We start from the raw sequence: 57,671 nt of genomic DNA, 5'->3' as shown, positions 1-57,671 counted from the left end.
ACGCCCTGGCGTGCAAGGCTGCACAGCGATCTTGTGCGACAACCAGGGTTGTCGTTGCAGTGGCGACAACTATGGTTGTCGCATGGCGGACGATGCGCTCATGGCCACGCTCGGCGAGTTGGCGGACGCGAGCGAACGCGCACGGTCGATCGAAGCGGAGATTCGGACACTCGCGGCGCGGGCGGCGGCCGAGGGCGCGAGCTACGGGGACATCGGCCGCGCTCTGGGGATCACGCGGCAAGGAGCGCGCAAGCGGTTCCCGCGCCTGGTCGCCACCCCACCTGTAGCGACAACCTCCGTTGTCGCTACAGCGGCGCCGGCTGGAAGCCGACCCCCGGAGGATCTCATCGGCGGACCGCCAGCCTCGACGCCAGAGGCGACAACCGTCGTTGTCGCGCCCGGGGCGGCGGCAGACTCCGTGGCTCCGGCGAAACGACCGACCGGCAAGCCAGAACGGACACCGGCCCCGTCCGCGCCTCGCACAGGTTCGACAACCACAGTTGTCGAGCGTGCGGGCGCATCCACGGCGGACCGAACCGGCGGCCCGGAGGATGCCGCCGGGCGGCCCGCCACCTCCCGGCGGCAGAAGGCGGCGGACCAGCCGCGTGCGCGGGCAGGCTCGCTGCCGTCCGCGATGGATGCTGCGGTGGCCGCTGTCGCGGCCATGACCGAGGACACCGGATACACCCTGGTACGGATCGAGACCGGCTACCGCGTCCTCGTCGATGGCGTGGAGTCCGGCACCCTGCGCCCCGACTACACGGGCACCACGAGGAACCGGCCGCGCGGATGGCTCCCGAAGGCTCCCGGTCTCGTCTCCGTCTTCCCGCCAGGACGCAGCTACCGGACTCGCGACGAAGCCGTCACGCACCTCCTTGCCGACCTGCGCCACCAGGGGGRGCAGCGGCGAGGCAGGCAGAGGAAGCCGCGGCTATGACCGAAGGTGGGAGTGGTCGGGCAGATGCCGACCGCTCCCACCTCGGGAAGGCGGACGACGGACCGCCTTTGCGGCGCTGAGGTCCGGTCTCGGTCCGCGTGGGAAGTCGGTAGTCGGACTTCGGCTCACCGCGCGGCCAAGGTCCGACTACAGCCCGAGTCCTTGCCGGAGCGCGTCCACGGCGAGGCGTCGGTGGGAGATGGCGTTCTTCTGGTCGCTGGTCATCTCGGCGAAGGTCAGGTTGCCACCGTCCGGCGCGAAAATCGAGTCGTAGCCAAAGCCTCCCTGCCCCCGCCGTTCGGTGGTCAGCACGCCTTGTAGCGTGCCGGTGAAGACGCGGACGCCGTCAGCGTCGGCGTAGCCGAGCGCCGTGGTCACCGTGGCCGTGCGGTCAGTGACCGACGCGGCCATATCGAGCAGACCTTGAGCGCCCACCGAGTCGAGGAACCAGGCGACCAGTGCGCCCGGCARCCCGTTCCAGGCGCTCAGGGTTAGGCCGGTGTCATCGACTAGCACCGGGCTGTGCAGCTTTGAATAGGCGTCCTCGGCCTTTCGTCGCACCACTTTTTCGACGTCGAGGGACTGAATCTCGATCAGGTCTTCCTTGACGGCCTTGACCTCGATTCCGAGAAGCGCGGCGTACTCCCGGGCCTTCCCTTCGTTGCCGGTGATCAGAGAGACATGGTCGATCATCTTTTCTACCTTCCGCGGGGTCCTGGTTAGTCGTCGATCCGGAGCCAGTGCCGGGAGTAGTCGGTGAGCCGGATGGCGTGTGCGTGATTTGCCGGTAGAAGGCTACCACGTACCGTTACAGCGTCTCCGTCCTGCACCGGCGTGCTGAACTTCCACCACAGCACGTATATTTCGACGATTCCACTGCCGGTTACAAGGTCGAATCGGCGGGGGAAGAGGTTGCTTCTGCTCGCGTTCGTGACGCGGCCAGAGACGGTCACGTGGTCGGCCCGTGGCGTGGGGGCTATCAGCGCGGCGGGCGTCGTTTGTGACCGGTCTCGCACGCGGATTGTGGTGACGACGTCGTTGGAGAGTTGCAGTCCGGTCCACCGTCGCGCGATGATCGACCGGATGGAGTTGTTGTCGTTGCGAAATACCCGTCGGTAGCGCTCGTACTGCTGGATTTGGCGTTCGGCTGTGACGGTGGTGAAACCCAGCCGATCTCGAATACCGGGCAGCTCCTTTCGGAGGACTTCGACGTTGRCCAAGTCTTGGATCACGAAGTCGACGTCTTTACGCACTGTTCCTCTGGGGGTGAGGTGAAGACCGAACATCGATGACCCGAAGATGCCCACCGATTCGGGTCCGACGAGCTTGACCAGTTCCGTGTAGAGGTCGAACCAGACGGTTGAACGGAACGTCTCGACCATTGCGATYGCGGACCGAATCGGGTCGTGATGTTCGGCTACTTCTTGCACCGGGACGAGCGTGTAGGTATCGAGTACGTCCGCTGGCAGTCGTTCGTCTTCGATGAAGTTCTTCCGGTACCGGGCGTTGCGGTAGAATCTGTCGCCTTCTGGATGCGGCGAGTAGACGTTGTATCCGAGAAAATGAGTCCGGCTGTCGAGGTTGCCGAGGACTCGGTAGATCTTGCCGTCCTCGGTTACGACGTGGTCTAGGTCGAGGAGGGCACGTCGGTCGGATTCCACGACCGCCTCCATTCGTCGGCTGTGCTGACTTCGATGTCCTTCCCGCGGGCGTCGGCGATGAGGTAGTCCTGGATCGTGAGCATGAAGGGGATGTTGTCCTGCCATTCTTTGAGCGGGTTGYCGTCCGCTCGGTCTCGGCCCTTCTRGGCTACGCGCTTCCTGAGTTCTTCGGCGGTCCGGACGATCAGTAGCGTTGCGCGTATGTGCGCGGTTCGGTTCTCGTCTCGCAGCGCGGCAATGATCGGGCTGTGAAAGTGYGCTCCCTCGACTACTGCGTCGAATCCGTCGAGGACCAGCTTTCTGACCACTTGCCCGATGGCCGGTGCGATGGCTGCGGCATGATCGGCGAATCCGGTCACGATGTTGTGTTGGGTCGGCGATCCATAGAGTTCCCAGGCGGTGTGCGTCACCTTGGCGAGCACCGGAACGCGTTCGAGGTCCACGTAGGCTCTCTGGACCTCTCTGAGGTAGTCAGTCTGAACGACGGTTCTGATAGCCCGGTGATGCGCGAATGCTACCGCTCCGGTCGACTTCCCAACGCACGGAATACCGTAGACGATGTGGATGGTAGTCTCAGGCGTCGCCATAGCGGTACTTCCTTCCGCAGGCGATGACCTGATCGTATTCATCGCCGGTCAGCCCAKCGAGGCTGAACTCGCTTTCGAGACTCGTGCGGAACAGAACGGGGTCGTCGGTGTTGATGGACACTGGTATGCCGAGTTGGAGTGCAACCCTCGCCGGGCTCGTTCGGTTCCAATCGGCGACTCCCAGCAATGTGTTGCTGGTTGGGCACATGTCGAGACAGATGCCGTTGGCTCGCACGAAGTCCACAAGCGCCTCGTCGTCGAGAAGCAGAACGCCGTGGCCGATCCGGTCGGGTGTGATGCGGGCTAGGACGTAGTGGGAGATCGCGTTGTTGAACAACTCTCCCAGGTGGATGTTTACCTTCATTCCGCCGGTTTGCAGATTCCRCRGAGTCCGAAGATAGCGGTTGAACTTCGGGAGATCGTAGGGCAGAAAATTGAGGTCTACGCCGGCGATGCGGGTCGTCAGGTCATCCTGCTCGGATAGGACGTCAAACAGCGCATCTAGCTGGTCCTGGGTTTTGGTCATGTTCACGCCAGCGAGGAACGTTATGGAAAGAGCGGTACGGTAGGAAAGCTCCTCGCGGAAGATGTCGATGCCGTCACCGGCGCTGTGCATCCATCGCCAGCGGCCTGTGGACGGACCGATGCGGAGGTCAATGTGTTCGATCCGCGACGCCTGCATCTCGTCCAGAAGGCGGCGGACGACTCGGCGGAACGTTGCCTCGGTGAAGATGTCCGCGTCGTCGGTCAGGCTCATGACCGTCTGCCAGAGCAGGGTTAGCCGTTCCGCAGGCGTTGACTGTAGGTAGGCGTCTGTCTCGTATACGCCTCGTAGGTAACCTACCCTCTCGGGTTTCGCGATTTCGAGCGCCCGTAAGGCTGATTCGAAGTGGCAGTGTAGAAGGCTGTGCATGGCTGGTCCCCGTGACCTGATCGAAGTGTCTGCTGTGCGGCCGGCGTCGTGGCGTCAGCGCGGCTGCGGTCTGCTCGGCAGCGTGATCCGTCGAACTTCCTGCGGATGGGTCTGGATCAGGYGCTCGGCTTCCGCCTGGTCGTCGGCCATGACGCAGGTCGCTACGGCATGGATGACGGGCGCGAATGCCTCGATCCCGGAGCGGGCCGCGGACTCTGTAGGGTTAGGTATCAGATGGCTGTTATCGAGGACGGCGTCATAGCGGTGCCTGTCGGTGAACAGGTCGAAACCGTGTCGTCGCTGAAATAGCTGACGGTTGAAACTGTCCTTCTCGTCGAGGAGGGATCTGCACCGATCGGGGCTYGTTCTTCGATCACCCTGAGAGACAAGACATTTTCTGACTCGCGATTCGAGGTCGGATTCGATCCAGATACGCAGGAGCGGGCTGTCACCGATCCACGCGAGTGCCCACGTGTCGAAGACGGTTCTCTGTYGGGTCCGGTTCAGCGAGACGAGCCGTTCCTCCAACTCGGCGTCTACTGATCCGTTGCTGCGGGCCGCGTTGGTCTCACCGAGTCGAGTGAGCCAGACGGACTCGCCGGTCTGCTCTATTCCGAGAATCTCCAACAGGATCTCGGTCGCGGAGACGTACTGGTAGCCAAGTTCGTCCGCCAGCCGCTTTGCGTGGGTCGTCTTTCCGGCCGCCGTGAGCCCGGCGAACGCAATGTTGGAGGTGTGAGATGTGGTCACAGCTGTTGCCCGGTGTCCCGTTCGGCCCGCCATGCGGCGACGCCGGGCGGTTCGTGAGCTGTGTTGCTGGCGACGACCAGCTTCGCGCCGAGAAGCTGGATTTCCATTGCTATCGCTTTTCTAATCAGCGGCCAGGGCGAGATGTGGTCGGCGCTAGGCACGATGACGCTACAGCGGTCATCGTGGCGGAGGCAGTCGAGCAGCGTGGTCAGCGCAGGTCGAATGAGTCGGCCCGGTGGCATGTTGCGGTCAACGTAGATCTCGGCGAGGACATAGCTCTCGGCGTCGGCGTAGTCCTTGACCTGCCTGTTGAGGCGGGAGACTTCGTCGTCATCCTCTGCGGTGAGACTGAAGTATCCATAGGCCAACGGTCGTTCCATCTGGACTCCCGGCTTTCTGTAATGAGTTCCTGAGTTTGGGGCAGTTACTCGCCAGTCGTCCAGTCGTCGAGCGCGCGGAGGCGGTCCACGACGCGCCGGAGTGTCGCCATGTCGGTCACGAAGTCGGCTGAGAAGTCCGATAGGCGCGTGCGTAGCCCCGTAAGCAGCTCGCGTCTTGGCAAGTCTGTCTGTTTTGGGCCTGAGAGGTTATCCACGGCGACGGGCTCGGGGAGGGGGATCTCCGCCCAAACGACCTTCCCTAATTTTGTGAGGTAGTACGACCAGCGTTGCGCGAGTTCGTCGACGAGCAATAGTCCCAAGCCGCCTTCCGAGTCGAGATCGGTGGGTCTTGCCTCCGGTAGCGCAGGGCTTCCGTCCCAGACTTCGACGGTGAGTAGGCGGCCGATGAAGGACGTCCGGACGGCGATCATCGGTTGTCTCGCAGTTTCAGACGCTTTCACGGCGTTGGTGGCGAGTTCGCTCACGATCAGCTCGGCCGTATAGGCGCAGTCTTCGGCTCCTCGTTGCTGGACCAGTTCGACGACATGCCGCCGTATGTCGCCCACCGATGCGGCGGTCGCGGGAGCCCGGTACACCTCGACGTAGACCGCTGGCCGGAGACGCTGGGTGCCTGTCATCGGATACCGCCTATAGGTCGGCGCAATGGCCTGAGTCGTGATCCGGGACGCCGGGGCGAGCACGGCAGCACCCVCCGCCTTCCTGCGGGTTGTGATGGTCGGGGGCGGTACTGATCCGTCCGGCGATTCTGGTMACGTGACTGGTGAGCCAGCGCAACTCGTGGGCGATGGCGTCTGCCCGCTCGGTGAGAGCTGCCCACGCGATGTGATCGGGCTCAGGGCCACCTGCGCCCGCGACGGGGCTTGTCCTGAGCCGCTGGAGATAGAGCAGCACGTTCGTCGTGGTGAGGTCTTCTGGTTGTGGCGGGAGGGTGGAGAGCCCGAAATAGGGAGAGCGCGGCGGCCGTGCGGGCGGGAACGGCCGCTCGGGGATACCCGGCGTATCGGCGTCCGACGTCGGGTCTTGTGGCCTATGACCGGCCGCCTTCATCGTGTCGAGGAGAAGCCTGTCCTCCGGTCGGAGGTGTTCGCGGTCGGCGATGTCCAAGAGGCTGTGTACGTCGGTCCCGTATACGGAGGCGAGAAGCGCGAGCATCTGCGGGGTCGGCCTGCGGCRAGTGGAATTTGGCCAGTTCTCCAATTCGCTCAGGCGAGGCACGGTCATGGTCGCCTTGCCCTGTGKGTCGATGTCCAGATCCGCGGCACGGGCGTTGATACGGTCAGCGGCCAGTTGCAGCGTCCAGCCGTGAGCGTGGCGAAAAGCGGGCCGGGGGCGCAGCCGATAGCGACGCGAGAACTCGGCGGCGATCTCTTCATGCGTCATCCCAACGGCGCGCATACGATCACGTAGACGTTCCAACTCGACTCGTAGGCTAATTCCGGCCATGATGATGCCGACGCCCTTTCCCGCTCGTTCCGCCGCGTGTTCTTCGGCCACCGTGTGGCCTTCTTTCAGTTCAGCGCGTCCACGGCTCATGCCGGCAGGTCAGGGAGCAGGGATGTCAAGGGGATGATAGGGGGGATTGATCGTCTACGGCCCGTGACGGACCACTTACGGCCGCATGGCGGGCGTGCCATGATGGGCCGTTAGCGCCCCGGAAGGAACGAGACGATGGCGGAACCGAACCACCTGTTCCGGGCGGCCCGCGTCCGTGTGGAGTCGCCCGAGGCACCAGGCGAGCCCCTGGCCCGACGCGAGCTAGCCGAGATGGTCAACGCCTGGATCTACGAGCAGACCGGGCGTGAGACGGCGATCGACGGGAACTACATCGGCAAGCTGGAACGCGGCTTGATCCGCTGGCCTGACGCGCTGTACCGGCAGGCGTTTCACGCCGTCCTGGCCACCAAGCAAGATCGGGAGCTGGGCTTCCGTCGACCACGTCGCACAGAGCGGAACACTGAGGACGTGAACCGAAGCGAGTTCTTGCGCGCCATGGCAGGCGTAGGCGCCGCCGTCGTGACCGGCTCCTTCACCGAGCTGGCCACGAGTCCCCCTCCCGACGTGCCCGCCGTCGTGGGGCGCGAAGAGATTGATCAACTGCGAATGGCGGCGCGTCTGTTCGGAACGGTTGACCACACGTACGGCGGCGGGCTCGTACGCGAGGCGGTCGCCGGCCAGCTCCGCTACGCCGTGAATCTCCTGAACGCACGCTGCCCGGAACGTCTGCGCGACGAACTGTTTACCTCGGTCGGCTTCCTCGCGCATACCGCAGCGTTCATGGCGTTCGACGCCTACGTCCACGAGGATGCTCGAAGAATGTTCTCTCTCGCGCTCGCGTGTGCCGAGGAGGMGGGTGACTGGCACCTGAGAGCAAAAGCGCTTTCGTCGATGGCCAGGCAGGCTATCTGGCGAGGCGACCCTGATATGGGCCTCACGCTGGTAGACGTCGCTTTCATTCGTGCCGAACGCCTTACGCCCACCGAACGCGCCATGCTCCTTGCCGCCAAGGCACGTGCGCTCGCAAAGCTGGGTCGGGAGCAGGAGACGCTACGGATCATCGGCCAGGCCGACGACGAGTTTAGCCAGTCCGAGCCGGAAAACGATCCGGTCTGGATGGCCTACTACGACCTCGCTCAACACGTCGGAGACACCGGTCACGCCGTTTTCGATCTGGCGGTCAGAAACGCCAGGCACGCGCCGGAGGCTGCGCGGCGTCTGGACGGTGCGGTCACTGGACACAGCGCCACGTTCGCCCGGTCCATAGCCATCAGCCAGACAAAACTCGCGTCGCTCATGATGAAGACCGGCGACCCGCAAGAAGCGGCCATCGTCGGCTCCGCGGCACTCCGCGCCGCAGGACAAGTACATTCTCGACGGGCGGCAGATGACATACGCGAGCTAGGAACATTCGCGAAACGACACGAACGGATCGATGAAGTCGCGGAACTCAGGCATAACATTCAGACGGTCACCAGCTCCGCATGAGCGGCCAGCATCGCGACAAGCCGAGCGGGGACAGTACAGAACTACTGCGGACAGCCTGCGTCCACGCGGGTGTTCCGTACGGCTCGGYCGAACTCCTCCGGGAGGGCGAGAACACCATCTTCCGTCTCCCGGGCGGCATTATCGCCCGCATAAGCCGCGCAGGCCAGGAGAAAGTCGMAGCCAAAGAGGTGACGGTCTCCCGCTGGCTTGAAGAGAACGGTTTCCCTGCCGTTCGCGCGCTGGCGCTGCCAGGCGCCGCCCATCAGCCAGTTGTCATCAGCKGGCACGCCGTGACGTTCTGGCAGGAACTACCCCCGCACCGACACGGGACACCACGGGAGGTGGCAGCAGCATTGCGGGCACTTCACGCCATTCCACCACCGACTGGATTTACGCTCGATCCCCTGTCACCCATGACACGGCTACGCGAGCGCATCGAGGGGGCACGCACGCTAACCGCCGCTGACCGTCACTGGCTGCGAAACCGAGTCGAGACTCTAACAAGTCGGTACAACAGCCTGCCGCCAGGGCTGCCGCTCAGCGCYGTTCACGGCGACGCGTGGGGAGGGAACCTCGTGGTCACCCCTGACGGCCAAACCGTACTCCTCGACCTCGAACGCTTCTCTATCGGCCCACCTGAATGGGACCTCGTATCGACCGCCATCAAACACAGCTCCTTCGCCTGGATCACAGCCGGAGAGTACGCTGAGTTCGTCGAGGTTTAYGGCCACGACGTCACGAACTGGAGCGGCTTCGAAACCCTCCGGGACATTCGCGAGCTACGCATGGCCTGTTACGTAGCTCAGCAGGCTTCAAAAGACGATGGATGGCAATCCGAGGCACGGAAACGCGTGGATTCCATACGGGGACTCCTCGGTCCGCGACCGTGGCCATGGCAACCTGCGCTCTGAACATCATCGCGGCACGCCCCCCGCCCGTCGTGTAGCCGTACCGGTCGCCGTTCCGATCTCCCGTTTGAGCCGCTATCCCGCTGGGGCGTGCTKGCGCAGGTCGCGCTGCCGCTGGGGTCACCCGAGGACATCCCGACTCGTACCCCCACGGTCTACGTGTTCAGTCGAGGCGCCTCGGTGGGTGTCCGGTGGGTCCGGGCGTCGGTTCTGGACGGCCGTGGCCCCGGCCGCTGGGCATCAGCGCGTCCGCAGGCGGCCGCAGGTCCGCTACATCCTGCTTGGCCAGAATTGTCCGGCTTCCCGTTGGTCCGCCCACCGGACCCCCCATCGKCCCGCCCGCCGGACCCCCCGTAAAGACGGGTGGGTCTGCGATGCCGCACTGGCGCAGGTCATAGCACCTTTCACACCCACCCAAGTACTCCGCGACTTAAATACCCAACGGGTACTGTTGAAAGTATAGGAGCGGCCTGCGGAGCCGTGATGTGGCCCCTTTCCGTGCCGTTCTCCGGCAGCGGTATAGCTCGCGCGCATGGCAGCCGAGCGACAACCACAGTTGTCGGCTTTCCCTGACAGCGGCATCTGGCACGGACGCCAGCAGGCCCACAGGGAACCCCCTTYCGCTGTGATCTCGCCCACACCGCCGTGCCGCTTTTGCGATAAAATGCCCCGTTTGCCGGATGTCCCAACCGGTGCCCCGTCCGCGTACCCAACGGAGACCCCAACCGTGTACCTGCTTAGTGGGTACACCCGGCGTGGCGCATCTGCGCAGCTCGGAGGGTATCTGGGGTGTACCCAAGTGGGCCAAGACTTAGTTGCCTACTGGCATCCTATCTAATCATGGTCGCGGGCAGGGGGGTGGCCTGCGGAACGTGCCGCTCTTGGCGAAAGCGGATCGCACGGTTAGCGTTTATTCGCCGAATTCCCCCTCTGCCTGTTCTGTGAGGTGCCGTGGTCGATCCGTCCCGCCTGCCCCGTCCCGCTCACACCGACCCGCGCGACGATCCACCRCACAGCGCGGACGGGCCGCCGCGGACCGGAGCGGCGGGCACGGGCGCGGATGGCGCCGAACCGGCGCCAGAGGCGGGCGGGCCGACCGACCGGGCGTTTCACCTCGCGCGGGTCTGCGCCGGATTCACCACCACGATCAGCCGCCGCTCGGCGGAACGCCTCGCCCGACTGCTGTCCCCGCCCGACGACGACGGGCAGCAGGACTCTCACGCGGCCTGAGAACCCGCCACCGGGCCGCCCACGGACACCGGTGGCGGCCCGTCGACGTGTAACCGCCGGGCAGGACCGTAACCGCAGAGTTACACCCTCGGTTACTCGTGAGACCTGCGCTGACCTGCGCACGAGCATCGGTGTAACGGGTAACCCGCGGCGCGGCCCGACCCGTCAACCCGGCCTAATACGGCTCTCGGGTCGCCCAGGCGGGCCTTACCGGTTACCCCCGCCCGCACGTTCCGGGCGGGCAGCTTGACGGCGATGCTGTCCCGATCCGGCCGGGCTCGTCGCGGCGCGGTCCGGCGGGGGTAGCGGCGTGGGGCGGGGGTAGCGGCTGCGCTACCTACGCCGCTACACGCCGTGGCCGCGCTGACCTGCGCGGACGTAGAGGTGTAGCGGGTAGCGGCCCGACGCGGCCAAGCCGTCCACGCGGCTCTGGCGGCCGGTGGACGGCGGGTACCACCGCTACGCGCTACACCGCTGATCGCTGTTTGCCTGTGTTTGCCTGCGTTTGGAATAGATAGCCGCCGGTCGGCGTTGTGATTGATGTCAGGGCCTGTTTCGCCGTGTCCCCGCACCGCGCGCCCGGTCGACCCGACCAGGCGCATCGCCGTGTGAGGTGCCGTTGGTCGGTCCGTCCGTTACCCGTCGTCCCCCCTCCACGCCGACCCCCACCGACGACGACGGACCACCGGACCAGCCATCGACCACCGACCCGCCGGGCGGTGATCCGACCGACCGGGCGTTTCACCTCGCGCGGGTCTRCGCCGGATTCACCACCACGATCAGCCGCCGCTCGGCCGACCGCCTCGCCCGACTGCTGTCCCCACCCGACACCGCCACCGACGACGGGCGAGACGGCCCCCACGCGGCCTGAGAACGCCACAGCGGCACGAACAGACCGACAACGGCACGGGGCCCGCCCACGTTCACCGTGGGCGGCCCCGCGGCCGTTGCGCGTCTGCTACCCGCCAGGGTCACAGCGGGTTCTGATCGATGTGGATACGGCTGTAGTCGAACTGGCCACGCGGCACCCGCGACTCGTCGATCACCACAGCGGCGAACAGGAACCGCAGCACCGCGTTCATCCGCTCGTACTCCTCGGCCTCCACCAGCGCATCCCACGCCGCGCGGGCATGCGGCCCGGTCAGCCCCGCCAGCACCTCCACCGCCGGGCGCACCACCGTCTTGCGCTGCACCTTCTTGATCCGCTCCTCCACGGTGCGGCGCATCTCCCGGTACTCCCGCGACTTGATCTCCCGGGCGTTCCACATCGCCTTCAACTCCGCCAGCTCCGCGTTGTCCTCCTCGATCGCGGCCTGGTCGGCATCCGTCAACGTCGCGGCGGCTTCCTGCCCCGACGGGTCCAACCGCGTCAGCAGATCCACCGCCGCATCCGTGACGAACGCCTCCAACGCCGGAGCGTTGATCCGCCGGGAGCACTTCTGCTCATCCGTGCGGTACTTGCGCGAGCACAGGTAACCCGGCGAGACATGCCCACCGGTACCGGCCATCCGCGTGCCGCACCGCTTGCACGTCACGATCCCGCGCAGCAGGAAGAACCGGGCGGGGGTCCTGGTCGCCGCGTGCGCGGCGGCCCGGTAGGAACGYCGGTCGCGGATCTCGGCCCACGTCCCCGGATCGAAGATCGCAGGCCAGATCCCCTGACCGATCTCCTCACCTCGAAACACCCGGATACCCGCCGCGTGGTGCGAGTCCAACACCGCCAGCACGGAGAACTCGTCCCACGGCCGCCCGCTGGCGGTCACCTTGCCCTGCTCGTTGAGCACAGCGGCGATCTGGATCGACGTGGCGCCGTCCAGGTAACGCGCGGCGATGTCCCGCGCCACCTCCGCCTCCGCCTCGACGATGCTCATGCCGTCCGGTGTGTAGCCGAACCGGCGCTTGCCCGGATGCGGCTTCCCGTCGTTGRCCCGGTCCACCATCGCGTCCTTCATCCGCCGCGACGTGTCATCCGACGACCGGCACGCATGCGCCACCTCGATCCGCAGGAAGAACCGGTCATCCGGATCGGACAGGTCCCGCTGGTTGGCCTGCCCATGAAGAGTGATGTCCCGATCATCCGAGATCGCCAACAACTCCTCAAGATCCTTCGGCTGTCGCATCAGCCGGTCCGGATGGTAGGCCACCACATGCTGAACCTCACCAGCACGCGCCACCTCCAACAGCCGWTCCCACCCCTTGCGCTTACGATCACGCTTCCACGCCGACCGGTTGTTGTCGACGAACACATGCGCCACCCGCAACCCCAACCGGCGCACCACCTCCCGGCAGATCCGCTCCTGCCGGTCCACCCCCGTCTGGTCCTCGTCCGCCACGTGCGAAATCCGGCAGTAGATCGCCGCGGACTGCCCCGCCCAGTCCTCCCGCGACGCCCGCTTACGCCCGTACCGCGCCTGACGCCGAATCCGCGCCTGCCYTGRCCCTGTGCCCGTTTCGCCCATACCCATATGCTACGAACAGCCAATGACTGAGTCCGGCGTCATGAACATCGCGAAAATCATCAGCGTGACCGCGAACAGCGCGAAACCCGCCGAGGGGAWCACCCGCGGATGGATCAGGTCCCCGAAGATCCCAATGATCGGCACGCACACCATCGCGAGGATCGCCATCGGCGCGACCACGAGCCCGGCGTCCGCGCCGGACATCGCGCGCACCGATTCCAGATAGAAGTACAGCGGCACCAGCACCGCCGGGACGGCCGCGCCAGCCGCGGCGACGGCGACGTTCGAGAGCGCGAAGTTGCGGTCCCGGAAGATGCCCAGCGGCAGCAGCGGCTCACCGCCGGCGCCGCRGGTCTGCGGATGCGGACCCGGGAAGGCATGAAGATCGCCAAGGCCAAGGGCCGGCTCCGCGGCAAGAAACCGAAGCTCAACGCCCGGGCTGACGCTGTTGGCCGCGTCGGCGGCGGCGTGTTGCTCCTGCCGGTGTTTACCGCACTGTTCGGGCTGCGCTTCGCGGTGCCCGTGCTGACGCTGACCCAGTTGTCCAGCAACGGCAGCCGGGCCTGGTTCAATCACCGGGAGCTGCGCTGGCCGCTGATCGGCTGGTTCGCACTCGGCGCGGTCCCCCTAGCTAGGCAATCCCGTCCCTACCGGGCCCCGTTGCCCCACCCCCCGGGAACACGCCCACAGGCGCCGCCCTGGACAATCACCTTCGGCGGGAACCGGAACCCGGCGAATTCTGACGTCGGAACCGGTGGACGGACACGACGTCGACGCATCACTCGAGCATGACTGATCGGTCGCCGAGATGGCGAGCTTCGCCGACGCAACAGTGCCAACCAGCTGGGTCCTTGAGGCCGACAGGACCCGCCTACGCCGCGCACTCGCCGAGGCGGCTGCCGTGCCTCTCCCACAGAGGCGCGGCAGCCGGCTTGATGACCATCCACCGTCCGGTGACTCGTCAGCCGCCCAAAGACGTGGACAGCGCGGTCAACGCCTGCTTCTCGCTGGCGGGGTCAGGGTGGGATGCCCGCACTGCGCTGAGGGCGTCGTCGATCCGACCGTCGAGGAACGTCCAGGCGTTGCTGTCCATGGGCTTGAGCGTGGACTCATCATCGTCCCAGGTCGTCTCGAGACCCTTGATCCGGGCCTTGGCACCGCTCTGGTCGCCCGTGTTCACCTTGGTGAGCGTGTCGTCGACGATCGCCTTGAGRCTGGCGATATCGGCCGCTGGGAAGTGAGCGACTGCCTGGGCGGGGGTGAGCTGGATGGTGTTGGAGGCCGATCCGCCCTCCTCCGCYGCGATCGGAGAGGTGTGCGGGGTCTGCGCGGTGTGGTGGAGCAGAAGCCCGGCCGCGAGTGCGGCCACGGCGTAGAGGCTGAGGGCGAGTCGCTCTCGGCCGGGGCCCGCGCCGTGGACGCCGGTGTCCGGCGCCTCCGACTCGGGGATGACGTCCGCCTTCGACCAGGTGAGGTAGAGGACGGTGGCCCCGATGGCGACGAGGAAGATCACACTGGTGAGAGCGGTGCCCAGGCCCAGTCCCTGCTCGGATTTCGGGGTTGYGAACCAGTCGCCGATGTTGGCGCCCAGCGGCCGGGTGAGGATATAGGCCAACCAGAAGGCGAGCACCGGCTGCCCGCCGAACCGCCAGGCGACGACGACGATCGCGATGAGGGCGGCCGGGAGCAGGACCGCCTTGCCCGGGCCCCAGCCGCTGAGTTCGAGGGTCCAGTCGCCGGCGGCGGTACCGAGCGCGAAGGTCACCAGGACCGCGAGCCAGTAGAACGCCTCGCGGGGCGTCGAGGTGATGCTGTGGATCGACAGGGTGCGCTCACGCGCGTACCAGACGCCGAAGACGACCGCCAGGAGGAGAGCGAAGRTCGTGGTGCTCACCTTCAGCGGAACGCCCTGGCTGTCCGTGAGGATGTCGGTGTAGAGCGTGCCGGTGATACTCACGACCACGACGGTGAGCCAGTAGGCCAACGGCACGTATCGGCGCAGCCGCATCTGCGCATAGAGCACCGCGGCCAGGACAGCGGTGAACAGGAGCGCCGTCCTGGTGAGGYCGACGCCGAGCGTCATGTTGATMCAGTCGGCGAAGCTCTCGCCGACGGTGGTACAGAGGATCTTGATTACCCAGAACCAGATCGYGATCTCGGGGACCTTGTTCAGCATCTCGCCCTCCCGGGAGGAGGGTCGGCTGACGGTCAGTTCGGTGGTCATGTGTGGCAGCATCGCGAAGAGATCCTGCAATCAACCTGTACGAGTGTCGGCCCGAGCGTCTGGGTCACGAGCAGGCGTCGCCGCGACGCGGAGAACACCTCGGCTCGGCGCCCGCCGCCGAGTCTGCGCCGCGAAGCGCCGACTGGCCGTCAAGGTTGCGTGCAGGTTCTGCTCGTCATCATGCGGACCGGACATGAAGGGTCGCAGTACTGACGGAGGAAGCGATGATCACGATCGGGGTCTGCGAGGACCAGGAGTCCATCCGGACCATCCTTGTCCGAGGGCTGCGTCAGGCTGGCTACGAGGTGGTCGTCGCCCACGATGGCCGCGAGGCGCTCCGCCAGTTCAGCCCGGACAACAACGTCGGCGTGATCATCATGGACATCGGCCTGCCGGACGCTGACGGCCGCGATGTCGTCCAGGCGCTCAAGTCAGTCGGGCAGCGCGCTCCCGTCCTCTWCCTGACCGCGCTCGGTGCGACGCACGACCATCTTGCCGGTTTCGCCGCCGGCGCGGACGACTATGTCACCAAGCCGTTCGACCTGCGGGTGCTTCTGGCACGCCTCGAGGTTCTGGCGCGCCGTGGACCTGCCAGCGCCATCAGCGCGGGCGGGCTTGTCCTCGACCCGGTCACGCACTCGGCCCGCACCGCGGCGGGACAGGTACGCCTCACCCCCACCGAGTTCCGGATGCTGGCGGCGATCACCGCTCGGCCGCACGAGGTGGTGCGCAGAAGAAGTGTCATCGCCGCTGCCTGGCCCGACGGAGCGATCGTCAGCGACAACACCGTCGACTCCTTCATCCGCCGTCTGCRGAGCAAACTCGAGTCGATCGACTCGCCGACGGGAATCGAGACGATTCGAGCCGTCGGATTCACGATGACGCGGAAGGATGGCTAGGCGAACGGTGGCGAACTGGGCTTCCCGGGTCGTGACCTGGCRCCTGCGGTGGCGGGACCGACTGAGTCTGCGGGCACAGCTCGTCACGATCACGGCCCTCCTCGCCAGCGCCGTCGCCGCCGGTCTGGTGATCGTTGTCCAGATCTCCCTCGCCGGCGCCGCGCGCAGCACCACGGACAGGGTGCTGAACGATCACGTCAAGGCCCTGGTGGCCAGCATCAGTGCGGCGTCACCCGACGGGGCCCTCCACGTGCCCCGATCCCAGCTCAACCCGGGCGTCGCGGTCTACGACACCTCGGGGTCACGGGTCGCCGGAACCATTCCGCCCTCCATGCAGGAGGAGTACAAGGAACTTTCCACAACGGACAGGCAGCGCATCGTCGAAGGCGGCGAACCCTTCGCCATCATGGCCCTGCCCTTCACGACCTCATCGAAGCTGCAGGGGGTGGTGATCCTCGCCGAGCCCCTGGCTCCCTACGAGCGGAACGAGCAGGCAGCGATGGTGGTCTCCATCATCGCCGGGGCGCTGCTCGTCCTCATGGCCGCCGGCTCGGCGGCGTGGATCAGCAGGCGGGTGCTGAGCCCGGTGGAGCAGATGGCACGCACGGCCGCCGAGTGGAGCGAGYACGACCTCGAGCGCCGGTTCGCACTCGGAGCCCCGACCAACGAGATCCGGGCTCTCGGCAGCACCCTGGACGGGCTGCTGGACAAGGTCGCCTCCGTCATCAGGGCCGAGCAGCGTCTCACCTCGGAGCTCGCCCACGAGCTTCGGACGCCGTTGACCACCATCCACGGAGCCGCCGACCTGCTCGCGCTGCGCACCGATCTGGACGACCAGGCGCGCGAGGACGTCGCACTCATCAAGAACTCCAGCGCGTCGATGTCCAACACGATCAGTGCGCTGCTGGACCTTGCCCGCCGCCACCGCCAGGYGCTTCACAGCGACCGCACGCAGCTGGACGACCTGGCGGTCAAGCTCAAAGGCCTGCCTTTGCCCCGCGGCCACGTGAACGTCGACCTGTCCCCGGCGCTTTCGATCAACGTTCCCGAGGTACTCGCCATCCGCGCGCTCGCCCCGATCCTGAACAACGCACTCCAGGTCTCGGACCGCGCCTGGGTCAGTGCGCGGGCCGACGGCCGAAACGTGACCCTACTCGTGGCCGACAGCGGCCCCGGGGTGCCCGACCAGTGGGTGGAGACGTTGTTCGAACCCGGCTGGAGCGGGAACGGGGGCTCCGGCCTCGGACTCTCGCTCGCGAAACGGGTGGCGCGCAGCGGCGGAGGCGACGTCTCGCTCGTCGAACAGTACAACCAGTACGGCGGCGCCACCTTCGCCGTCATGTTCCCCGGCGGCCGCGCCGCCCGCACCCAGCACTAGCTCGTCGCGGCCGGCGGTTCGGGCAAACTGCTTCAGCTCGCAAGCCCCGGCCGCTCGAGCCCGCGCGGCCAGCCGTGGCGGGCGCCGGTCGGGTCGCCCGCGAAGATCCGACCTCGAACACGCCTCAGCTCTCAGCCCGCCCTGGATCAGGCCCCTACGGCTGGAAGACGRCTCGGATGCTTGGTCTTGAACAGCTCATAGCCGTGGAGGGTGTACGGCCGGGCCGGTCTCGGCCCACTTCGCCCATGAACTCGTGCCAGATGACGTCGCCGGCCTCGCCGGATCGGCGTGCGCCGGGGCACGTCCGGGTGCTGCTTCCCGCGRCAAGCGCGGCTTGCGATCGCATGCTTGTGTCGTAGCTGAGGTTAACCTAAGCTTCGGCTCCATCGGTGGGGGACACGACGACGGGGCTGATGTGAGCGAGACACGGACACTGATTCTCGGGTTAGTCGCGGGCGTGACGATCCTGCTCGGTCTTCCGCTGGGCCAGCTGCGCCGGCCGATGCCGGCCGTGAGCCAGTTTCTCAACGCGACAGCGGTCGGTATCCTGATCTTCCTGGTGTGGGACGTGCTCGCGCACGCCTGGGAGCCTCTCGACGCCGCGCTGGGCAAGGTGCATGACCACACGGGCGGCCTCGCGCCAGTCTTCGGGTACGGAGCGTTGTTTCTGGGCGGCCTTTCCATCGGGCTCCTKGGCCTGCTCGGCTACGAACGTGCGCTCGCGCGCCGTTCTCACCGGCCACAGCCCGTCGATGCGGCCGGGCGGCCGCGTCGCGTCGGGCCGGGTGCCATGGCGGCCGACGAGCTCACCGCACGCACACCGCCGGTCGAGTCAGGCCATTCCCCGGCCCGCCGGCTCGCGATGACCATCGCCGTGGGCATCGGCCTGCACAACTTCGGTGAGGGGTTGGCCATCGGCGGCAGCGCCGGCCGGGGTGAGATCGCCCTGGCCACCCTCCTCGTGATCGGCTTCGCGCTACACAACGCAACCGAAGGTTTCGGGATCGTCGCGCCGCTCGCCGCCGAGACCGACCGGCCCGGCTGGGGCTTCCTGCTGCTGTGTGGGCTCATCGGAGGCGGTCCCACCGTGGCGGGCACTGCCATCGGCCGGCAGTTCACCAGCGACCCGCTGAGCGTGATCTTCCTGTCGCTGGCGGCGGGTTCGATCCTCTACGTCGTCGTGCAGCTCATCGGGGTGGCGTCGCGCCTCGGCCGCAAGGACCTGCTCTACGTCGGGATCCTGGCTGGGCTTACCGCCGGGTTCCTCACCGACGCCGTCGTCACCGCAGGCGGTGCCTGACCCGTCGGCCCGTTGACGGGGTAGCCCTCGGCGCACAGCTTGTCCAACGCCGCGTCCAGGTAGACCGTGTTCCATAACGTGATGCAGTTGATGACCAGGCCGAGCGCGCCGAGCTGGTCTTCCATGCCGGCGTGGTACGGCTCGCGTAGTTCCCCRCGCCGGCCGTGGAAGACGTGCTTAGCCAGGCCGTGGCGGCCTTCCTGCAGGTTGCGCATCCGTTTGATAGCTCGCCGGTAGGACTCGGCGTCGACGTAGGCCAGCACGTGCAGGGTCTTGAAGATCCTGCGGTACATCAGGTCGATGGCATGCAGCGAGTCCCGCGGCGTGCCCGACAGCACCATTCCGGCCACCTCCACGCCCTGGTCGTTGACCATGGTGAGGTAGGTGGCGCCCTTACGCCGRCCGAAGTACTTCGGGTTCGGCCGGGCGTGGATCRAGCGGACCGGCACGACGAACCGGGTGCCGTCGACCGCGGCGACCAGGCCCCRCCCCACGCCTGCGCGGTGGCGATGTCGGCCTGCCCGGCGATCAGCGGGGCGTTCGCGGCGGCGTGCGTCTCGGCCCGTACGTAGTTCTGGTAGATGTGGCTGATCCGCGCCCTGGTCGCGGTCGATGTCCCGGACGACGACACCGGTCAGGATTCGGCACTGGCATTGATCAAGTCGGTGCCGGGCAACGTCAGCCTGGACTCGATGCTGACCGAGATCCGTAAGCTGCGTGCGGTCCGCGCGGTCGACCTRCCCGACGGTCTGTTCGCCGATGTCGCCCCGCGGGTGGTCGCGGCGTGGYGGACCCGGGCCGCGGTGGAGTCCCCGTCGCACCTGCGTGACCATCCCGACCCGCTGATGCTGACATTGCTCGCGGCGCTGCTGCACCACCGGCACGGGGAGATCACTGACACGCTGGTGGAGTTGCTGATCTCGACGGTGCACCGGATCGGCGCGCGGGCGGACCGGAAGGTCACCGAGGAGCTGATCAACGCGTTCAAGCGGGTGACCGGCAAGGAGAACATCCTGTTCGCGATCGCTGAGGCCTCGCTCAGCAGTCCGGACGAGCCGGTCCGTGAGGTGGTGTTCCCGGCGGTCGCGGGTGGGGAGCAGACGCTGCGGGAGCTGGTGGCCGAGTTCAAGACGAAGGGGCCGGTGTACCGGCGCACCGTGCGGACCACGCTGAAGGCGTCGTACTCGAACCACTACCGGCGCGGGCTGATCGCGCTGCTCGACGTGTTGGAGTTCCGGTCGAACAACGACACCCACCGGCCGGTCCTCGACGCCCTCGACCTGATCCGCCGATACGCCGACACCCGGCTGACGTACCTCCCCGCCGGCGAGACGGTCCCGACGCACAAGGGGCTGCTGGGCGACTGGAACGAGCTGGTGTTCACCGACCGGGCCAAAGGCCCGAAGCGGGTCGTCCGCGGCGTCTACGAGATCTGCACCTTCCAGGCCCTGCGCGACAGCCTGCGCTGCAAGGAGATCTGGGTCGTCGGCGCGGAGAAGTGGCGCAACCCCGATGAAGACCTGCCAGCCGACTTCGAGGCCCAGCGCGCCACGCACTACGCCGCCCTGCGTAAGCCGCTGGACCCGACCGCCTTCATCGACCAGCTACGTGAGGAGATGCGGACCGAACTCGCGGCGCTCGACACCGCGCTGCCGAAGCTGCCCTGGCTGGAGATCGCCGAGCGGGGCAGGAACGGCCCGATCCGGCTGACCRACCTCGACGCCGCACCCGAACCGCGCAACCTGCGCCGCCTCAAGGCCGAGGTGCGGACCCGGTGGGGCACCGTCCCCCTGATCGACATGCTCAAGGAGGCGGTCCTGCGCACCGGCTGCCTCGCGACCGCGACCACCATGGCCGGCCGTGRCGACCTGGCCCCCGAGGTGCTCGCCGAACGGCTGATGCTCGCGATCTACGCCTACGGCACCAACACCGGCATCCGCGCGGTCGCCGGCAACGCGCAGAACGGCCACAGCGAGGACGACCTGCGCTACGTGCGCCGCCGGTATCTGACCGCCGAGCTCGCCCGCACGGTCGCCGTCGAGATCGCCAACGCCACCTTCGCCGCCCGGGCGCAGCAGGTCTGGGGCGCCGGCTCCACCGCGGTGGCCAGCGACTCGACGCACTTCGGCGCGTTCGACCAGAACATCTTCACCGAGTGGCACTCCCGCTACGGCGGCCGCGGCGTGCTGATCTACTGGCACGTCGAACGTAAAAGCATGGCGATCCACTCTCAGCTGATCAGCTGCACCGCGTCCGAGGTCGCCGCGATGGTCGAAGGCGCGATCCGGCACGGTACGGCGATGGAGGTCGAGGGCRCCTACGTCGACTCCCACGGCCAGTCCGAGATCGGCTTCGGGATCACCCGTCTGCTCGGCTTCGACCTGCTCCCACGTATCAAACGGATCAACAAGGTTCGGCTCTACCGGCCGGCTGCTGGCGAACCGGACGCCTACCCGCGGCTCGGTCCGGCGCTGACCCGGCCGATCCGCTGGGATGTCGTCGCCGAACAGTACGACCAGATGATCAAATATGCCACCGCGATCCGGACCGGCACCGCCTCCGCCGAGGCGATCCTGCGCCGCTTCACCCGGACCAACGCGATCCACCCCACCTACCAGGCCATGATCGAGGTCGGGCGGGCGCAGCGGACCCTGTTCGTCGCCCGCTACCTGCGCGACCGGGACCTGCAACGCGAGATCAACGAAGGCCTCAACGTCGTCGAGTCCTGGAACCGCGCCAACAGCGTCATCTTCTTCGGCAAGGGCGGCGACATCGCCACCAACCGCCGCGACGAACAGGAACTCTCCGTCCTCTGCCTACGGGTCCTGCAGGCCGCCCTGGTCTACGTCAACACGCTCATGGTCCAGGACGTCCTCGCCGACGACGACTGGGCCGAGYAGCTCACCGACGCCGACCTGCGCGGCCTGACCCCGTTATTCTGGACGCACGTCGCCCCGTACGGCGAGGTGAAACTCGACATGACCAGCCGCCTGACACTCAGCGTGTCCGCCGCGGCGCCGCTGGTGTAGACCCGAACAGCCTGGCATGCCTCGGGTCGGGGGGAAGAGACTGAGACATGCCGGGTMCGGCTGGTAACCGCATCCCTCGCCAGGAGAGTTCAACGACGCTCGTCACGTGCCATACGCGTCGCGTGTGAGGGTGGATAGTGCCGCTCGTAGATCGGCGTGAAGCTGGTTGTGTGCCGCGCTAATCGCGTGTTCCTTCTTCGTCCGCTCCGCGCCATATAGGTAAACGGGGYCGACCCGGAGACTCTCCTCCTCCCACCTGTAACGTGCGTGTACATGGCCGTGGAGATGCGGCCAGAGGTTCCCCAGCACTTCGTAGTTGATCCRCAGAAAGTCTTCGTCCCGAGCCGCGCATACCTGCGAGACGGYCTCGCCGAGAAGGGACAGGTCAAAAAGGAAGTCCATTCGTTCTGGGCGGGGAAGGTCAGTCAGATGGTTTGCCGATCCGGCGTAGACGAGCAGGCAGTAGCCGGGGAGATGCTGCGTGCTGCCTAGCACTGCCCATCCAGTGCGCATTCGATGGAGAACGTGGGGTTCCTCACCGCTTTCCAACGTGGTAAGCCATTCGCTGCTCATGTCCACGCCCTCCGTGCCCTGCGCTGTGTCTGCGCGGTCTACACCAACGGGCGCCATACGTTAGCATAAGCACATGATCGATCGGGTCGCTACGCTATGTGATTTGGCTGAAGGTCAGTGGGGGTGTGTCACGGAGCGGCAAGCGGAGAGAGCCGGTGTCTCCGTCGTCGAGCTTGGGCGTTTCAAAGAAGCAGGGGTCGTTGAGCCTGTCATCGAGGGGGTGATGCGTATTCGCGCTGGTGGGAGGCATCTTTTTCCGCGGCTGTACAGCCAGTGGCTGATGCTGGATCCGGAGCGGCCGGGGTGGCTGCGGGATGCCCCGGGGTGCGGCGTTGTCTCCCATGCCACGGCGCTGCGGGTCTACGGGATTGGTGACCGGCCGGGACTCGGCGTGGAGTTCACGCTTCCCGCTGGCCCAGCCCGGCCAAGGAGCTCTCATCCTGGCATCGTCCTGCACTCTGGCGAGGTAGCTGCCGATGAGTGGACGACCCGGTCCGATCTTTTTGTGACCACTCCCGCACGCACATTGCGCGATCTAACCTACAGCGGGCGGTTCGACCTCGCCGAACTCGGCCGCGTCGCCCACGCCTTTCTGCGCACCCACCTAGCGAACGAGACCGAGTTGGCTCGAGGTCTGGAAGTAACCGCCAGGACATCGCCCTACAGCGGTGAAACCGCGGGTTCGTTGGAGTCGATTCTGCGTGCGGCGGACGAGGACAGCGTAGACTTCCCCGTCCACCCGCAGCGCTAGTCAAGCCCATGGCCGACACAGACAGCCATAATCCCGACTCCCACATCGGGCCGGAGTTCCGTGAGGCGTTCCCCTCATGGTCGGAGTTCCGTTCCTACGTCACCGATCGGGCTCGCGCAGCGGAGTTCAATGCCGACCGCGCACTTCACCAGATCTTGACCGGGGACTTCGCAGCGCGCCTCATGAACCGAACCCCGCACGACTGGATCATCTTCGGTTCGCTGGCGCTTCCTTCCCGGCCCGCCACAGACTTCTCGTGGCCTGCCGACTTTCTTCCCGCTCAGCCGAACGAAATCCATCCCGCGTATGTGATGKCCCGATCCGCGTTCGATCTGGACCTGTGCGCTCTCGACATCACGGAATCCTACGGCGTTCATGTCAAGCAGGCTGTGGATGCGGTCACGGTGAACGCGGGCGACACCGCCCGAGCTGAGCGTGGGCTGGGCCTTGGAGGACTGGTCCGCTACAGCGCCGATGTCAGGGTCTACGACAGCGGGAAAATCATGGGAGTGATMGTCGCCCAGCCGATCGACCCGAGATACGGGCCCGGCCAGGCACGTCCCGTCGACGACCCAATCGGACTTGAGATCGACATCAAGCCGCCCGACCGGGTTCCTCTGTTCGGCCCGGCCCACCACGCCGAACGGTCCATCGTTGGCATCGCCGTGCCCGGCCTKGCGCCCGTTACCCCCATGATGTACCCCACGGCCAGCCAGCTCGCAGACAAGATCTCCATGCTGAGCGGGCCAGCCCCCGGTTCGTCCCGCCAGGTCGCACCTGGCCCTCGCCACCGCTACAAGGACCTCTTCGACATCCACTACATGATCCGTACCTGTTCCGTGGAGGCCCGTCACATGCGGGAGGCGCTTGAGGTCAACAACCAGGTCCGCTTCGGCCGCGATGGCCTGCCCCATCCCTACCACGTCTACGGAGCCGGCCGCAGACCCGGTGAACTCGACGTTCCCTGGCGGTCGGCGGTGAACACGTTCAAGGCCGACCAGCCACAGCTCGCGCGCTACCCCGACTTCGACGCGATGGAACGCGCCGCGGCAGGCTTCGTGGCAGAGCTGACCACAGCGTCTCCGACCAGCACCTGGGCACCAGGACGCGGCTGGTCCCCTCCCCGCTCGGATCTCCACGCGCTGGCATTCCCCCGGCCACCATCTCTCAGACCCGGTCCACGGACCCCGCCCGCGCAGCCTCRCACGCTCCCGCCTCACCCGGGCCAGGCGCCCCGGCCACCAACGCGATAGAGGACTTGCTTCGCAGCGTTTCTGCGCCACCCTGGAAGTAGCCGAGCTTCAAGAAACCTACGTTTCCTGAAGCTCGGCCCGAGATGATCCACAACAGTCCTGGAGTCGTCAAAAACTCCTTCAAAAACCGGCACCGTCAACAACCCCGGCGGGACCGTTTGCTGAGATGATCGCGGTCGTGACCGCAGCTTTCGAGCCCGCGAAGTTCCTCGCCGCCGAGCCGGCGGTGCTCACCCACATCCGGATCGGCTACGCCCGGGTGTCGACCGGCGGGCAGAAGCTCGAGCGCCAGATCGACGCGCTCACCGCCGCCGGCTGCCGGCGGATCTTCGCCGAGAAGCAGTCCGGCCGCGACACCGACCGCCCCCAGCTCACCGCCTGCYTGGCCTTCGCCCAGCCCGGGGACACGCTCGTCGTGCCCGCCCTCGACCGGCTCTCCCGCTCCCTGCAAGACCTGATCACCACCGTGGGCGACCTACGCCGCCGCGGCGTCGGGTTCACCTCCCTGCACGATAACCTCGACACCACCACCCCCGGCGGCCGGCTCGTGTTCCACGTGTTCGCGGCGCTGGCCGAGTTCATCCGCGAGCTCATCGTTACTGGAACCCGCGAGGGCCTGGCCGCCGCCCGTGAACGCGGCCGCGTCGGCGGCCGGCCCACCGTCGCCACCCCAGAGATCATCCGCGCCGCCCGCGACATGCTCCCCAACCCGGACGCCAGCGTCACCTCGATCGCGAAGCTCCTCGGTGTCAGCCCCGGCACCCTCTACAACCACATCCCCGACCTCCGCGAACTCCGCGCCGCCGGCCGGACCCGCCACCAGCTCGACGCCGCCCCGCCGCAGGCCAGCTAGATCATCGCCGTTTGCGGCTGGTGACACGTTTCTTACCGGCACCCCATCTTGCGGTCATGGACGAGCTGTGGCGGGCGCTGCGCGGCGCCCCCGGCCTCGTCGAGCACGCCGACGCGCTCACCCGGCTCAACCGGGCCCGCGGCATGGCCAGCCTCATGGTCACCCATTCGCTGGCCGACCTCGACGCGCTACCCACCGAGGAGGACCGGGCCAAGGCCGCCGGCTTCATCGACCGGGCCGCGATCACCGTGCTCGCCGGCCTGCCGCCCCGCGAACTCGCCCGCGTCCAGCAGATCACCCCGCTGACCGACGCCGAGGAACAGCTCGTCACCTCCTGGAGCGCGCCGGACTCCTGGCGGGCCGGCGCCCGCCACCCCGGCCGCGGCAAATACCTGATCAAAACCGGGGGGAGGCTCGGGATACCCGTGCAGATGACCCTGCTGCCCGCCGAGGCGGAGCTGTACGACTCCGACGCCGCGATCCGCGACGCGGCAATGTGGGACGTGCGGTGAACGGCCGCGGGCCGGTCCTGCCCTGGGTGATCCTCGGCGGCCTGTGGGGCAGCATCGGCGTCGGCTGGCTGGCATGGATGACCGTCCGCCTGGCGGCCGTCGTCGGGGGCGGCCATCCACCGGCGTTCGGCGCGTTCGTCACCGCCGTGCTCGCCGGCGACGCCACCCGGGCCACCGGCGCAACCCCGGCCGGGTGGGTTGTGGTGTTCGCCGTGCTGGCCCTCGCCGCCGCCACCGCCCTGGCCGTCGTCGCCGTGCGCGCCGTGCGCCGGGCACGGCGGCGTCGGCGCCGCTCGGCACCCTGGCGGCTTGCCCTGCCCTCCCTCGCCGACCCGGCCGACCTGGCCACGCTCACCCCTGCCGGCGCCGCCGACCGTGCCCGCGCGCTGCGCCCCTCCCTGTCGGATGCCGATGCCCGCCGGCTCGGTGACGACGCCGGCCTGCTCCTCGGTGACCTGCTGCCCCGCGGGCTGCCGCTACGCGCATCCTGGGAGGACGTGCTCCTGGCGGTCATGGCTCCCCGGGCCGGGAAAACCACGGCGCTGGCGATCCCGATGACCCTCGCCGCGCCGGGCCCGGTGCTGGCCACCGGGAACAAGGCCGACCTGTGGGCCGCCACCGCCGGACCGCGGGCCGGCGACGGCCGCCGGGTGTGGACGTTCGACCCGCAGGCCATCGCCCACGCCCCCCAGACCTGGTGGTGGGACCCGCTGGCCGCCGTGCGCGCCGTGGAGGACGCCGACCGGCTCGCCGGGCATTTCCTCCAGGAGATCCGCGGCGAGCGCACCGGCGGGGACTTCTGGCAGGCCGCCGCCGGGGATCTGCTCGCCGCCCTGTTCCTCGCCGCCGCCAGCAGCGGCGGCACCCTGCTCGACGTCTACGAGTGGCTCAACGACTCCGCCAGCCCCGTGCCCGGCGAGCTGCTCGCCGCCGGCGGCTACCCGGCGGTGGCCGCCGGGCTGCGCGGACGGCAGGCCGGGGCACCGGAAACCCGTGAAGGTGTCTACGAAACCGCCCGCGCCGCCGCCCGCTGCCTGCGTAACGACCGCATCCTCGCCTGGGTCACCCCCGGCCACACCGACCGCCGCCTCGACGTGGCCGCGATCCCGGCCGGCCGCGACGTGCTGCACCTGCTGTCCAAGACCGACGAAGGTGCCGCCTCCCCGCTGGTCGCTGCGCTGACCGACCAGATCGTCCGCGCGGCCGTCGTCGCCGCCGAACGTTCCGGTGGACGGCTCGACCCGCCACTGAGTCTCGTCCTCGACGAAGCCGCGAACATCTGCAAGATCGCCGATCTGCCCGACCTGTACTCCCACCTCGGCAGCCGCGGCATCGTCCCCCTGACCATCCTGCAGTCCTACCGCCAGGGCGTGCGCGTGTGGGGCGAGGCCGGCATGGACGCCCTGTGGTCGGCGGCCACCATCAAAATCATCGGCGCGGGCATCGACGACCCGCGCCTCGCCGAGGACCTCTCCCGCCTCGTCGGCGACCACGACGTCGACACCACCTCGATCAGCTACTCCGCGCAKGGTGCCTCCAGCACGGTCAGCAGCCGCCGCCAGCGCATCCTGGAGGCCGCCGACATCCGCGCCATCCCCAAAGGCCGCGCGCTGCTGCTCGCCACCGGCTCCCGCATCGCCGCGATCGCCCTGCGCCCCTGGTACACCGGCCCCCGCGCCACCGAGATCACCGCCGCCATCCGTACCGCCGAAGCCACCCTGACCGCCCGCGCCACCGGCGCCCACCCCGCCGGCGAGGAGGAGACCGATGACAGCCCCCTCACCCACCTCTGACCTGCAGGTGACACTCGACGCGCTCACCGCCCGCCTGGCCCGCCTGGAAACCGCCATCGACGACCACGACGCCGCTTTCAGCGACCTCACCAGCACCCCGACCGCCCCGGCGGGCAGCGCCGACAGCCGCGGACAGGAACAGCAGGAACAGGCCGACCCGCTCTACCCGGACGTGGTCGCGTTCGTCGAACAGTTCTTCGCCCCCGCCTTCGCCCGGCCACTCGGCGGGGAGTTCCGCTGGTGCCCCCACTGGTGGGACCACACCGAAGCCGGCCTCATCCTCGAGGCCTGCTGGCGCACCTTCGAACACTTCCGACTCAACCCGCAGACCGGCATCTCCGAGCTGGCGGTGGCCGGCGTACCGGCCGCAGCAGCAGGGCTCGACGTCGAAGACCTGCCCTACCTGCCCGACGATCCCGAGCATGCCGCTACCGGTACGCAGGGGGCCGCGCCGGCGCTGGCCGGGCCGGCGGAACCCGTGCGCTACGCCCTGAGCCGCAGCGCGACGACCGCTCCCCTGGTCCTGACCGAGAACGACGTGGAGATAGCCCGGGTGCGCATCGACCCCGGCAGGGCGTCGACGGAGAACCGGCAGATGCTGCGCGACTGGGTCAGTCTGCACACCGGGCAACCGGCGCCGCCGGTCGACTGGCTGCAGTTGCGGCGCGGACGGTGGGAGTTCGACGCCCCAGCGCCGGCGGCAGGTCCGACCGCCGGGCCACGTGGGCAGCTGCTCGTCTCCGCCGACGGTGGACAGAGCTGGGTGCTGTACGGCGTCGGAACGCCCCGGGCTGACGCCGACCCGCACCGTGTGGCCGAAAGCGTCGTGGCACACGAGATCGCCCGCCTGCGCGGGCAGGTCGGGGACGATGCGGCACTTCTGGTCCGCTGCGAGATGTACAGCCCGGACCGCCAGATCGTCGCCGTCGACAGCCGGGATCTGCGCGGCGACGTYAACGCGACCGCGGCGGGGACAGTGCCGGCCGAGGGACAGGATCCACCACGCTACCGCGGCGAGCTGTACGGGCCGGACCGCGCCCTACGGCGTACCTACGAGCATCCCGCAGAGCCCCGCCCGGCCCCCGCCCGTCCGCCCGCCGTGGCCGGCCTGCTCGGCGCTGCTTTCCCTCCCACCCGGGCGGGCGTCACGCCGGCGTCGCCCCCGTCACCGTCCGACTCGGCTGCATCGACGATCCCGGCGTCGCCGACGATCCCGGGCAGGCCGCCCCATACCGGCAGGTGACAGCGCCGTCGGCGCGGTCACGTGAGTCAGATGGTGGAGATCCGCTGCCACATCCGGCCGGGCGTGCGGCCCGCAGGTAGGTGTACACGGTCTCGCGGCTGATGCCGAACGCCTTGGCCAGGTCGGACTTCCGCGCGCCGCCGGCGGCGCGCTCGCGCAGATCACGCGCCTGGTCGGGGGTGAGGGCGGGTTTGCGGCCGGTGTAGACGCCGCGCTGTTTGGCGGCGGCGATGCCCTCGCGCTGGCGTTCGAGGATGAGGGCGCGTTCGAACTCGGCGAACGCGCCCATGACCGACAGCAGCAGGGTCGCCATCGGCGAGTCCTCACCGGTGAAGGTCAGGCCCTCCTTGACGAACTCGACCCGCACGCCCTTGCCCGTCAGCATCCGCACGGTGCTGCGCAGATCGTCGAGGTTGCGCGCGAGGCGGTCCATCGAGTGCACGAGCACGGTGTCGCCGTCGCGGACGAACGCGATCATCTCGCCGAGCTTCGGCCGGTCGCTGTCCTTCCCGGACGCCTTGTCGACGAACACCCGCTCGACGTCCACCCCGTCAAGTTGCCTCACCGTGTTCTGGTCGGCACTGCTGACTCTGACGTAGCCGACCCGCATCCGCCCTGACCCCTTCCGCACCCTGAAATGTCAGGATGGACTCTAAGAACCAAGTAGACATACGTCAAGAAACGCTGCGACGGACTCTAACCTGACACTTCTCGCGCTAGTTGATCGTGTGGTGTTGGGGTGTACCCCAACCGGACGCGAAACCGCCGACGCCAATCCGCCCTCTGTCCGGGGGCTGGCTGCGGCGTGGCGAGCCTCGACGAACGCGATGACATCACGGTGGTGGTAGCGCACAGTGCGCCGTCCATCGGGTTGTCTCGCCAGCGGTCGGTCTGTGGGATGGGTGATGGTCTCGCGGCCGCGCKGGCCTCCGAACCCCTGACTCGCATTCACCGGCCCGTTCAGTCAGCAGGTGCRCACAGGCCGTAATAGGGTTGTGTGCTGGAAACGCGGATTGTGCCGGTTTGATCATGTATGGCAGTGGAACGGGGGTGYGGGTGGACACGGATGTTGTGCTGGTTCGGCACGGAGAGGCGCACTGCAATCTCGCGGGCATCGCTGGCGGCGACCGGGGCTGCACCGGGTTGACGCTGCGGGGGCGTGGCCAAGTAGACCAGGCGGGCCGGCGGCTGGAATGGATGCACCACGACCGCCAGTTCGATGTGGTGTATGCCGGGCCGCGGCGACGGGTCCGTGAGACCGCCGCCGTGATCTCCCTACGCCTTGGYTTGACGCCGCACATTGAGCCACGTCTGTCCGGCCCGGCGCATGGTGACGCCGACGGCAAGCCGTGGACGGATATCTGGGAGGCGTTCGGCTCGAGTCCTGCTGACCAGCCGGACCGCCCGTTCGCTGCCGGTGCCGAGAGCTGGAACGCGTTTCTCGCCCGGGCGACCGATTGTTTGCAGAACATCGTCACGCGTCACGCTGGCGAGCGGATTCTCATCCTCGCGCATGCGGAAACCGTCGAGGCGATGCATACCCTGCTGCTGGGTCTACCCGCCGGGTCCTCGGCGCGGGTGGCCTTCACTGTGGCGCATGCTTCTTTGACCCGCTGGGTGCACCGTACTCCCGAGATCGGCTCGGCTCGGTGGACGTTGGTTTCCCACAACGACACCGCCCATCTCATCGCCTTACCGACGACGGGTTTCGACGACGTTCAGGACGGCGACTCGTGACTCCTTCTGCTTCATCGTCATCGGCTGAGCGCGTTCGTCATGCCTGGCAGGAACGGACGGCAAGCCAGGCACGACTGCGTATCGCCGACCGTTCGCTTGGCCGTGTAGCACTGGCCGCGGCTCGCGAGGATGCCGCGATGGGCCTGCCCCTGGTCATCCTGAGCGATCCGACAGTGCGTGGTGCACTGGACGCGGCGCGGCTGCATGCCCCCGGCCCGTATCTTCACGAGGGACGGTGGGAACTCGCCKATGTCATCGATCTGTATGTGTGCGGCGACCTTCCCAGTGAACGGCTGGTAGAGATCCTCGCTATCTGGCCATACCAAGCCCATGACCCTCACCGGGATGAGGCTCAGCCATGGTCGGACAGCTTCGCTGTCGTGGAGGCGGCTGGTGATGCCGGCCTGCTGCCGCGGCCGCTCGTCGCCCAAGTACGCCGCCACCGTAGCGACCTGACCTGATAGACAGATGGCCTCCTCGGACGAGTACCGGAGCTACGCCCACACGCTGGAAACTCTGCTTGCGCCCGGCGGGATCCTGTCGACCAGATCTCCCTACGCCACCGCAGACCAGGCCCTGCCCGGTGGTGTTCCCAGCGAGCAACGTGCCGCGATCTATGACCGGGTCGTCGACCGCTACCTGACAGCTCACGTCGCCCAGCACGGCCAACTGCCCCATCCTGGCCGACAGCTTAGCCTGATCGTCGGGCCGCCTGGTGCCGGCAAATCCTCAGCCCTGACCGCTGCCGGGGCCCAGGGGATGGAGCTGTCCGGGACACTGATGCTYGAACGCGACGAGCTGATGCGCATACTTCTACACGAGCTGGCTACGCAGGGGACTCTGCCTGTCCCTCACGAGCTACGTGACGGCCTCGACGGARTACCTGTCGTACCCGCCGAACTCCATGATCTGATCAACGCCGAAGGAACCTATCTCGCGCACAGAGTCGCCGCCGTCGCACGGATGCAGGACTGGAATGCTGGAATGTCGGATGGCAGAACACCCTCGGAGATCTAAGCGGAATGCAGGCCGGTATCGCGGAGTTCCGTCGGGCCGGATACGGACCACCACAGGCCATCTGCCTGGAGGCATCCGAGCAAGTTCTCCTCGACCGTACCTACCAGCGGTGGGAAAGCGGACGCCGTGACGTAGAGGCCGGCCGCGACACTCTTGGYCGCCATTGGGTCACCCGCGCCGGGCTGTCGAGTGCCTTCCGCGACCAGAATGGATCGACAACGACAACGCCGGCGAGCAGCCACCGGCTCGCCGTTCTTGAGCAAAGCGGCCAGACCGGACGCATCATCGTCATCAACACGACCGAGTTTCCCGGCCGCGTCGTGCACGACACCGCTACACACGGAGCTCTTCGAGAGYGTATTGYCCGGCCGGACGCGGCGAAGATCATACGGCGGGBTTTCCCTCCCCCGGAGAGGACACCCCCTGGACAGGATGGCAGGCGTCGGCCGCAGCCTCCCCCGGAGACGGGGAACTCACCGCGGCCCCACCGATGAAGATGATCTAGATAGATCACCATGTAACCCGGTGAAGCCGGCGGGTCTACCGGCCAGACCGCCGCGGCCCGGCCGTCTCTGGCCCGGGTGAGACGCCCGTACGGGGTACGGGCGCCGACGTCGGGGGCCGGACACTCGGCTGAGAGGAGGCGGGGTAGGCCGCGCCGAGCAGACCACGCACGCCCGTCAGGCGGGGTTCGGCGGGAAGGTCGTAGGTCCGGTACAGAGTGCGATCAATTCCGTACAGCTCGCAGAGGTACCGGGGGGATCCTGCCCGGCGAACACGCCGGCGGCGCGGTCCCGGTCGGCCAGGTTGCGGGTGACGCGCTCCAGGAACGAGGCGGGGATCGGGCCAGGCGCGGGGGTGACGATGTGGCGCACTGTCCAGTTCGGAGAGCGAGACAAACCGTGGGAGGTCAAGCAGCGCTCGTGATCGGCTGTCATGTCCCCCGCGTCCGAGCTGACCAGCTGCTGGCGCGGTCGCCCTACTTGGGGTGCCGGTAAGGGGTCCGAGGAAGAACCGCGCAGGATTGAACGGTTAGGGCGGTTCGGTCGCTGGCGGTCGCCGGGTCGATGATCTGTGTGTGCCGGTGGAGTTCCTGACGGATGAGCAGGTTGCGGCGTACGGGCGGTTCGATGGTGAACCTGTGCGGGCTGAGTTGGAGCGGTTCTTCTTTCTGGATGACGCCGACCGGGAGCTCGTCGTCCGGCGCCGGGGCGAGCACTCGCGTCTGGGGTTCGCCGTTCAGCTGGGCACGGTGCGGTTCCTTGGGACGTTCCTGAGCGATCCGCTGGAGGTGCCGTGGGTGGTGGTGGACTATCTCGCGGGCCAGCTGGACGTTGCGGACTCGTCGGTGGTGAAGCGGTACACCGAGCGGCTGCCGACGCAGCATGAGCATGCTCGGGAGATCCGGTCGGTCTACGGCTACCGGGACTTCGCCGACCCGCAGGCAGYCACGGAGCTGCGGGCGTTCCTGGCGAGCCGGGCGTGGACGCAGGCAGAGGGTCCGGTGGCGCTGTTCGGTCAGGCCACGGCGTGGCTGCGCCGTAGCCGGGTGCTGTTGCCAGGGGTGAGTGTTCTGGCCCGTCTGGTGGTCTCCGTGCGCAGCGAGGCCACCGACCGGGTGCACCAGGAGCTCGCCGTCGCGGCTGAGCAGGCCGATCCGCAGTTGGCCGGACGGCTGCGCAGTCTCCTCGAGGTGGCGCCGGGTGCCCGGGTAAGCGAGCTGGAGCGGCTGCGGCGGGGGCCGACGCGGACGTCGGGGCCGGGCTTGGAGCGGGCGCTGTCACGGGCCGGCGAGGTCATCGTGGTGGGCGCCGGCGCGGCGGATGTGTCGGGGGTGCCAGCGAACCGGCTGGCGACGCTGGCCCGCTACGGCCTGGCGGCCAAGGCGCCGCTGCTACGCGAGCTCGCCGAGCCGCGGCGTACCGCGACCCTGCTGGCGACGGTGCGCGGTCTGGAAGCGGCGGCGGTCGACGACGCCCTGGACCTGTTCGACGTGCTGATGGCCACCCGGCTGCTCAACCCGGCGCGTCGCGCCGCGCAGCAGGAACGCCTCGCCGTCCTGCCGAAGCTGGAGAAGGCGTCGGTCACCCTCGCCGGCGCGGCGTCCGCGCTGCTGGGCCTGCTGGCCGGCACGGCCGGCGAGGCGCTCGACGTCGCCGCAGCCTGGGCGGTCGTGGAGCAGGTCGCGCCGCGGGAACGGGTGCTGGAGGCCGCCGCTCTGGTCGAGGAGCTGGTGCCCGGCGACGCCGGCCTGGAGACGGTGATGCGCGCCGAGCTGGCCCGCCGTTACGGCACGGTCCGCCCTTTTCTCCTCCTGCTCGCCGAGGCGCTGCCGCTGGCAGCGACCGGCGACGGCCAGCCGGTCCTCGACGCGGTCCGGCTACTGCCGAACCTGGTCGGCCGTCGCCGGATCCGCCCGGACGAGGTCGACATCGATCTGGTGCCGCCGGTGTGGCGGCGCGCGGTGCTGGCCAACCCGACGTTGCCGGCTGGCACGGTCGACCGCGACGGCTACGTGCTGTGCGTGCTGGAGCAGCTGCATCGGGCGCTGCGCCGGCGCGACGTGTTCGCCGTGCGTTCGCAGCGATGGTCTGACCCGCGGGCCCGGCTGCTCGCCGGCGAGGGATGGGATCGGGTCCGCGGCGAGGTGCTCGCCGGTCTCGGCCTGGCCGCCCCGGTCGAGACCCACCTGCGTGAGCTCGCCGGCTCGTTGGACGCCGCGTGGCGCCAGACCGTCGACCGGCTCGCCGAGGCCGGACCGGACAGCCCGGTGCGGGTCGAGCCGGCGGCCGACGGGCGGATGCGCCTGGCCGTGAGCCGGCTGGAGGCGCTCGGGGAACCGGACAGCCTRGTCGCGCTGCGGGCGACAACCGCGGCGATGCTGCCCCGTGTCGACCTGCCCGATCTGCTGCTGGAGGTGCACGCCTGGACCGGGTTCCTCGGCGCCTACACCCATCTGGGCGGGTCGGGCAGCCGGATGGAGAACCTGCACATCTCCCTCGCAGCGCTGCTGGTCGCCGAGGCATGCAACGTCGGGCTGACCCCGGTGACCAAGCCGAGCGAGCCGGCGCTGAGCCGCGACCGGCTCTCCCACGTCGACCAGAACTACCTGCGCGCCGACACCCACGCCGCGGCGAACGCGGCTCTGATCACCGCCCAGGCACAGATCGGGCTCGCCCAGGCATGGGGCGGGGGGCTGGTCGMCTCCGTCGACAGACTGCGGTTCGTCGTCCCGGTCCGCACGATCAACGCAGGACCCAGCCCCCGCTACTTCGGGCTCAAACGCGGCGTGACCTGGCTGAACGCGGTCAACGACCAGGTCGCAGGGATCGGCGCGGTCGTCGTGCCCGGCACTGTCCGTGACTCGCTCTACATCCTGGACACGCTGCTCACCCTCGACGCCGGGCCGAAGCCGGAGATGGTCGCGACCGACACCGCCAGCTACTCCGACATCGTCTTCGGCCTGTTCCGCCTGCTCGGCTACCGGTTCTCCCCGCGGATCGCGGACCTGTCCGACCAGCGACTGTGGCGTGCCACCCTGCCCGGCGACGCCGAGGGCGACTACGGGYCGCTGAACGCCATTGCCCGGCACCGGGTCAACCTCGCCCGCGTCGGTGTCGTGCTGTGGAACACCCGCTACCTCGACGCCGCCCTCACCRCACTGCGCACCGCAGGCCACGACGTGCACGACCTCGACGTCGCCCGGCTGTCCCCGCTGGCCGACCGGCACATCAACATGCTCGGCCGCTACGCCTTCGCCGCCCCGCCCACCGGCACGGGTCTGCGCCCTCTGCGTGACCCGGGCGAGAACGATCAGGAGGAGTCATGACCGAGGATGGCGACCGGCCAGCGGGGCAGGACACGGCGGTGCCTCGGATTGGCCGCCCGACCGGGCGCACACGAACCTTCCACGGCCCGGTGCGGGTCGAGATCGCCCACGAAGGCTCCGCCACCCAGGTCGTCAGCTTCTACGGCAGCGAGGAGTCCGACCTGCTGCACGCCGCCGGCGACTGGATGAACGACCATCTCTACGCGGTGATCCTCGGCTTCGGCTTCGCGGACCTGCGCTATGACGACGACGGCGACAAGCTACCGCCGCAGCTGCGGCTGACGATGACGGTCGACATGTCCTACTACCGCTGATCAACGGCGCCGATCGAGCCGCGTGGGCCTGGTCAGGAGGCCGGCTGGTCGATACCGGGCAGCGGCCGCTCCAGCAGCCGGGTACGGAGCGCGAGGCGGTGATAGTCGGGGTTGAGATCGATCCCGACGTAGCGGCGGCCGAGCTGCAGCGCGACCATGCCGGTGGTCGCCGACCCGGAGAACGGGTCGAGCACGACCCCGCCGGGCGGGCAGCCGGTCAGGATCGCCCGCCGCGGGATCTCGGGCGGGAACACGGCGAAGTGCGCGCCGGGGAAGTTGGCGACCGGGATCTGCCAGACGTCGCCCGGATTACGGCCGGCTTGGTGGGCGGCGAAGTCGCGGTCGGCGGCCGTCACCGACGACTCGGGGTTGCGGCCCCGCCGGYCGGGCACACCCTGCTTCCTGCGCTGGGCCCACTCAGCACCGCCGGTCGGGTCGACCGGTGTCTCCCGGACGGGGTCGAGGTCGAAGTGGTAGCGCGCCGAGCGGGTCAGCAGGAACAGCGTCTCGGTACGCGAGGCGAACCGGTCGGTCACCGACTCCGGCATCGCGTTCGTCTTGGCCCACACGATCGCGTTGCGGACCGTCCAGCCGGCGTCCTGCAACGCGAACGCGACCCTCCAGGGGATACCGAGCAGGCTCTTGTAGGGCGCGGCCGCGGTGGTGTTCCGCCGCGGCGGAATCAGCTCGGCCCGGTCGGCGCGGCGTGTCAGGCCCACCGACGGGCCGCCGTTGGCCTTGCCCGCGTAGCTGTCGCCCAGGTTCAGCCAGCACGTCCCGTCCGGGTGCAGCACCCGGCGAACCTCCGTGAACACCTCGGCGAGCCGGGCGACGTAGGCCGCGGGCGTGGGCTCCAGGCCGATCTGGCCGGGCTCGCCGTAGTCACGCAACCCGAAGTACGGCGGCGAGGTCACCACACAGTGCACCGAGGCGTCCGGCAGACCCCGCAGGACCTGCGCCGCCTGGCCGACCGGAGAACCCATGACCACCGACGTCGCTCCGCCCGCGACCACCGAGGAGCTCATCGCCTGGCTCCGCGCCGAGGCCACCCGCCAGCCCRAGGCTGCCGGCCGGTTCCTGGACCGGGCCGCCGAACTCGAGACCGCCGAGCGCTGCGTCGATCCCTGGTGCGACCACCCCGTGGACGACCACGGCCGGTACGGCTGCGTCATCGCACGCTGCCGGTGCCACGTCGCCGGCCCGGCCACCACCGAGGACGACATCGTGGTGGGACCGCGAACCGACTACGACCCGGACCATCAGCCGCACGCCTGAACCGCCGCTACCCCGAGAGGACGTGGTCGGTGACGACCAGCGCCACCGCACCACCCACCGGCCGCGGCCGGCGCGGCGGCGAACGCCCGCCCGACCGGTACGCCGAGCTGTTCGCCGCCTACCGCGCCGAGCTCGACCACGTCCGGCTCGCCGAGCACTCCCGGCGCGCCTACGCCTCCCGGGTCGCCGGGTTCCTGCGCTGGCTCGACACCGACGGCGCCGCCGCGGACCCCACCGGCGCCGACCCGCTGTCCGACGCGCACGCCCGCGACTTCGCCGTCCGCGACTACCGGGCCCACCTGCTCACGGTCGCGAAGAAGCGGCCCGCGACCATCAACGCGCACCTGACCGCGCTCGACCACTTCTTCACCTGGCGCCACCTCGGCCGCGCCGTCGTCGACCGCGCCGACCTTCCCGAGCAGGCCCCTCGCGCCCTGACCGACGACGAGGCCCGCCGCGTGCTGCGCGCCGCCGAACGGCTGCCCTCGCTACGCGACCGCACGATCATCGAGCTGCTCTACAACACCGGCGTGCGCTGCGCCGAGCTCGTCGCCCTCGACCTCGACGACGTGCCCGTCACCGCCCGCACCGGAGCCGTCCACGTCCGGGCCGGCAAGGGCCGCGACGGCGGCAAGCCGCGCACCATCCCGGCCAACCCCCGGGCCCGCCGGGCGCTGACCGACTGGAAACCCGCCCGGGCCGCCTGGCCGAACGCCGAGGCCGACCCGGCGCTGTTCCTCAACCGCTACGGCCGCCGCCTGTCGACCCGCACCGTCGACCAGGTCGTCGCCGACCTCGGCCGCTCCGTCGGGATCGACGACCTGACCCCGCACGTCCTGCGGCACACCTTCGCGACCGCCATGCTCCGCCGCGGCGCCGACCTCGTCCTGGTCGCCGAGCTCCTCGGCCACGCGCGCACTGACACCACGCGCGTTTACACCAAGCCCACCGAGGCCGACCGCCTGCGCGCCGTCGAACTCCTGCCCGGCGACTCGTGAGCCCCGGACGGCGCTAAGCGTTCAATCCTGCGCGGTTCTTCCTCGACCCCCGGATCCCGTTACACGCGGCGAGCGTGCTGACCCCGACGGGCGCGGTGTGCCTGCTCGGCGGGCGAGGCAGCGGCAAGACAACCGCCCTGCTCCACCTGCTGACCGGCGTCGCCGGGCCGGTGGCACTGGTCGCGAACTCGCTGGCGTTCCTCAACCCCGCCGGCCCGGTCCAGGTCCACGCCCTACCGACCACGATCGGGCTGCGCGCGCCCACGATCGCCCTGTTCCCCGCCCTCCGCGACCTCACCCGTGCCACCGGCACCCTCGCCGACGAGGAGAACCGTACCTACCTGCCCGCCGCCACGGTCGCAGCGGCGTTCACGGTGGCACGCGCCGCCGGCGGGCCGGTCACAGCGTTCATCGACATGGCGTTCCGCGAGGCGAGACCAGCGGTCTGGCGGAGGCTRGACACCCGGCAGGGCACCACGGCTCTGACCGCCGCGCGTCTCCCCGACGGTCTCCTCGACGATCCCCACGAACACGCACGCCTCACCGCGGACCACGCGCGGGGGCATCGTCGACGACTACGTGAGTGCGCGAAGTCGGTCGCAGCCGCCCGCTGCGAGTCGGGAACGGACACCCCGACAGTGCTCGGCCGCGGGGTCACGGACCTGGTCGCTCAGGCGGCGCGGTGACCGATGCCGTGGCGTAGCCGATGGTCCAGCTCCCACAGAGCGGTGCGGTTGGAATCCCACTGCACGACCTTCACCGCGTCGTCGAGGCCGAACCAGCCGAACTCGGTGTGCTCGTCCGACAACGTCACCTCGGCGTCCTCCGCACGGACACCGAACGCGTACTCCGGGATCACCAGCACGTCCGGCCCCCAGGTGAACTCCCCGGTGACGTAGACGACGGGGATCGTGGCCCGCGCGTCCAACACGATGAACTCACGTTCGCCGACCAGACCGGCCTCCTCGGCGGTTTCCCGCCGGGCTGCCTGCGCCGGGGACTCACCCGCCTCACCACCACCGGCGACACCCTGCCAATAGGCGGCATCAGCACGCCGGAACAAGGCGTACTCCGTGCCCTGYCCGGTCTGCCGGTAGGGCAGGACCAGAACCTGAAACGCCGCACGGCCACCCACAGTGTCGGTCACCACACCATCGTAGGACGGCGCCCTCGGCCGACCACCGAAGCCACGGCTGACCAGGAACCGCGCCCGCAACGCGACACGTGACCAGCCAACACAAGATCATCCGCGTTTGCACCTGGTGACAGGTTTCTTACCGGCACCCGGTCTACGTCTCCGTCGGCCGCCGCTGCGCCGGCCTCGTCAACCTCTACCGCGTCGCCCACCTTCGCCGCTACTTCCCGCGGGCGAGGCTGTCGAACCCGGTCCAGCTGGAGTACTGGGAGAAGGCCTGGCTCGACCGGTTCCGCGCGCTCTACACAGCCCACCGGGAACTGGCCACGGCGTGGGCGCGAGCGCGCGACACCCCCGGCCCCGACGCCGACACCCGGCTGGCCGAGGCCTACACCGCCTGGGACGGCGCGATCGAGGCGATCGACACCGCCCGCCGCGAGCAGCAGGCCTCCCCAGGGCTACAGCCCGCAGCGAAGGACGCCCTCGCCACCCTCGAACGCGAGTGGGACGGGGTCGTCGCGCACCGCGACTACCCCATGGTAGATCTTGACAACAACGCCGCGGAGCGCGCCCCGCGCCACCCGGTCGTGACCCGCAAGAACGCCTACGGCTCCCGCACCGACGACGCCGCGGCCCTCGCCGCCGCCGTCTGGACCGTCCTGGGCACCGCCGAGAAGCACGGACTGAACACGCTGACCTACCTGACCGCCTACCTCGACGCCTGCGGCCGAGCCGGCGGCAAACCCCCACAGGGAACCGACCTCGACCGGTTCCTGCCCTGGCTGGCCAGCCCCGACGACCTCGCCACGTGGAAACAGCCACCCGGCTGACCACCACCCGGCGCGGCGTGACCCACAGTCACGCCGCCCACAACCATGCCCTCACACGACTTCCGAATACTTACTCACAGGCCGTGGCGCCAGCAGGCCCACCACCGTCGACACCCCCACCCCGCCCGCAGCCCCCACCACCGCCGCCAGATCACCGTTGCTCCAGCGCTGGAACCCCGTGCCGGTGTCGCGCTGCCCCGCGTCCAGAACCTTCACGCCCGCCTTCTCTCCCCCCGGCCCCCGGGGCCCGGTTTCACAGCGGCCGATGCCGTTACGGCCGATGCCGTTACAGCCGGCGTGCGGTCAGCCCGCGAAGTGGTCACGGAAGACGGACCAGCCCGCCGGCCAGTCCGCCAGCCCGGAGTCCGCGTTGAGGTGGCCCCGCGAGCCGACGTTGACCAGTCGGGCGCCGAGCCTCCCGGCGGCCGCCACGGAATGCGCCAGCGAGCCGTACGGGTCGTTCTCGCTGGCGACAATGACGGTCGGGAAGGGCAACGGGTCGTGTCGCGGCGGGCCGAACCCGACCGCGCCGGTCGGGAACCGCGGCCCGCCCACGTCCGGCACCGCCACCAGGAAGGCCCCGGTGATGGCGTCGTCGGCATGCTCGCACGCCCATTCGGTGACCAGCGTGCAGCCGAGGCTGTGCGCGATCAGGATCTTCGGCCCGTCGATCGCCGTGAGCACGTCGTCGAGGTCCTTCACCCAGGCGTCGCGCACCGGGTTGTCCCAGGACTCGTGGTCCACCCAGACCCCGTTGCCGGCCCGCTTGTACCACATGTACTGCCAGTGCTCCGGCCCCGAGTTCCCGATGCCGGCGATGAAGACATACGTCACCGCCGGCTCGCCGCCGCCCGCTGGCTCCATGCCGTCCGCTGGCTCCATGCTCACACCTCGTAGTCGGTGCCCACGCCGTCGAAGCGCAGGCGGTCCTGGATGTGGACCCGGTTGTCGTTCTTGTCGAAACCGGTCAGCAGACCCGTCTCCATCAGTCGGATGACGATCTGGCTGCTCACATCCTGCCTTCCGGCGTCACCAAGCTGCCGGATCAGGGCCCGGTAACCGACCCGGTCCTTGAGGAGTTCCTCGAAGACGAGCCAGTGTTCTTCCTCCAACGGATATTTGATCATGTCCTGGCCCAGCTCGTTCCCGATCACCAGCTTGCGTTCCAGCCGGAAACTCAGCGGCTCGACCTTGTAGTAYGGCCGCAGCAGGACCTCGTCGCCGTTCCAGCGCAGCCAGGTGATGCGGTTCAGCTGCTTGGTCAGGTGGGTGATCCAGCGGACCCGCGCGCCGTTGAGTTCGTCGTCGCTGAACTCGTCGCTGAGATCCATGCGCTTGTGCCGACCGATGGAGATCATCGTGGCGGCACGGTCCCGGAAGCCCGCGACCGACCGGGCTGTGTCGGTGTCGTCGTCGCCCGCGGCCAGCCGTTCGAACCATCGTTTGCGGTTCAGCCGGTCGTCGTCCGACTCGCTGATCCGGCGGCGCAGCCAGAACTCCGACTCCGGCTCGGTGAACGAGGCGAACGTGTAGAACGACGCCAGGAACTCGTGGTACTGCTCGTAGGTTTCCCGGTAGCTGCGCCCGTACCACTGGTGGACGGCGTCCAGTTCGTCCTCGTGCGCGATGATCCGATCGATCGCGGCGGCCGCCGAGACGGCGGACTGGGTGGCCAGGTGGACGCCCTGGGAGAACAACGGGTCGGTGAAGCAGGCGGCGTCCCCGCAGAGGAAGAACCGGTCCCCGGAGAACACCTCGGAGTCGTAGGACCAGCCGATCCCGATCTACACCACGCAGGGGGACTCACCCTAGCCGCCGATGAGGATCAGGTTCAGGAAGGTCGGGCTGGTGGGCAGCAACCGGATCCGGTATCGCTCGATCAGCGCGCAGATCTCCTCCGGCGTCCGCTGCCGCGGCACGATCGCGGTGTTGCCCGCGCGCAGCGCGCCGAGTAGCGAGTTGATGCCGCCGATGTGGTCGAACAGCAGGAACATGAGGATGTTGGCGGGCCGACCGCCGGTGCGCGCCCGTTTCCCGAGCTTGTCTTCCATGATCGCGTCTAGGTTGTGCAAGATCGCCTTCGGGGTGCCGGTGCTGCCGCTGCTGAGCAGCACCAGCCCGGCGGCACCAGCCGCGGCGAGTCGCTCGTGGGCACCGCCGGCCGGTGCCGCCGCCTGGACCGCCGGCACCGGATCGATCACGACCGTGGATCCTTCGGCCGCTGCGTCGACCCGGACGATCTGCTACTTAGAAGATCCATCTGTGGGGTAGGGCGTTGCGTCGGCCTTTGCGGGGGGTCAACGGCTCCGCGGGACGAACAGGTGCGCCGCACCCGCGTCCGTCGAACGTCTTGGCGACGGCGGTTGCCAGGATTTCAGCGCAAGGGCGGGTGCTTCGATGRCATACCAGCTTGCGAGGGCGGCGAGGGAGGTGACRGCGAGGGAGGCCGCGATGTGCACGACGACGGCACCCGTACCGATACCCGCATCGACCCCGGCTTCGAGCAGGAGCAGTTGCAGCGGCCAGGCGTAGACGTAGATGCCGTAGGACAGATCGCGGCGCGCCCCCACCCGCGACAGCCCCCGTCCGGTTCCGGCGTACAGCAGCAGGTAGGCCAGCGGGGCCAGGGCGAGGGGCCGGTAGGCGTGGGGGATGAGCAGGCCCGCGGCGAGCAGGGCGGCGGCGGCGATGAGTAGGGCCCGGCTGCGCGGGATGCGGTCGGCGTAGAGGAACATCGCCGCCCCGATGAGGAAGACGGCCGTGTACTTCAGGATGTGGGAGTCGGTGAGCCGGTTGGCGCCGAGGAGCGCCCCGCCGACGGCGAGCAGCCACCCGCCGACGGCGAGGGTGAGGACGAGCCCGYGGCGGCGGCGCAGGATCCCCACCGTGCCGAAAACGCCGACCATCAGGTAGCACAGCGCTTCGAAGAACAGGGTGTGCAGGGGGCCGTCCACGGCCTGCCCGGCGCGTAGGTCGCCGATGTTGAACTGGTTCATCTTCAGCGCCGCGTTGACGAGCAGGTAGCGGACCGCCGAGTCATGGCCGGTCCAGGGGTAGCCGGCGGTGGTGCCCCGGTTCAGGCGCCACAGCAGTGGACCGATCGCGACGGCGGTCAGCGCGAGGCAGACCCAGAAGGCGGGCACGACCCGCAGGAACCGGTGCCAGAGGAAACGGGCGGTGGATGGTGCCCGCAGGTGGCTACGGATGATCAGGAAGCCGCTGAGGAGGAAGAAGCCGTCCACGGCGAACGTGCCGAGGTCGGGGGCACCGGGCAGACGTGTCAACGGGTCCGGTTCTCCCCGGACGAACAGCCATGAGTGGGACACGAGCACCGCGCCGGCCAGGATGAGACGCAGCGCGTTGAGGTTGTTGCGGTGAGGATCGAAGGCCGCGGCCAGCGTGCCGGCCCTGGGTGTGGGTACGGGTATCGGCTCCGCTGTGGGGCTTCGCTGGTGGGGGACCCGGCGGGGAGACCTGGCGAACGGTGGGTGCTGATCGGTCATGCGGTGTGGTCCCTTTCCTCCGGACGTTCCTTTCCCACCGAACATCCGTTTTCCGTGGACATCCGGCGCCGGTGACGCTGCTCGATCGCCGGCCTCGTGGGCGATCACGCACCGACACCATTCAACCCTAACGTAAGGGTAGTGTTTACTGTGTGTGTCATGAGGTATACGAAAGCAACATCCGGTGACGTGTTCCGATCGGACCACYGTTTCCCTGTGCCGCGTGGTCCTGCCGGCGGCCCCGTCCCTCCCCGGGTCAGGAGCTCGATACGTCGTTCTGTCCGAAGCCGGTCCGATAGTCAGGGCACGTGAGTGGTCAGGGCACGTGGCTGGTCACAGCAGGTGCACGTCACCCGGAATGCCGGCCGGGTGCGCATCGGCCGGTCGGGCGCGGGCGACGCTTGACGACGTCAACGTTCGTCCGAGCGTATGTCTGGCGCGGGGAACGGCGATCCGAACCGTGCCCGATCAGGCTGGTGCGGCCGGGGACCTGCGGCCGGGCATCGAGCCCCGTAGGCACCATCGCGCCGAGCACGGGCGACATGGGCGACCCACAGCACGAAGCGGCCAGCGTCCTTGACCACGACCGAGTCGGTCTACGGCCGCAGCTCGACCCATGGCCATAGCTTGGTCCATAGCACGTGCCACACTGGAGTGTATGGCTACGACATCTATGCAGCTGGACAGCGGGCTACGCGACGAACTGGCGGAGATCGCCGAGCGGGACTTCCATGGCGTGCCGCTGGGCGAGGCGGTCCGGCGCCTGGTCAAGGAACACAAGATCAGCCGCATCATGCGGCGGTACGAGGAGCTGCGCGCCGACCCCGAGGAGTGGGCCAGCTACCGGGCCGAGGCGCGGCTGACCGACGACGCGGCCGGCGACGGCCTGCCGGATGCACGTGAGGAGTATCCGGAGTACCACCGGTGAGCCGGGCGCTGAGACTCGCGTCCTGGCAGGTGTGGCTGGTGGACTTCGGTCAGCCGATCGGGCACGAGCAGGGCGGCCCGCGCCCGGCCGTGGTGGTCGGCTCGGCGACGCACTGCCGGTTCCCGATCGACATGGCCCTCGTGGTGCCCCTGACCGCGCGGGACCGGGGCCTGGACCATCACGTGCGCATCGACTCGCCCGAGTCCGGCCTGGACCGGCCGAGCTGGGCGCGCACCGAGGAGATCACGGCGGTATCCACCCAACGGTTCACCCGGTCCACACCGCTGGGCACCGCGTCGGCCACCGAAATCGCCAAGCTGGGCGAGTGGCTACGCGAGATGGTCGCCTTCTGCTGACCCGCCGCCGCGGGCACGGCTGGCGAGCCGCGCAGGTTCGCCACGTCAACCCCCGTCCCATTCAGCCCGACATCAGCGTTGCCGCCGCAGCGTCCAGAACAGCCAGTTCCCGGTGGCCGCGCACGTGGCCACGTCCCAGCCCTGGCCGCCGAGGTCGGACAGTACCGTGACCAGCTCGTCGTAGCTGCCGGGGAACATCCGCTCCTTACCCCGGGGCATGTTGACCCGGATGGACCCCTGGTCCCACAACCATTCCACCGTGGCGAACTCGTAGGTGAAGATCGTTTCCCCCGCTCCGGTCGGTTGCAGCAGAGGATAACGGCCTTGAGGGTAGCGGCTTTCCGGGCCCGAGCAGCAGACCGACCAGGCCCGCTGCCTCACTGTCGTCACCAACGCGATCATCACAGCGAAAATGCTGGCCGGGCTGGCAGTTCTGCGCCCCTGATCTGGCTGGCCGCCGCTACCAGGTAGCCGGGGTTCGATACGGGTACGCGAACGTACCCGTATCCTGTGGGGTGGGTGAAAGGAGGCTGTCCATGGCGGATGCGAATGTGCGGATTCCGGCGGAGGCGCGGGATCGGCTGGCTGAGGTGGCGGCGGCGGAGGGGCTGTCGTTGCGGGCGTATCTGGCCCGGTTGGCGAGCACGCTGCTGACGCCAGCGGAGCGGGCTGAGCGCGCCGAGCGGGCGCGGGCGGTGCTGCGGGAGTGGAGTGGTTACGACCCGACGGAGGAGGAGGCCGCGCAGGCCGACGCCGAGCTGGACCGGCGGCTGGCACGGGCGTTGGGACGGTGAGCGACGCGCTGCATGTGGTGCTGGACGAGACCGCGATGGTCTCGGCCGGCTACGGCAACGTGCTGGCCTCCCGGCTGATCCAACGCGCTCACACCGGGCCGAGGCACTTTCTGTACGCGCCGGCGTGTGCGCTGGTGGAGGCGGACCGGGCCCGGCCGGGGACCGCCGAGCACATCGCCGCGCTGCCCGCGGTGACGATCGTGGAGCTGGACCTGGCGGCCGCGCTCGCGGTGGCCCGTGATACCGGGTGGGCGCCGGCGCACGTGCGGTACGCGGCCGAGCCCGCCCCGGAGCGTCCCGAGGGCGCGGTGATCGCGACGGCGGCGCCGGACCGGTGGGCGGGTCAGCCGGTGCGCCTGTTGGATCTCCGCCCGTGAGCTGGTCCGGCCCGGATGGGGCGAGCACGACGGATGTCGCCTCGGCCGGGTCCGTGAGGGCCGCGGGAGTGGCAGTCGGTCACGATCTAGCGCCGATCGTCACGGCGCCAGGCCAGGGTGAGCTGGTGAGGAACCACGATGTGTCAGTCCCCGGTCGCACCCGACGGCATGCCGTGCGACGGTAACGAGGGGACGGGGCAGCCACCGGCCCGGCGGCTCCACCGCGGCCAACACCCGTCTTGGCGCCCGYGGGCGGGTCGTGGCCGCCGCCGTCACGGCGAGAAGACGAAAAGGGGAGCCGGGAGGGTTCGGCAGACGCTCGCTCACCTACCTCGGGTACGGGCTGCGCGACATTTCCGGCGGTAAAGCTCGCTGACGCCACCCGGCCGGGTGAGGGCGAGTTCCTGGAACGAGGCCTATATGCATGCTCATGCTGGCAGGTGGGCGCAAGCGCCACGCACTCGACCGAACCGGAGAGCGGAGGCCAGATGCGCCCGTCCCGATCAGCCCGTATACCACGCCCATTCCTTGCTGCCGTGCTTGCGGTAAGCCTGCCGCTGCTGACCGGTATATCAGGGTCGGGCTTGTCTGGGTCCGCCGCCGCGGCCACCCGGACAAAGCTAACCTGGAAACCGTGTGAGAACGGGTTGGAGTGCGCGACTCTGCCCGTTCCGTTGGACCACGCCAGGCCTGCCGCAGGCACGATCAACCTGGCGTTGATCCGTGCTCCGGCTCGCCAGCCACACCGGCGGATCGGCTCGCTGGTGATRCTGGCCGGTGGGCCGGGCCAGTCGGGAGTCGGGTTCATCCGCGACTGGCTGGGCTTCTTCGGCGCGTCGTTGCGCGACCGTTTCGACATCRTCGGGTTCGACCAGCGGGGTGTCGGTGGGAGCGCGCCGGTCCGTTGCAGCAGCGGGCAGGATAATGATCCGCCGGCCGCCACCTCCCCGTTCGCGATCGACTCCCGCGCTTCCCGCGCTGGGAGTGAGGATGACGACGTGTACCAGGAGCTGGTTGACGACAGGCGTCAGTGGGCGCAGGGCTGTGTACGGTTCAGCGGCGCTGAACTGCCGTATCTGTCGACCGAGGCCGCGGCCCGGGATCTTGATCTGCTGCGAGCCGCGCTCGGCGAKGACAAGATCACCTCTTACGGGGGATCCYACGGCACCGTGCTGGGCGCCACCTACGCCAGCATGTTCCCGACCCGGATCCGGGCGCTGGTGCTGGACGGCGTAGAAGATCCGAACGTGTGGATGAACCAACCGCAGGAGGACCTACGCCGAATGGCGCAGGGCTTCGAGACCGCGCTGGGCGCATTCCTCGCCGACTGCAAGGCCCGGCCCAACTGTGGCTTCGGCCACGGCGACCCGGCCGGCGCCTTCGACCGCCTGGTCGAACGGCTCATCGAGAAGCCGATCCCGGCCGGCGGTAAGGACACCGGCGCCGCCCRCACGCTCAACTGGGTGACCGCCATGATCGGGGTCCGGTCCGCGCTGTACTCCCATGCCATGTGGCCGCGGCTCGCGGAAGCATTGGCACTGGCCGACGACAACAACGACGGTTCCAAGCTGCTCTCCTTCGCAGCGCAGGACCCGATCGGGGCCATCCTCCCCTTGCCGTACAGCACCTCCACCAGCGCCGATGTCGCGCATACGGCCATCGCCGCGCATACGGCCATCACCTGCGCCGACAAGGTCTTCCCGACCGTGGGCGCCTACCAGCGACTTGCTGACGAACTCAACCGCGAGAGTCCCCATTTCGGCTTGCTTTCTGGTCTCGGTGCCCTTGCCTGTGTGGTCTGGCCGGTTAAGGCTGCCTCCCGCTACACCGGACCGTTCCACGCCACCGGCGCTGCGCCGATTCTCCTCGTCGGCAGCACCGGCGACCCGGCAACGCCCTACTCCGGGGCTGTGTCCCTCGCCCGTCAACTCGCCAACAGCGTGCTGTTGACATGGCGCTCCTACACGCACACCGCCTACTTCCAGGACAGTGGCTGCGTCCGCCAGGCTGTCGAGCGTTACCTGGTCGACCTGATACTCCCGAAGCGCGGTACGATCTKCCCTGACGTCCCGACAGCGGCGGGCTCTTGAGTCTCGGTCTTCTCTCGGTCTGCGCGATTCAGCGTCTTCGCGATTCAGCGTCTTCGTGATTCAGGGCCTTTGCGATTCATGGCCTTTGCGATTCAGGCTCACCGTGAGGATTATCCGGAAAGGCGACGACTTCGCCGGTGCGCGGGCCGGCGTAACGGTCGCCGGCCCCGGTCGGCGCACAGCGGGGCGCGGGCGAGTGGAGCGCGGCACGCGAAGATCGTCCCGGCGAGACCGGGCGGGCCGGCCGCCGCGGGGGTGATGACCGGGTCGACGACCGGGAGGCCCGCCGGTGGGGAGGCGGTCGCCGTGCCGCCGACATGCCCCAGCCATTGACAGACGTCTATGTTTGCGGTCATCCTCGGCCCGCAAGAACATAGATGGGTGTCGATGTAAGGGGTGGGCTGGATGGCCAGGGTGCAGTTGGCGTTGAACGTCTCGGACGTGGACGCGGCGGTGGAGTTCTACACGACGCTGTTCGGGGTCGGGCCGGCGAAGCGGCGGGCGGGATATGCGAACTTCGCCGTCGACGTGCCGCCGTTGAAGCTGGTGCTGATCGAGAACCCGGACGCCCGCGGCGCGGGGGTGGCGGGGGCGTTGAACCATCTCGGGGTGGAGATCGAGACCTCGCAGGAGGTCTCGGCCGCCGCCAGCCGGCTGCGGGAGGCGGGGCTGGTGACGGCGGTGGAGGAGAACACCGCCTGCTGCTACGCGCTGCAGGACAAGGTGTGGGTGGATGATCCGGACGGTGCGCCRTGGGAGATCTACACGGTGCTCGCCGATATCGCCGAGGGCGCGGGCCCGCAGCTGCGCACCGTGGAACCGGGGGCCGGGGGTGCTCCCGGGTCGGCGTGTGACTGTGGGCCGGTGTGCGCTCCCACGGTGCCGGCGGTGACGATCGAGCCGGCCACCGCCGGCACCGGTCACTGAGAGCGAACGGTGACAGACAACGGGGAGGGCCGGCCGCCGCTGGTGCGGCGGTTGGCCGCCGAAGCGCTGGGCGCCATGCTGCTCGCCGCGTTGGTTGTCGGGTCGGGGATCGCCGCGGCGCAGCTCAGCCCGGACCAGACAGGCCTGCAGCTGGTCGAGAACGCCGCGGCGACCGCCGCCGGCCTCTACGCGATCATTCTGATGGTTGGGCCGGTGTCCGGGGCGCATGTCAACCCGGTGGTCACGGTGGTTGACGCCGCGTTTGGGGGGCTGTCGTGGCGGGACGCCGTCGCCTACCTGCCCGCCCAGATCCTCGGCTGCGTCGCCGGGGCGGTGCTGGCGAACCTGATATTCGACCGGTCGGCGGTGTCGATCTCCACGCATCACCGGGCGTCCGGGGCGCATCTGCTCGCCGAGGTCGTCGCGACCGCCGGCCTCATCCTGCTGATCTTCGCGCTGGTGCGGTCCGGGCGGGGTGAGCGGGCACCGGCCGCGGTCGGCGCCTACATCGGCGCGGCCTACTGGTTCACCAGTTCCACCAGCTTCGCGAATCCGGCGATCAGCATCGGGCGGATGTTCTCCGACACCTTCGCCGGGATCGCCCCCGCCTCGGTGCCCGCGTTCATCGCCGCCCAGGCGGTGGGCGGCGCGGTCGGCTACGGGCTGGTGCGGCTGCTCTACCCGCCGACTCCCGCCGGCCCGGCGCAGGCCGCCGGGGTGCTGCTCACCCACCCGGACAGCGCCGTGGCACCCAACGGCGCCGCCCCTTCACGTCTTCCTGGAGGTGTCTCGTGATCGACCTGGGCAACCCGACCGGAAAGGACACCGTCGTGTCTGCGAAGCCCTCGGTGCTGTTCGTCTGCGTCCACAACGCCGGCCGTTCCCAGATGGCCGCCGGCTGGCTGACCCGTCTCGCCGCCGGGAAGATCGAGGTCCGCTCTGCCGGCTCCATACCCGCCGACCGGATCAACCCCGTCGCCGCCGCCGCGATGGCCGAGGTCGGCATCGACATCACCGCCGAAACCCCGAAAATCCTCACCGTTGACGCCGTCGAGGCCTCTGACGTCGTCATCACCATGGGCTGCGGCGACACCTGCCCCGTCTTCCCCGGCATCCGCTACGAGGACTGGGCACTCGACGACCCCGCCGGCCAGGATCTCGACGCCGTCCGACCCATCCGCGACGACATCCGCGCCCGCGTCGAAAAACTCATCGGGGAACTCCTGTCTGCCGCCTGAGCACGCCAGGCCGGGCAGGCCGGCACCCGCCCGGCCTGGCGGCTGCCGGCATCCTGGTGGGGGCTGACGACGTCCGGCGGTAGCGGTGAACCGGTGGCGGTGAACCGGTGGCGGTGAACCGGTGGCAGTGAAGCCGGTATGGTGTGACGGCGGCGGCTTTCGGTCACCGCGCGGCGGTGGGGCCCGCCGGACCCGAACCGCGGCAGCGCGCCGCCAACGGTCCCTACCTGTGACAAGTCATGCCTGGCTGGCCCGGGTGTCGCGCAGGTAGGGGGCGGGCGTGGACGACACCGAGCAGACGGTCGGTGCACCGACCGACCCTGATGGCACCGACCCTGATGGTGATGGGCCTGTCCCGGTGCGGCGCCGGCAGCTTCGTCACGCGCCGGTCGCGGTCCTGCTGCTGGCGGTGATATCGGCCGGTGGGGCGGTGGGGGCATGTGCCCGGTACGGGGCGTCGCTGGTGTGGCCGACGATGCCGGRCACGTTCCCGTGGACCACCTGGGCGGTGAACACGGCCGGTTGCGCGGCGATCGGTGTGCTGATGGTGCTGATCACCGACGTGCGGACGGTGCATCCGCTGGTCCGCCCGTTCCTGGGCACCGGGGTGCTGGGSGGGTTCACCACCTTCTCCACGTATGCGCTCGAYGCGCAGCGGCTGGTGGACGGCGGGCGGACCGGGCTGGCACTGGCGTACCTGGTGCTGAGCGTCCTCGCCGCGCTGGGCGCGGTGTGGGCGGCGGCGGCTGCGATGCGATGGTTCGTGGCGAGGACGCGACGGGTCGCGGGAAGGCGGGCGTGATGAGGTTGAGCGGCCGGGCGTTGCGGCTGACGGTGTTCGTCGGGGAGAGCGACGTGTGGCATCACCGGCCGCTGGCCAGCGAGATCGTGCACCGGGCGCACCGCGCCGGGCTGGCCGGGGCGAGCGTGTTCCGGGGCGTGGAGGGGTTCGGCGCATCCTCGATCGTGCACACCGCCCGGCTGCTGTCGCTGAGCGAGGACCTGCCGGTGGCGGTGGTCATCGTCGATGACGAGCAACGGGTACGGGCCTTCCTCCCGCAACTCGATGAACTCGTCACCGAGGGGCTGGTCATCCTCGACGAGGTCGAAGTGATCCGCTACGTCGGCCGGGAGGCGAGTCGGTGAACTGGCTGCTGGTGATCGCCGGGGCCGCGGCCGGTGCGCCGCTGCGCTATCTGACCGACCGGGCGGTGCAGACCCGACACGACACGGTCTTTCCCTGGGGTACGTTCACCGTCAACGTCACGGCCAGTCTGCTCCTCGGCCTGGTCGCCGGCGCCGCGGGCGCGGGCGCGCCGCCGGCGTGGGTGGCGTCGGAGCAGGTGGTGTCGCTGGTGGGGACCGGGCTGTGCGGGGCGTTGAGCACCTACTCGACGTTCTCCTACGAAACGCTGCGGCTGGCCGAGGACGGCGCCCGGCTGCTGGCCGCGGCCAACGTCGCCGGCAGTGTGCTCGCCGCGTTCGGCGCCGCCGCTCTCGGCGCGGCCCTGGCGCGGGCGGTGTGGGGATGATCCGACCGGCGCACGGCACGAGCACAGCGCCCGCCGCCGCGGTCAGGCTACGGCCGTGGCGGTTTGTCCTGGTCTTCGGCGTGGTCAGCATGCTGGCGGACGTCGTCTACGAAGGCGCCCGGTCGGTCACCGGGCCGCTGTTGGCCTCCCTCGGCGCGTCGGCGGTCGTGGTCGGTGTCGTCACCGGGGTGGGCGAGGCCGCGGCGCTGCTGCCCCGGCTGGTCTGCGGGCCGCTGGCGGAGCGCACCGGCCGGTTCTGGGCGTGGACGATCGCCGGTTACACGCTGACCGTCGCCGCCGTGCCCCTGCTCGGCGTGACCGGCGTGCTGTGGGCGGCCGGCCTGTTGGTGATCGCCGAACGGGTCGGGAAGGCGGTTCGCAGCCCGGCCAAGGATGCGCTGCTCTCCCACGCGACCGCCGCCACCGGCCGGGGCCGCGGGTTCGCCGTGCACGAGGCGATGGACCAGCTCGGCGCGCTGGCCGGGCCGCTGCTCGTCGCCGCGGTGCTCGCCTCCGGCGCCGGCTACGGCCCGGCGCTCGGCGTCCTGGCCCTGCCCGGCCTGGGTGTCCTTGCTGTTCTGCTCTGGCTGCGGGCCCGCGTGCCCGACCCGGCCGGCTACGAGCCGGACGAGCCGCCGGCCGTGCCCGTCCCCCGTACCGGCCCGGCCCCGGCCGCCGCGCCCCGGGCCCGACTACCCCGGGCGTTCTGGACGTATGCCGGGTTCACGGCCGCGACCACCACCGGGCTGGCGACGTTCGGCGTGTTGTCCTTCCACGCGGTCACCCGTGGCCTGCTGCCGGTGGCCGCGGTGCCTGTCGTGTACGCCGCGGCCATGGGCGTCGACGCCCTCGCCGCGCTCGCGACCGGCTGGGCCTACGACCGCCACGGCCCCGGTGTGCTCGCCGTGCTGCCGCCGCTGGCCGCCGCCGTCCCGGCGCTGGCGTTCACCAACACCCCCGCGCTGGCCGTCGCCGGGACGCTGGTGTGGGGAGCGGCCATCGGCGTGCAGGAATCCACCCTGCGGGCCACCGTCGCCGACCTCGTCCCGCCCGCCCGCCGGGCCAGCGCCTACGGCGTCTTCGCCGGCGTGGTCGGCGCGACCACCGCCGGCGGCGGCGCGTTGGCCGGCGCGCTCTACGACCTGTCCATCCCCGCCCTCATCGCCGTCACCGCCGCCGTGCAGGTCGCGGCGCTGGCGCTCCTCGCGGCCAGCCGGCGCATCCGCCCCTGAGCAGGCACAACGACGCTAACGCTAATCGTCGGGCAGGAGGACGCGAGGCCCGCCCGTCCACCTCAACAGGCCTACCCACTCCACGCCCGGGCGTCCTGTCCCGGGTTCACCTGGCCGGTGTGGATCGCGCACCTGGCCGCGGGCAGCGCGTCGCAGGACGCGCGGAGCGCGGAGTTGACGGCGGCCAACGGGGAATGCCCGCTGGTCACTTCCAGGGGCCGCAGAAGGACACGCCCTTGGCGCCGGAGCGGTACAGGCAGGCGCGGACCAGAACCCGCTTGGTGTAGGCGTACTTGACGGARAAGTACCGGTAGCTCGATGTCGCGCCCTCCGGGGGAAAAACACGGCCGTCGGCGCTCACCTGCACCGCGACCTTGCGGTTGGCGGGAGCGTGGTAATGGTAGACCCAGCCTGAGACGGTGCCATGGTAGAAGCCCGGGTAGCCCTTTTGGGCAGACCAGGTCTTGGTAACGTCGGCGTACCCGTATCCGCGCTGGGTCCACAGCCGGTAGGAGGCGCGGGAGTCGGGAGTGGCCACGCTGCGGGCGACGTGGGCGGTAGTTGCCCGGGCCGGTGCTGCGCCGGTCAGGGCCAGCCCGGCGGCAAGTGCAGCGCTCGCTGCTGTGCTGACGAGGTGCTTGCGCGTCATCGGATTCCTCTCCCGATCGATGTTCGGGTCACGTCCGCTGGTGTGGTGTTAGAAGATCGTCCCTGCGCGATCCTCCGTGTTCAGGTTATGCGGTGAGTGGTCGTGGTATCACGGCTATCTTGTGCGTGTCGTGTGAGTCCGTCGCCGGCCGGGTCGGATTTGGCGAGGATTTCCAGCCTGATGTAGCAGTGAGAGCCTGTCAGATTTTTGCGTAGGGGCTCTTCCAGCGTTCCKCTATCTACCGGCCCGTGTTCTTCGAYCGGCTGGCGGTGAAGGCACCAGTCTGCCCGGTTTCGTGATCCGGATCCGCCGATTCGGGTATTCCAGCTCGGGTAGGGTCGGATGCAAGGAGCGGGCAACCTCCTTGCCTTTGCCTTTTGCAGCCGGTGCCGGTCAGCTGCGTGCCTCGTCCTGGTCGAACCGCTCTGTGTCAGGATGGTTGACGGTGGCGGGGTGGCGGGGTGGCGGGGTGGCGGGGTGGCGGGATGCGACGGACAGACGGAGGGCCAGATGTGGAGTTCTCGATCAGCCGGGCAGGTCGCAGGCGTGGCCCGGTGAGCGGCCCGCCGCTCGTGCGGGCMCTGCGGCTTCCGGACGGCTGCCGGGTACGCGGCCGCGGTCTGCGCCGCCCGCTACCGAGGGGACCGGTGCCTGACTTCGGCCTCTACCTGGGAACCAGCCGTCTTCGCCGCCGCCACGACGGGGAGCTGGACTGGCYGCGCACGTGGATCGACTGGCCCGACTTCCTCCTGTCCCCGTGACCAGGACCAGGCCGCCCGGCACATCCGGGCGCTGCACGAGCAGGCACGGGCCGGCACGGCGGTCGAAGTCGCCTGCGGGGGCGGCGTCGGCCGCACCGGCACCGTCCTTGCCTGCCTCGCCGTTCTGGCCGGACTGGACCCACCGGACGCTGTCGCCTGGACCCGGGAACACCATCACCACCGGGCCGTCGAGACCCCCTGGCAGCGCCGTTGGGTGACCCGGTTCCCGAACCGTTGACCGGGCTGCTCGCCTGGCCTGGAAGACGCTCCAGGGTGCCGCCCGCCACTCGTACGCACCGACGGGGTGTTGTCGGGGGCGTTTCGCCCGGACGGGCACACCGCTGGCCAGCGGCGGCAACGAGCGCACCGTGCGGCTGTGGAACGTCGGATAGCCACAGGATGATTTTGTCTGAGAATTCGATGGGGCTGCGGTGGGCTGTTTGCTGGGTGCCGGGCCGTGTCTGGGATGATGGTGGGGCGTTGCCCGGTCGACGTCGGCTGTCTCTGGTGCGGACGAGCCCGTGTTTGAGTATGGCGGCGGAGGCCTGGGGCACTTGTTCCTGCTGCCGTGAGCGCGTTCCTCAGTTTCCGTGTTCAGGCTTCCCCGGGTAACGCACCTTGGAGGGTGTTTCCTGGTTGGGAAGGGAGGTAGGGGTGGAGGTTGTGTTCCCGCGCTGCGCGGGGCTCGACGTTCATCGGGACACGGTGGCCGCGGCGGTGCGGATCCAGTCCGGGCAAGAAAACCGATCGCGGTGGGGACCGCCCTTACGGGCGGCCCCCGCACAGATCCCAGCGAGCGGAACTACCGCGCTGGGCTCCTGCCTTGGGTAGTGGCGTCAAAGCTGCGCAACCACTGCCCCTGATCGGGGATGGGCTGGTGACGGCGCCGCTTCGCCTCGGTGTTGATCTCCCGGAGATTCGCCGCCATACGCCGCTTGTCCGTGACACGCCTCACCCAGAAGAAGCCCTTCTTCCCCGTCGCACACAGGTGCGTGAAGCCCAGGAAGCTGAACGTCTCGGGCTTGCCCTCCCCACGGCGCGACCGGTTCACGGCGGCGAACCACCCGAACTCGATCAACCGGGTCTTGTCAGGGTGCAACTCCAAGCCGAACTTCGCGAACCTCTCACGGAGATCAGCAAGGAACCGCCGCGCGTCGTCCTCGGCCTGAAACCCGACGATCGCGTCATCGGCAAAACGTACGACTATGACATCTCCGTGCGCATTGTGATTCCGCCACCACTGCGCCCACAGGTCGAAGACGTGGTGCAGGTACACGTTAGCGAGCAACGGCGACGCCGAAGCCCCCTGCGGTGATCCGACCGTCGTCTCCGCCCACTCGCCGTTTTCTACCACTCCCGCACGCAACCACTTCTCGATGAGGCGCAGGAGCCGTTTGTCCGCGATCCGGTACTCAAGGAACCTGACGAGCCACTGATGGTTGAGGCTCGAAAAGAACTCCTTAATATCAAGATCAAGAACCCAGTTCACCCTCTTCCGCTGGATACCGACCGCGAGCGCGTCGAGCGCCATGTGCTGGCTACGCCCGGGCCGGAACCCGTACGAGAAGTTGACGAAGTCCTCCTCGAAGACCGCGTTGAGCACCTCGACGACGGCCCGCTGGACTATCTTGTCTTCCAGCGTGGCAATGCCGAGCGGCCGCCGCCGCCCGTCCGCCTTCGCGATGTACACCCTCCGCGAGGGACTCGCCCGGTAGCGCCCCGAGTGGATCCGGTCGTGCAGGCCGACCAGGTTGCACTGGAGGTCCTGCTCGTACTCCTCCCACGTCACCCCATCCACGCCCGGCGCGGCCTTCGGGCGAACCGCCCGGAACGCCGCCTCCAGGCGAGCCAGATCAACATGGTGGAGCAGCGCGGTGAACCGCATCTTCCTGTCCCGCCRTGCGGCTTGGCGCACACGGACCAACGGGTTTGACACGCCTGACCCGGCTCTGCGTCCGGAACGTGTTTCGCTGGCCGTGTTCCCCTTGGCCACGCCCTTTCCTCCCCCGCCTCCGCAACCACTCTCGCGGCTCTGTTCGGCTGGTTCACAGGTACTATGGGCGTGTCTGACCTCCCGCACCCGTGCATCCCAGGATTACCGCCTTGGCGTTCCCTGGACGGCCCGCCGGCCATCACACCGACGGGCGGGTACGGGATCTCCCGGTTCTCGTGCCTGAGGATTCCGTRCATGCCATGGTTCTCCGACCGCGCGGGGCCCGTCCCGAACTCGCGTCTAGCGCTCGCGACGGTGTTGCCTTCCGTGCTTTCGACCACGTCGGCGCACCCGGTCTTCTCATTTCGCGGCTCAATAGCCTGGYCTACACGTGCCCCTACCAACGCTTCAGCCGCCCCCTTGCGGAAGCAGCCACATGGCTCGGGGTCGTCGTGGATCGCTACTCCTTATCCTAAGGCCGGTTTATCCCGGCGCATCCGAAAGTCGAGGTCCGCACGTTCACCACGACCGGGGGTTCGTTAGGTCTCCTCGCGGACTGGCTGGCCCAGAACAAGGTCACGGTCGTGGGAATGGAATCAACAGGGGTTTACTGGAAACCTGTCTTCCGCCTGCTGGAAGACCAGTTCGAATGCTGGCTTCTCAACGCCGCGCATGTCCGTAACGTACCAGGCCGGAAAACGGATGTGGCCGACGCCGCGTGGCTTGCGGACCTCGTCGCRCACGGCCTGGTCCGGCCGTCGTTCGTTCCCCCGAAGCCGTTCCGGGACCTGCGCGACCTCACCCGGGCGCGGCGCACGGTCGTGGAGGAGAAGACCCGCGAGGTCCAGCGGCTGGAGAAGCTGATGCAGGACGCCGGGGTGAAACTCACCAGCGTCGCCTCCCAGCCGCTGGGAGTCTCCGGCCGGGCGATCCTGGAGAAGATGATCGCCGGGGAGCGGAACCCCGAGTATCTGGCGGAGCTGGCCCGCGGCCGGCTCCGCGGGAAGATCCCGGCGCTGAAAGTGCAGCCCGCTGGTCAACCGGGCCAGCACCTGCACATAGAGCGTGTCTCGTGTGGCCGCTCCGGTGGTCATCGGCGATCGTGGACGCGGCCAGCCTGCGGGCAAAAAAAGGGGAAGCCTGACCGGTCCGAACCCGGTCGACCGCGGCAAACCGGGCTCGAAGATCCATGTCCTGACCGACGCGGGCGGGCTGCCGCTGGTCGTGGCGGTCTCCCCGGCGAACCCGCACGACAGCGGGGCCTTCGTCCCGCTGGTGGCCAGCATCCCGGCGATCCGTTCCCGCCGTGGCCCGCGGCGGCGCCACCCGGCCACGCTGCGTGCGGACAAGGCCTACGACCAGCCGGAACGACGGCGTTTCCTGCGCCGGCACGGGATCGCGGTGCGGATCGCCCGCCGTGGTGTGGACAGTACCGAACGCCTCGGCCGGCACCGGTGGAAAGTCGAGAGAACCCTGGCCTGGCTCGGTGGCTACCGCCGTCTCACCATCCGCTACGAACGCAACGGCTACAACTTCCTCGGGTTCCTCTGCCTGGCTGCCGCGATCACCTGCTGGAAGAA

General features: G+C 69.0%; 56 protein-coding genes and 8 pseudogenes. 40 read left to right on the top strand and 24 right to left on the bottom strand.

The features are described 5' to 3' along the window. Window positions 1-82 precede the first annotated feature (82 nt). Window positions 83-937, top strand: a complete 855-nt coding sequence (locus Manayef4_RS04880; protein ID WP_070130783.1) for a hypothetical protein — start codon at window positions 83-85, stop codon at window positions 935-937. A gap of 147 nt (window positions 938-1,084) precedes the next feature. Here the strand turns inward: Manayef4_RS04880 and rdgB are convergent, their stop codons facing one another. The 8 genes from rdgB to Manayef4_RS23895 form a co-directional block, all read right to left on the bottom strand. Continuing rightward, window positions 1,085-1,630: an RdgB/HAM1 family non-canonical purine NTP pyrophosphatase gene (gene rdgB / locus Manayef4_RS04875; protein WP_011436797.1), complete on the bottom strand. Its 546-nt coding sequence runs from the start codon at window positions 1,628-1,630 to the stop codon at window positions 1,085-1,087. Between the two features lie 26 nt (window positions 1,631-1,656). Then, the gene (locus Manayef4_RS04870) at window positions 1,657-2,610 is read right to left on the bottom strand and encodes a hypothetical protein (RefSeq protein ID WP_070130782.1); all 954 of its coding nucleotides are present in this window, start codon (window positions 2,608-2,610) and stop codon (window positions 1,657-1,659) included. Beyond that, window positions 2,565-3,185: a mevalonate-3-phosphate 5-kinase gene (locus Manayef4_RS04865; RefSeq protein WP_070130781.1), complete on the bottom strand. Its 621-nt coding sequence runs from the start codon at window positions 3,183-3,185 to the stop codon at window positions 2,565-2,567. The genes Manayef4_RS04870 and Manayef4_RS04865 overlap by 46 nt, the downstream gene beginning before the upstream one ends. Then, window positions 3,172-3,942, bottom strand: a complete 771-nt coding sequence (locus tag Manayef4_RS04860; RefSeq protein ID WP_070130780.1) for a hypothetical protein — start codon at window positions 3,940-3,942, stop codon at window positions 3,172-3,174. Before Manayef4_RS04860 ends, Manayef4_RS04865 begins: the two co-directional genes overlap by 14 nt. Window positions 3,943-4,152: 210 nt before the next feature. Further along, entirely contained in the window at window positions 4,153-4,848 is a 696-nt protein-coding gene (locus Manayef4_RS04855; protein WP_254665459.1) for a cytidylate kinase-like family protein, read from the bottom strand. Then, window positions 4,845-5,228: a recombinase family protein gene (locus tag Manayef4_RS04850; RefSeq protein ID WP_011436792.1), complete on the bottom strand. Its 384-nt coding sequence runs from the start codon at window positions 5,226-5,228 to the stop codon at window positions 4,845-4,847. The genes Manayef4_RS04855 and Manayef4_RS04850 overlap by 4 nt, the downstream gene beginning before the upstream one ends. Before the next feature lie 44 nt (window positions 5,229-5,272). Next, window positions 5,273-5,866, bottom strand: a complete 594-nt coding sequence (locus Manayef4_RS04845; protein ID WP_011436791.1) for an ATP-binding protein — start codon at window positions 5,864-5,866, stop codon at window positions 5,273-5,275. A 10-nt stretch (window positions 5,867-5,876) separates the two neighbouring features. Continuing rightward, on the bottom strand, window positions 5,877-6,782 hold the full coding sequence (locus tag Manayef4_RS23895; protein ID WP_139140007.1) for a hypothetical protein: 906 nt from the start codon (window positions 6,780-6,782) through the stop codon (window positions 5,877-5,879). A gap of 231 nt (window positions 6,783-7,013) precedes the next feature. Here Manayef4_RS23895 and Manayef4_RS04835 point away from each other — a divergent pair, with 231 nt between their 5' ends. From Manayef4_RS04835 to Manayef4_RS04825, 4 genes are all read left to right on the top strand, one after another. Beyond that, the gene (locus Manayef4_RS04835; protein ID WP_254665458.1) at window positions 7,014-8,231 is read left to right on the top strand and encodes an XRE family transcriptional regulator; all 1,218 of its coding nucleotides are present in this window, start codon (window positions 7,014-7,016) and stop codon (window positions 8,229-8,231) included. Beyond that, complete coding sequence (locus Manayef4_RS22425) at window positions 8,228-9,142, top strand: aminoglycoside phosphotransferase family protein (RefSeq protein ID WP_083282273.1); 915 nt, start codon at window positions 8,228-8,230, stop codon at window positions 9,140-9,142. The genes Manayef4_RS04835 and Manayef4_RS22425 overlap by 4 nt, the downstream gene beginning before the upstream one ends. Before the next feature lie 948 nt (window positions 9,143-10,090). Beyond that, on the top strand, window positions 10,091-10,369 hold the full coding sequence (locus Manayef4_RS04830) for a hypothetical protein (RefSeq protein ID WP_011436787.1): 279 nt from the start codon (window positions 10,091-10,093) through the stop codon (window positions 10,367-10,369). A 619-nt stretch (window positions 10,370-10,988) separates the two neighbouring features. Continuing rightward, window positions 10,989-11,240: a hypothetical protein gene (locus tag Manayef4_RS04825; RefSeq protein ID WP_139140006.1), complete on the top strand. Its 252-nt coding sequence runs from the start codon at window positions 10,989-10,991 to the stop codon at window positions 11,238-11,240. Between the two features lie 100 nt (window positions 11,241-11,340). On the opposite strand, the gene Manayef4_RS04820 is transcribed toward Manayef4_RS04825, so the two are convergent. Then, window positions 11,341-12,828, bottom strand: coding sequence for a recombinase family protein (locus tag Manayef4_RS04820; RefSeq protein WP_256388607.1), 1,488 nt, complete (start codon window positions 12,826-12,828; stop codon window positions 11,341-11,343). Between the two features lie 354 nt (window positions 12,829-13,182). Here Manayef4_RS04820 and Manayef4_RS26555 point away from each other — a divergent pair. After that, a pseudogene (locus tag Manayef4_RS26555) lies at window positions 13,183-13,275 on the top strand (recombinase family protein); the annotation flags it as partial. A 254-nt stretch (window positions 13,276-13,529) separates the two neighbouring features. Here Manayef4_RS26555 and Manayef4_RS25670 read toward each other — a convergent pair. Together Manayef4_RS25670 and Manayef4_RS04810 are read right to left on the bottom strand one after the other, a co-directional pair. Continuing rightward, window positions 13,530-13,607, bottom strand: a pseudogene (locus Manayef4_RS25670) (IS6 family transposase); the annotation flags it as partial. Window positions 13,608-13,789: 182 nt separating this feature from the next. Then, on the bottom strand, window positions 13,790-15,064 hold the full coding sequence (locus Manayef4_RS04810) for a hypothetical protein (protein WP_070130826.1): 1,275 nt from the start codon (window positions 15,062-15,064) through the stop codon (window positions 13,790-13,792). A 212-nt stretch (window positions 15,065-15,276) separates the two neighbouring features. Here Manayef4_RS04810 and Manayef4_RS04805 point away from each other — a divergent pair, with 212 nt between their 5' ends. From Manayef4_RS04805 to Manayef4_RS04795, 3 genes are all read left to right on the top strand, one after another. Further along, window positions 15,277-15,951 (top strand): response regulator transcription factor, encoded by a 675-nt coding sequence (locus Manayef4_RS04805; protein WP_070130773.1) that lies wholly within the window; start codon window positions 15,277-15,279, stop codon window positions 15,949-15,951. Next, window positions 15,944-17,329 carry a HAMP domain-containing sensor histidine kinase gene (locus Manayef4_RS04800; protein ID WP_070130772.1) on the top strand — a complete coding sequence of 462 codons (1,386 nt, stop codon included), beginning with the start codon at window positions 15,944-15,946 and terminating at the stop codon, window positions 17,327-17,329. Before Manayef4_RS04805 ends, Manayef4_RS04800 begins: the two co-directional genes overlap by 8 nt. 415 nt (window positions 17,330-17,744) lie before the next feature. After that, complete coding sequence (locus Manayef4_RS04795; RefSeq protein WP_070130771.1) at window positions 17,745-18,629, top strand: ZIP family metal transporter; 885 nt, start codon at window positions 17,745-17,747, stop codon at window positions 18,627-18,629. Here Manayef4_RS04795 and Manayef4_RS23880 read toward each other — a convergent pair. Continuing rightward, window positions 18,557-19,123: a Tn3 family transposase gene (locus Manayef4_RS23880; RefSeq protein ID WP_070130770.1), complete on the bottom strand. Its 567-nt coding sequence runs from the start codon at window positions 19,121-19,123 to the stop codon at window positions 18,557-18,559. The genes Manayef4_RS04795 and Manayef4_RS23880 overlap by 73 nt on opposite strands. A gap of 87 nt (window positions 19,124-19,210) precedes the next feature. On the opposite strand from Manayef4_RS23880, the gene Manayef4_RS04785 reads away from it, so the two are divergent. Then, entirely contained in the window at window positions 19,211-21,658 is a 2,448-nt protein-coding gene (locus Manayef4_RS04785) for a Tn3 family transposase (protein ID WP_070130769.1), read from the top strand. Between the two features lie 102 nt (window positions 21,659-21,760). Here Manayef4_RS04785 and Manayef4_RS26550 read toward each other — a convergent pair whose 3' ends face one another. After that, the gene (locus Manayef4_RS26550) at window positions 21,761-22,171 is read right to left on the bottom strand and encodes an HIT domain-containing protein (protein WP_349257424.1); all 411 of its coding nucleotides are present in this window, start codon (window positions 22,169-22,171) and stop codon (window positions 21,761-21,763) included. Between the two features lie 283 nt (window positions 22,172-22,454). On the opposite strand from Manayef4_RS26550, the gene Manayef4_RS04775 reads away from it, so the two are divergent. From Manayef4_RS04775 to Manayef4_RS04750, 6 genes and pseudogenes are all read left to right on the top strand, one after another. After that, window positions 22,455-22,982 (top strand): hypothetical protein, encoded by a 528-nt coding sequence (locus Manayef4_RS04775; protein WP_134351093.1) that lies wholly within the window; start codon window positions 22,455-22,457, stop codon window positions 22,980-22,982. An 8-nt stretch (window positions 22,983-22,990) separates the two neighbouring features. After that, entirely contained in the window at window positions 22,991-24,235 is a 1,245-nt protein-coding gene (locus Manayef4_RS04770; protein ID WP_070130767.1) for a nucleotidyl transferase AbiEii/AbiGii toxin family protein, read from the top strand. Window positions 24,236-24,401: 166 nt separating this feature from the next. Further along, entirely contained in the window at window positions 24,402-25,088 is a 687-nt protein-coding gene (locus Manayef4_RS04765) for a recombinase family protein (RefSeq protein ID WP_023840304.1), read from the top strand. Between the two features lie 44 nt (window positions 25,089-25,132). Beyond that, window positions 25,133-25,600 (top strand): annotated as a pseudogene (locus Manayef4_RS04760) (hypothetical protein); the annotation flags it as partial. Then, entirely contained in the window at window positions 25,585-27,393 is a 1,809-nt protein-coding gene (locus Manayef4_RS04755) for a TraM recognition domain-containing protein (protein WP_070130766.1), read from the top strand. The pseudogene Manayef4_RS04760 and the gene Manayef4_RS04755, both read left to right, overlap by 16 nt. Then, window positions 27,368-28,636 (top strand): DUF4913 domain-containing protein, encoded by a 1,269-nt coding sequence (locus Manayef4_RS04750; protein ID WP_083282272.1) that lies wholly within the window; start codon window positions 27,368-27,370, stop codon window positions 28,634-28,636. The genes Manayef4_RS04755 and Manayef4_RS04750 overlap by 26 nt, the downstream gene beginning before the upstream one ends. 52 nt (window positions 28,637-28,688) lie before the next feature. Here the strand turns inward: Manayef4_RS04750 and Manayef4_RS04745 are convergent. Then, window positions 28,689-29,246 (bottom strand): annotated as a pseudogene (locus Manayef4_RS04745) (recombinase family protein); the annotation flags it as partial. Between the two features lie 446 nt (window positions 29,247-29,692). Between Manayef4_RS04745 and Manayef4_RS04740 the strand changes: the two are divergent. The 5 genes from Manayef4_RS04740 (at window position 29,693) to Manayef4_RS04715 (ending at window position 35,533) form a co-directional block, all read left to right on the top strand. Further along, the gene (locus Manayef4_RS04740) at window positions 29,693-30,373 is read left to right on the top strand and encodes a histidine phosphatase family protein (RefSeq protein ID WP_254665455.1); all 681 of its coding nucleotides are present in this window, start codon (window positions 29,693-29,695) and stop codon (window positions 30,371-30,373) included. A 137-nt stretch (window positions 30,374-30,510) separates the two neighbouring features. After that, window positions 30,511-30,834, top strand: a complete 324-nt coding sequence (locus Manayef4_RS23870; RefSeq protein ID WP_139140003.1) for a hypothetical protein — start codon at window positions 30,511-30,513, stop codon at window positions 30,832-30,834. 7 nt (window positions 30,835-30,841) lie between these two features. Continuing rightward, window positions 30,842-31,390 (top strand): hypothetical protein, encoded by a 549-nt coding sequence (locus Manayef4_RS04730; protein WP_070130763.1) that lies wholly within the window; start codon window positions 30,842-30,844, stop codon window positions 31,388-31,390. Window positions 31,391-32,468: 1,078 nt separating this feature from the next. Then, window positions 32,469-35,219 (top strand): Tn3 family transposase, encoded by a 2,751-nt coding sequence (locus tag Manayef4_RS04720; RefSeq protein WP_070130762.1) that lies wholly within the window; start codon window positions 32,469-32,471, stop codon window positions 35,217-35,219. Beyond that, window positions 35,216-35,533: a hypothetical protein gene (locus Manayef4_RS04715; protein WP_011436758.1), complete on the top strand. Its 318-nt coding sequence runs from the start codon at window positions 35,216-35,218 to the stop codon at window positions 35,531-35,533. Before Manayef4_RS04720 ends, Manayef4_RS04715 begins: the two co-directional genes overlap by 4 nt. Window positions 35,534-35,565: 32 nt before the next feature. On the opposite strand, the gene Manayef4_RS04710 is transcribed toward Manayef4_RS04715, so the two are convergent. Further along, window positions 35,566-36,516: a site-specific DNA-methyltransferase gene (locus tag Manayef4_RS04710; RefSeq protein ID WP_175443323.1), complete on the bottom strand. Its 951-nt coding sequence runs from the start codon at window positions 36,514-36,516 to the stop codon at window positions 35,566-35,568. Between Manayef4_RS04710 and Manayef4_RS23865 the strand changes: the two genes are divergently transcribed. The 3 genes from Manayef4_RS23865 to Manayef4_RS04700 all read left to right on the top strand — a co-directional run bounded on the left by Manayef4_RS23865 (window position 36,515) and on the right by Manayef4_RS04700 (window position 38,492). Beyond that, window positions 36,515-36,808 carry a hypothetical protein gene (locus tag Manayef4_RS23865; RefSeq protein ID WP_139140002.1) on the top strand — a complete coding sequence of 98 codons (294 nt, stop codon included), beginning with the start codon at window positions 36,515-36,517 and terminating at the stop codon, window positions 36,806-36,808. The two genes, Manayef4_RS04710 and Manayef4_RS23865, sit on opposite strands and share 2 nt — an antisense overlap. A 29-nt stretch (window positions 36,809-36,837) precedes the next feature. Beyond that, window positions 36,838-37,806, top strand: a complete 969-nt coding sequence (locus Manayef4_RS04705) for a tyrosine-type recombinase/integrase (protein ID WP_011436756.1) — start codon at window positions 36,838-36,840, stop codon at window positions 37,804-37,806. 74 nt (window positions 37,807-37,880) lie between these two features. Beyond that, complete coding sequence (locus Manayef4_RS04700) at window positions 37,881-38,492, top strand: hypothetical protein (RefSeq protein ID WP_011436755.1); 612 nt, start codon at window positions 37,881-37,883, stop codon at window positions 38,490-38,492. Here Manayef4_RS04700 and Manayef4_RS04695 read toward each other — a convergent pair. Next, window positions 38,477-38,953 carry an NUDIX pyrophosphatase gene (locus Manayef4_RS04695; protein WP_198031032.1) on the bottom strand — a complete coding sequence of 159 codons (477 nt, stop codon included), beginning with the start codon at window positions 38,951-38,953 and terminating at the stop codon, window positions 38,477-38,479. The two genes, Manayef4_RS04700 and Manayef4_RS04695, sit on opposite strands and share 16 nt — an antisense overlap. Before the next feature lie 200 nt (window positions 38,954-39,153). Here Manayef4_RS04695 and Manayef4_RS22415 point away from each other — a divergent pair. Continuing rightward, window positions 39,154-39,771: pseudogene (locus Manayef4_RS22415) on the top strand (transposase); the annotation flags it as partial. 51 nt (window positions 39,772-39,822) lie between these two features. Here Manayef4_RS22415 and Manayef4_RS24760 read toward each other — a convergent pair. From Manayef4_RS24760 to Manayef4_RS04670, 5 genes are all read right to left on the bottom strand, one after another. Beyond that, window positions 39,823-39,987 (bottom strand): hypothetical protein, encoded by a 165-nt coding sequence (locus Manayef4_RS24760; protein ID WP_023840318.1) that lies wholly within the window; start codon window positions 39,985-39,987, stop codon window positions 39,823-39,825. A gap of 87 nt (window positions 39,988-40,074) precedes the next feature. Then, window positions 40,075-40,653: an alpha/beta fold hydrolase gene (locus tag Manayef4_RS04685; RefSeq protein ID WP_023840319.1), complete on the bottom strand. Its 579-nt coding sequence runs from the start codon at window positions 40,651-40,653 to the stop codon at window positions 40,075-40,077. Between the two features lie 2 nt (window positions 40,654-40,655). Next, the gene (locus Manayef4_RS04680) at window positions 40,656-41,525 is read right to left on the bottom strand and encodes a tryptophan 7-halogenase (protein ID WP_051868948.1); all 870 of its coding nucleotides are present in this window, start codon (window positions 41,523-41,525) and stop codon (window positions 40,656-40,658) included. A gap of 54 nt (window positions 41,526-41,579) precedes the next feature. Then, the gene (locus tag Manayef4_RS23860; protein WP_011436751.1) at window positions 41,580-41,972 is read right to left on the bottom strand and encodes an AMP-binding protein; all 393 of its coding nucleotides are present in this window, start codon (window positions 41,970-41,972) and stop codon (window positions 41,580-41,582) included. A gap of 96 nt (window positions 41,973-42,068) precedes the next feature. Next, on the bottom strand, window positions 42,069-43,274 hold the full coding sequence (locus Manayef4_RS04670) for an acyltransferase (protein ID WP_070130761.1): 1,206 nt from the start codon (window positions 43,272-43,274) through the stop codon (window positions 42,069-42,071). Window positions 43,275-43,932: 658 nt separating this feature from the next. Here Manayef4_RS04670 and Manayef4_RS04665 point away from each other — a divergent pair. Next, entirely contained in the window at window positions 43,933-44,202 is a 270-nt protein-coding gene (locus Manayef4_RS04665; protein ID WP_035733467.1) for a hypothetical protein, read from the top strand. Further along, on the top strand, window positions 44,199-44,558 hold the full coding sequence (locus Manayef4_RS04660) for a type II toxin-antitoxin system PemK/MazF family toxin (RefSeq protein ID WP_011436748.1): 360 nt from the start codon (window positions 44,199-44,201) through the stop codon (window positions 44,556-44,558). The genes Manayef4_RS04665 and Manayef4_RS04660 overlap by 4 nt, the downstream gene beginning before the upstream one ends. 72 nt (window positions 44,559-44,630) lie before the next feature. Here the strand turns inward: Manayef4_RS04660 and Manayef4_RS04655 are convergent, their stop codons facing one another. Beyond that, a complete protein-coding gene (locus Manayef4_RS04655) occupies window positions 44,631-44,948 on the bottom strand; it encodes a hypothetical protein (RefSeq protein ID WP_198031033.1) in 318 nt (105 codons plus the stop codon). Between the two features lie 146 nt (window positions 44,949-45,094). Here Manayef4_RS04655 and Manayef4_RS04650 point away from each other — a divergent pair, with 146 nt between their 5' ends. The 10 genes from Manayef4_RS04650 to Manayef4_RS04605 all read left to right on the top strand — a co-directional run bounded on the left by Manayef4_RS04650 (window position 45,095) and on the right by Manayef4_RS04605 (window position 52,748). Further along, entirely contained in the window at window positions 45,095-45,352 is a 258-nt protein-coding gene (locus tag Manayef4_RS04650; RefSeq protein ID WP_023840322.1) for a hypothetical protein, read from the top strand. Next, window positions 45,349-45,729, top strand: a complete 381-nt coding sequence (locus Manayef4_RS04645; RefSeq protein WP_175443322.1) for a hypothetical protein — start codon at window positions 45,349-45,351, stop codon at window positions 45,727-45,729. Before Manayef4_RS04650 ends, Manayef4_RS04645 begins: the two co-directional genes overlap by 4 nt. A gap of 647 nt (window positions 45,730-46,376) precedes the next feature. Beyond that, on the top strand, window positions 46,377-47,819 hold the full coding sequence (locus Manayef4_RS04640; protein ID WP_175443321.1) for an alpha/beta hydrolase: 1,443 nt from the start codon (window positions 46,377-46,379) through the stop codon (window positions 47,817-47,819). Between the two features lie 405 nt (window positions 47,820-48,224). Beyond that, a complete protein-coding gene (locus tag Manayef4_RS04635; RefSeq protein ID WP_070130760.1) occupies window positions 48,225-48,746 on the top strand; it encodes an ArsI/CadI family heavy metal resistance metalloenzyme in 522 nt (173 codons plus the stop codon). A gap of 9 nt (window positions 48,747-48,755) precedes the next feature. Continuing rightward, window positions 48,756-49,541 (top strand): MIP/aquaporin family protein, encoded by a 786-nt coding sequence (locus Manayef4_RS04630; protein ID WP_011436740.1) that lies wholly within the window; start codon window positions 48,756-48,758, stop codon window positions 49,539-49,541. A gap of 35 nt (window positions 49,542-49,576) precedes the next feature. Continuing rightward, entirely contained in the window at window positions 49,577-49,984 is a 408-nt protein-coding gene (locus tag Manayef4_RS04625; RefSeq protein ID WP_035959142.1) for an arsenate reductase ArsC, read from the top strand. A gap of 280 nt (window positions 49,985-50,264) precedes the next feature. Beyond that, on the top strand, window positions 50,265-50,786 hold the full coding sequence (locus tag Manayef4_RS04620) for a CrcB family protein (RefSeq protein ID WP_070130759.1): 522 nt from the start codon (window positions 50,265-50,267) through the stop codon (window positions 50,784-50,786). Next, a complete protein-coding gene (locus Manayef4_RS04615; protein ID WP_035733534.1) occupies window positions 50,783-51,130 on the top strand; it encodes a DUF190 domain-containing protein in 348 nt (115 codons plus the stop codon). Before Manayef4_RS04620 ends, Manayef4_RS04615 begins: the two co-directional genes overlap by 4 nt. Continuing rightward, the gene (locus Manayef4_RS04610; protein WP_011436736.1) at window positions 51,127-51,516 is read left to right on the top strand and encodes a CrcB family protein; all 390 of its coding nucleotides are present in this window, start codon (window positions 51,127-51,129) and stop codon (window positions 51,514-51,516) included. The genes Manayef4_RS04615 and Manayef4_RS04610 overlap by 4 nt, the downstream gene beginning before the upstream one ends. Then, the gene (locus tag Manayef4_RS04605; protein ID WP_023840326.1) at window positions 51,513-52,748 is read left to right on the top strand and encodes an MFS transporter; all 1,236 of its coding nucleotides are present in this window, start codon (window positions 51,513-51,515) and stop codon (window positions 52,746-52,748) included. The genes Manayef4_RS04610 and Manayef4_RS04605 overlap by 4 nt, the downstream gene beginning before the upstream one ends. Before the next feature lie 205 nt (window positions 52,749-52,953). On the opposite strand, the gene Manayef4_RS04600 is transcribed toward Manayef4_RS04605, so the two are convergent. After that, the gene (locus Manayef4_RS04600) at window positions 52,954-53,397 is read right to left on the bottom strand and encodes a hypothetical protein (RefSeq protein ID WP_011436734.1); all 444 of its coding nucleotides are present in this window, start codon (window positions 53,395-53,397) and stop codon (window positions 52,954-52,956) included. Window positions 53,398-53,951: 554 nt separating this feature from the next. Between Manayef4_RS04600 and Manayef4_RS26545 the strand changes: the two are divergent. Beyond that, a pseudogene (locus Manayef4_RS26545) lies at window positions 53,952-54,396 on the top strand (protein-tyrosine phosphatase family protein). Between the two features lie 564 nt (window positions 54,397-54,960). Here Manayef4_RS26545 and ltrA read toward each other — a convergent pair. Continuing rightward, on the bottom strand, window positions 54,961-56,043 hold the full coding sequence (gene ltrA, locus Manayef4_RS04590; RefSeq protein ID WP_236707345.1) for a group II intron reverse transcriptase/maturase: 1,083 nt from the start codon (window positions 56,041-56,043) through the stop codon (window positions 54,961-54,963). 554 nt (window positions 56,044-56,597) lie between these two features. Between ltrA and Manayef4_RS22405 the strand changes: the two are divergent. Next, a pseudogene (locus tag Manayef4_RS22405) lies at window positions 56,598-57,110 on the top strand (transposase); the annotation flags it as partial. Window positions 57,111-57,172: 62 nt separating this feature from the next. After that, window positions 57,173-57,671, top strand: a pseudogene (locus Manayef4_RS04585) (IS5 family transposase); the annotation flags it as partial.

It is taken from the genome of Frankia sp. CgMI4, assembly GCF_001756285.1.
Lineage (GTDB): Bacteria > Actinomycetota > Actinomycetes > Frankiales > Frankiaceae > Frankia > Frankia casuarinae.
The sequence above is the reverse complement of the archived record's forward strand: the minus strand, read 5'-3'. Positions and strand labels throughout refer to the sequence as shown.

Coding starts and splice junctions, on each gene's coding strand:
- Manayef4_RS04850 (WP_011436792.1), bottom strand. CDS start 5,228: ATGGAACGACCGTTGGCCTATGGATACTTCAGTCTCACCGCAGAGGAT.
- Manayef4_RS04845 (WP_011436791.1), bottom strand. CDS start 5,866: ATGACAGGCACCCAGCGTCTCCGGCCAGCGGTCTACGTCGAGGTGTAC.
- Manayef4_RS04775 (WP_134351093.1), top strand. CDS start 22,455: ATGCGTATTCGCGCTGGTGGGAGGCATCTTTTTCCGCGGCTGTACAGC.
- Manayef4_RS04715 (WP_011436758.1), top strand. CDS start 35,216: ATGACCGAGGATGGCGACCGGCCAGCGGGGCAGGACACGGCGGTGCCT.
- Manayef4_RS04685 (WP_023840319.1), bottom strand. CDS start 40,653: ATGGAGCCAGCGGACGGCATGGAGCCAGCGGGCGGCGGCGAGCCGGCG.
- Manayef4_RS04665 (WP_035733467.1), top strand. CDS start 43,933: ATGGCTACGACATCTATGCAGCTGGACAGCGGGCTACGCGACGAACTG.
- Manayef4_RS04650 (WP_023840322.1), top strand. CDS start 45,095: ATGGCGGATGCGAATGTGCGGATTCCGGCGGAGGCGCGGGATCGGCTG.
- Manayef4_RS04605 (WP_023840326.1), top strand. CDS start 51,513: ATGATCCGACCGGCGCACGGCACGAGCACAGCGCCCGCCGCCGCGGTC.
- ltrA (WP_236707345.1), bottom strand. CDS start 56,043: ATGCGGTTCACCGCGCTGCTCCACCATGTTGATCTGGCTCGCCTGGAG.